The organism is Actinoplanes sp. KI2 (assembly GCF_025630775.1).
Classification (GTDB): domain Bacteria; phylum Actinomycetota; class Actinomycetes; order Mycobacteriales; family Micromonosporaceae; genus Actinoplanes.
This window is the reverse complement of sequence record NZ_JAOSZE010000015.1, coordinates 113,475-168,798: the sequence shown is the minus strand read 5'-3', so window position 1 is coordinate 168,798 and position 55,324 is coordinate 113,475. Positions and strand designations below refer to the sequence as shown.

Sequence of the window (55,324 nt, the reverse complement as noted above, 5' to 3'; positions counted from 1 at the left end):
ACCCGCCGCGCCTCCAGCTGCGCCGCGAACGCCAGCCCGAGGAAGATCGCGATCCCGGTCAGGTTGGCCCACAACAGCAGCGCGATGATCGCGGTCAGCGGCCCGTACGTGGCGCCGAACCCGCCGCTCACCCGCACGTAGCCGGCCAGCAGCAGGCTTGCCAGCCACCACAGCACGGTCGTCACCACCGCGCCGAACAGCAGCCAGGACAATGCCGGCTGGTGGCGCCGCGGCGACCAGCGGAACAGCAGCCCGACCGCGACCACGATCAGGGCGAGGCTGACCGGCCAGCGCAGGATGTCCCAGAGCACGTGCAGGTGGCGCGCCGCGGGCCAATGCTTCTCGGCGGACTCGCCGAACGGGTGCCCGGCCACCAGCAGCAGGAAGCCGAAGAGCGCGGGCAGGCCGGCGACCAGCGTGAGGATCGCCGCCCGGGAGTACTTCTCGTGCGCCGGGCGATCCCGCTCGACGCCGTAGATGCGGTTCGCCCCGCGTTCGATCTGGGCCATCGCCGTGGTCAGCGCGATCAGGCCGGTGAGCAGGCCGAGAGTCAATGCGAGTTCGCCGGCGTCGCGGCTGCGGGCGCTGTCGGCGAGCAGTTCGCGGACGAGCGGCTCGCTGGCGCCCGGGGTGATCGCGCCGATGGTGTCGGCGACCACCTGGCCCGGCGTCCGGACGCCCAGGTCGGCGGCGAGACCGGCGAAGGCGATCATGAAGGGGACCACGGCGAGGCAGAGCTGGAAGGCGAACGCGCGGGCGTGGCTGAAGCCGTCGCCGTAGCGGAACCGGATGAACGCGTCGCGCACCAGCGGCCAGCCACCGTAGCGGCGCAGGGCGAGCAGGGCGTCGTCGGCCGACAGCTGGTCGCCGCTCATGTCCCGGGTTTCCGGAACGGGTTCGGTCGAGCTCACTGCGAAGCCCGGCGGGCCGCGGCCTTCACGTCGTACGCCAGATCGGGATCGCTGTCCGGAAGTGGCACGCAGAGCAGGAGCGCACGGCGCCTGATGTTGATCTTCAGGCTGCGGCCCGGCTCGATCAGGTCGCCGTCGAGCTGGCGCGGCTCGATCCGCCGGGTGTAGATCTCCACGCGCTCGGCGGTGAACGTCTCCATCAGCGGCACCCGCTCGCGCCGGCGCAGCACCGCCCAGGCCAGGCGGGCCCAGTGCGCGAGGTTGTTCGGGCTCAGGATGGCCACGTCCAGCTTGCCGTCGGCCGGATCGGCCCGGCTGAGCAGGCGCACTCCGCCCTGCAGACGGCCGACGTTCCCGACGATCACGCTGCGCGGGCGGCGCGGCATCGGCGGGCCGCCGTCCAGCACGATCCGGGCGCGCATCGGACGGTCGCGCAGGTGCTTGACGGCTCCGACCACGTACGCGGGCCAGCCCAGCCATTTTTTCGCCCGCTCCGACGTGCCGGCCAGCATCTGCGCGTCGAAGCCCATCCCGGCCATCACCGCGAAGCACATGTCGCCGGCCACGCCCACGTCGATCCGCCGCCGGCCGCCGTCCAGCGCCACCTGCACGCCGGTCGCCGGGTCGCCGGCCAGGCCGAGGTTCGCGGCGAGCAGGTTGCCGGTGCCGGCCGGCAGCACGGCCATCGCGACGTCGGTGCCGGCCAGCGCGGTCAGCACGCTCATCACCGTGCCGTCGCCGCCGCACACGAAGATCAGCTCGGCGCCCTCCGCCTTGGCCTTCTTCGCCTGACCGCGGCCGGGATCCTCGGGGGTGGTCTCGTGCCAGGCGGGTTTCGGCCAGCCGGCCGCGGCGAGACGCTGCTCGAGGGTGGCGCGCAGGTCGGCCGGCGCCTTGGCGGGATTGACCACGATAGCGCTGCGAGGACCTGTCACGCCGTCAGTGTGCCCGAGTCCCGGCGTCCCGGCGAGTCGAGGAATCATGAACGGGTGAGTGAATTGACGTACACCCCGGTGGGTGCGACGCGGACCGGTTCGCTGCCGCCCGGTTTCCGGCATTTGCACTACCGGATGCCGCTGGGTTCCGGGACCGCGCTGTACGAGCGGGCCGGTGAGGCCGTGCTCGGCTTCCGCATGCATCGGGCGACCGGGGCGCGCATCACGGCGTCGGCGCCGGAAGCGTCGCCGGGCGTGCGCCTCACCCTCGGGCTGGGCCCGCTGCACGTCCCCTGCGAGGTGGTCTGGAGCGAAAAAACCGAGGAACGGACCGGCTTCGCGTACGGCACGATGCCCGGTCACCAGGCCGCGGGCGAGGAGGCCTTCCTCGTCGAGCACGACGCCCGGGACCGGGTCTGGTTCACCGTCGTCGCGTACAGCCGGCCGGCCCGCACCCTGATGCGGCTGGGCGGCCCGTTCGCGGTCGCCTTCCAGCACACCTACGCGCGCCTGTGCGGCCGCGCGCTGAGGCGGCTGGGTACCGTGAACGGGTGAGCGCGACGTCGGTGACCTGGTGGGGTCACAGCACCGTGTGGCTGGCCGACTCCGGGATCACCCTCCTCACCGACCCGGTGCTCACCGACCGGGTCGCCCACCTGCGGCGGCTGGCCGGTCCCACGCCCACCCTTCCCGGCGCGCCCGACGCCGTGCTGCTGTCCCACCTGCACGCCGACCACTTCCACCTGGCCTCGCTCCGCCTCCTGGCCGGCGCCCCCACGCTGATCGTCCCGCGCGGCGCCCGGGCCTTCGTGGCCAAGACCCTCGGCTCCGAGTGGGCGTCCCGCTGCGTCGAGCTGGCCCCGGGCGAGGACACGAAGGTCGGCCCGCTCCGGGTGCGCGCCGTGCCCGCCGCCCACGACGGCGCCCGGGGCCCGTGGTCCCGCGACCGCGCCCTGGCCGTCGGCTTCGTCGTCGAGGGCGCCGCACGCACCTGGTACGCCGGCGACACCGGCCTGTTCGACGGGATGACCGAGATCGGCCCGCTCGACCTGGCCCTGATCCCGGTCGGCGGCTGGGGCCCCACGCTCGGCTCGCACCACCACCTCGACGCCGCCGACGGCGCCGAGGCGCTGCGCCGGGTCAAGTCCGGGTGGGCCGTCCCGATCCACTACGGCACCCTCTGGCCGATCGGCATGACCCGCTTCCGTACGCACATGTTCGATCAACCCGGCGGCCGCTTCGCCGAGCTGGCCGCCCGGTCGTCCCCGGGCACCCGGGTGCGGGTGCTGGCGCAGGGCGAGACCCTGGCCGTGGAGCGCGGCTGATGATGTCGTACCTGGGCGCGCTCGCCTGGTTGTTCGCGGTGGTCTCGTTCGGCGCGGTCATCCCGATCGTCCCCACCGGCGCCGCGGTCAGCGGCGCCGCCGCGCTGGCCTTCCACGAGCACCACCCGGTCACCATCGTGCTGGTCGTGCTCTTCGGCGCGGCCGGCGCCTACTGCGGCGACCTGGTCATGTACGGGATGTGCCGGGTCGGCGGCGAGCAGCTGGCCCGGCGCCTGCGCTGGCTGCGCGACGAGGAACACCTGGCCTCGGTGAAGACGCGCCTCGAAAAGTCACAGGTCCCGGTCCTGCTGGTGTCCCGTCTGATCCCGGGCGGCCGGGTGCCGGTGCTGCTGGCCGCCGCGTTCGTGGGGCTCTCGTGGCGCACCTTCGTGGTGGCCAACCTGCCGGCCTGCGCCCTGTGGTCGGCGGTCTACGCCGCGATCGGGGTGGCCGGCGGCTCGATCTTCCCGCGCCCGTGGCAGGGCGTGGTGGCCGCCGTGCTGGTGATCCTGATCGTCAACCAGACCATCTCCTGGATCACGAAGCGCCGCGACTCCCGCCGCGGCAGCACATCACCCTCCCAGGCGTGACCCTCCCCGGCGTGACATCGACGCCCGGGTGCAGCCGACGGCCGCGGGCTGGATGATGGGTTGATGCTCGCGCCGATGGAGGCTGTACGGCTCCTGCTCGGGCTGCGCCACCGCGGCCGGGCCGAGGACCTGCCGGCGGTGCTGGCCCGGGCTGCGCCGCTGCTGGACGCCCAGACGGCGGGGGTGCTGCTCATCGACTACGGACAGATGGAGCTCTGCCCGTTGCAGGGCACCCCGTCGGACACCGTCGAGGCGCTCCCGGTCGAGGGCACCACGGCCGGCCTGGCGTTCACCACCGCCCGCGAGACCTGGCTGCCGGACGGCGACGGCGGACGGCTCTGGCAGCCCCTGCTGCACGGCGCCGAGCGGCTGGGCGTGCTGGAGATGCGCCGCAGCGACTATCCGTCCGAGGCGGACCGCCGGGACCTGGAGGTGATCGCGGCGCTGGTGGCCGAGCTGATCGCCAGCCGGCGCTTCTACGGCGACGCCGTCGAGCACACCCGTCGGCGCCTGCCCATGCAGGTGGCCGCCGAGATCATCTGGAACCAGCTGCCGCCGCTCACGCTCGCGGTCGACGGCACGGTGCTGACCGCCGTGCTCGAGCCCTGCTACGACGTGGGCGGCGACGCCTTCGACTACGCCGCGAACGGGGACCTTCTGCACGTGGGACTGTTCGACACGGTCGGCCATGGGATCGCCGCCAGCGCGCTGACCACCCTCACGCTGAACACGTACCGCAACGCTCGCCGCTCCGGGCTCTCCCTGACCGACACCTACCGCTCGATCGACAAATGGATCCGCGCGCAGTATCCGGGGAGCTTCGTCACCGCGATGCTGGCCGAACTGGACACCGTGACCGGCGCGTACCGGCGGATCAGCGCCGGGCATCCGGTCGAGCTGCTGCTGCGCGACGGCCGCTCGATGCCGGCGCTGCCCGCCCCGACCGCGCTTCCGCTGGGGCTGGGGAACATGCTGAGCCGGCAACCGGCGGTGATCGAGCTCGCCCTGCGGCCCGGCGACACGATCGTGTTCTACACCGACGGGATCATCGAGGCCCGGGACGTCACCGGCGTGCTGTTCGGCCCGGACCGGCTCGCCGCCTTCATGCTGGACCTGCTCCGGCGCCGCACGCCGGCGCCCGAGGCCATGCGCCGACTGATCCACAACGTCATCGCGTACGAGAGCGGCGAGTTACGCGACGACGCAACAGCGGCCATGCTCCAGTGGCGGCACTGACGTGGCGGTCGAGAGGTGGCGGCACTGACTTGCCGGCCGGACGGTGGCGGCATTGACTTGGCGGCCGTAAGGAGGACTGAATTCGGCGCATGGCGGGTACGTTCCGCGGCGTGAGCGTCACCGAGAAGGTCCCGAGGAGAGCAGCCGGCCTGCATTTCGCCGAACGTAGCGTGCTCGGCCTGATCGCGGTGGTCGCCGCCGGCCTGGCGTTCGGCCTGCTGCTGGTGCTGGTGCGTTTCCACTGGCGGCCCATGCTGCGCCTCGACCAGTCCCTGGCCAACCGGCTGAACGACCTGGTCGCGCCGCATCCGCCGGCCGTGGCCGCGCTGAAGGCCGTGTCGGCGGCCGGCGGCCCGGGCTGGCTGTGGCCGCTGACCGTCGTGGTCGTCGTGCTGCTGCTGATCCGGCGGCGGGTCCGGCTGGCGATCTACCTCGCGATCACCGGCGCCGGCGCGGCGCTGCTCGACCCGTCGCTGAAGGCGCTGGTCGGGCGGGTGCGGCCGGTGGTGGCCGACCCGATCGCGTACGGGCACGGCAACAGCTTCCCGAGCGGGCACACGCTCGGCTCCACGATCGTCTACGGCGCGCTCACCCTGGTCTTCCTCGCGCTGGTCCGGCACCGCTGGCGGCGCTGGTTCGTGGCCGCGATCGCCTTGCTGGTCTTCGCGATCGGGCTGAGCCGGATCGCGCTGGGCGTGCATTTCCTCTCCGACGTGATCGGCGGGTGGCTGCTCGGCCTGGCGTGGATCAGCGTCACCGCGTACGCCTTCCGGGTCTGGCGCCGCGAGACCGGCAAGCGGGCCGCGCCGCTCGAGGAGGGACTCGAGCCGGAGGCCGCCGCCGACCTCGAGCCCGCGCCGGACGAGCAGGCGATCTTGCCGCACCCGTGGGCGAAGGGCGCCGAGATCCTGGTCGGCTGGGTGTTCACGTTCGGCGTGCTCTTCTTCCTCGGGTACGTGGTCACGCACCACACGCCGGCCTTCGACGACGCCTTCCCCCGCTGGCTCCAGACGTTCCGCAGCCCGGGGCTGGACAGGCTGAGCTGGTACTGGAGCAAGGCCGGCGACACACACGCGATCCTGGCGATCTCGCTGGTCTTCTGCCCGATCGCGCTGGCCGTGTGGCGGCAGTGGCGGCCCGTGCTGTTCGTCGTGCTGGCCATGTTCGGCGAGCTCACCCTGTTCCTGGCGAGCGCCGCCGCGGTCGGGCGCCCCAGGCCGGCCGCCGAGCATCTCGACGGCACGCTGCCCACCTCGTCGTTCCCGTCGGGGCACATCGCGGCCACCATCTGCCTGTGGACGGCGATCGCGCTGATCGCGTTCGGCCGGATCGACCGCTGGTGGCGCCGGCTGTTCCTGGTCCCGGTGGTTCTGATGCCGGCCGGCGTGGCCATCTCCCGGATGTACCGTGGCATGCATCACCCGACGGACGTGCTCGGCGCGATCCTGCTGGCCGCGTGCTGGCTGTCGGTGCTGTGGTGGACGGTCCGCCCGAACGCGGAGGTCACTCACCATGCGGCTGCTGACCTGGAACATCCTCAACGGCGGGGGCGACCGGCTGGACCGGATCGTCACGGTGATCAGGCGGGAGTCGCCCGACCTGCTCGCCCTGCAGGAGCTGCGCGGCTTCGGTCGCCGGCGCATCGCGACGCTGGCTGACTCGCTCGGCCTGACGGCGCATCTGGCGCCGTCGGTCTTCGGGCAGGCGGTCGCGGTGCTGGTGCGCCCGCCGCTGCGGATCGACCGCGCCCGGTCGGTGACCTGGCGGCTGCACCACGCCGCCGCGGCGGTCACGGTCGGCCCGCTCACCGTGGTCAGCACCCACCTCAACCCGATGTCCGGGTACCGCCGGTATCGGGAGGCGACCTGGCTGGCGGCCCGCTACCGGCGGCGCGGGCCGGTGCTGATCGCCGGCGACCTGAACGCGTGCAGCCCGTCCGACGATCCCGACCCGTCCGAGGGACGGTCCGATCCGCGGGCGATCCGCGCCTTCGAGAGGGCCGGGCTGGTCGACCTGTGGCGCCTGGCCGGCAGCGGCGACGGGTGCACGGTGCCGACCGGCGGGGGCGTCGGCGACGCGTTCCGCCCGATGCGCCTCGACTACGTCTTCGGCACCCCGGCGGTGGTTCCGCGGGTGCGGGAGGTCCGGGTGCTGCGCGGCGGCGAGATCGAGTACGCCTCGGACCACTACCCGGTGGTCGTGGAGCTCATCGCCGGGAACTCGTAGTCCGCCCAGAGCCGCCGTGAATCCAGACGAGCACCGGGCGGCGGCCGGCCGGGTCGGGCTCGGGCGTCCAGACGTTGACGGTGAGCCACTCCGAGCCGGACGAGGCGACGCCCTCCTGCGGCGCCGGCGGTCCGAACTCGGCGGCGTCGCGCACCCCGTCCCACGGCTCGGGTGGCCGCGGCGCGGCGAACCGGGCGGCGCCGAGGGGCGGGGCGGCGAACGGGATGCCGCGGAAGGCGGTCAGCCCGTCCTCGGCACGGCCCCGGACCAGGCCGGACGTCGTCCGGACGATCAATTGCCGTACTTGTCGTAGGAGACCGTCCAGTCGCCCAGGCCGTCGGTGAGCGGCAGCGCCTTCGGGCTGTTCTTGACCTGGACCACGTCGCCGATCAGGAAGTTGTGGTAGACCCACTCGGCGTCGGCCTCGCCCAGGTTGACGCAGCCGTGCGAGATGTTGGCCCGGCCCAGCTGGTGGTTCCACGGCGCCGCGTGCAGGAACTCCCCGGAGTACGAGATCCGGGTGCAGAACTTGACGTCCTCCGGGTCGTAGTAGAACGGGTTGTTCTTGTCGGTCAGCCCGTAGCTGGCCGAGCTCATGCTGTGCACCAGCTCCTTGGAGAGCACCACGTGCGGGCCGCTCTGCGTCCAGAAATGGATCTTCTGACCGTTCGCGATCGTCGTGTAGCCGCCGCGGCCGTTGCTGCACGCCATGTCGCGCACCATCTTGCCGTCGATGTAGACCTTGCAGCGGTGCGTGTTGTTGTCGCTGATCGCGATCAGCGCCCGGCCGATGGTGAAGCTGGCCGACCGGTTCGCCGAGCCGTAGACGCCCTTGCCGAAGTGCGCGCCGAGCCCGTTGACCGACACCTTGATCTCGGTGCCCTTGGCCCAGTATTTCTCCGGCCGCCAGTGCACGATCGAGTTCGACACCCAGTGGAACTTGCCGGACACCGAGGGGGTCGTCTCGACCTCGATCGCCTTCTCCGCCGCGGCCTTGTCGCTGACCGATTTGCTGAACGCGACGATGACCGGCTGACCGACCCCGTACGTGCCGCCGGACTTGAGGGCGGCCAGGCCGTTCGCCTGGAAGGTGATGTTCGCGACCGCCTTCGGCTTCAGCGTGGTGAAGGTCGACGTCTTCTGCACGGTCTCGCCGGTGCTGTCCTTGATGGACGCGGTCACCGTGTAGGTCTTCGAGTACGCCATCGTGCCGGTGGACTTCCACGACCCGTCGGACTGCACCTCGCCGCCGACCTTCTTCGACCCCGAGGCGACGGTCACCGACTCGAGGGTGCCGCCCTGGACGCTGACCAGGACCGGCTCGATCGGGGACACGTCGGTCTTGCCCGTGGCCGGGCTGACGGTCAAGGTGACCGCCGCGGCGGCGGGCGACTCGGACGCGTCACCGGGGGAATGCCACTCGCCGGCCGGGGAGGCCCCCTTCGCGCCATCGGCCTTGCCCGCGTGGGAGCACCCGGCGGCGGCTAGGCCGGCGGCCGTTCCCACGGCACCGAGGATCACCGTGCGTCGCTGAAGCATGCTCACTCAACCGGGGGGTGACGGGCCTCGCGGCCAGGTTGGGTCGATGGAGACTACTACGGATCGAGACGGATCGAGACCCCAAAAACGTTGCGTAAAGTTTCTTTGATCTCAGTACTTGAGGTACTGCCTGGTCAGTTTTGCGGTCTTTTCCACCACATTGATCCCGCCGGTCATGGACGCGTGACCATGCGAGAGCACCGCGATCGAGACGTCGGTGTCCTCGTCTGTGATCCGGCCCACCGAGTTGATGATCCAGCGGTTGTTCTCGGTCGAGCGGGGCAGCCAGCCGTTCTTCACGGTGAAGACCTCGCCGCTCAGGGCGACCGCCGGCACCCCCCAGTCCTGCTCCTTGTCGACCGTGCTCATCAACGTGTGCGCCAGTTCGCGCGAGTCCTCGTCGATCGGGCTCTTCGGGTCGACCAGTTGGGCGAGCAGCCTCACCTGATCGTCGACGGTCGTCCTGGTGAGGCCCCACGAGCTGTTGACGGTCGTCTGGGTCAGACCGAGCCGTTTGTTGCAGCTGTTGATCGCGGGGGCCTTGCCGAGTCGCTTGAACAGCGAGGTGGTGGCGTCGTTGTCGCTGAGCCGGATCATCCGCTTGGCCAGCGCCAGCTCGGTCGAGCTCAGGTCGCGGTGGTTGTCCTGCGCGGTCAGCAGCAGGCAGGCGAGCACCTGCACCTTGACCACGCTCGCGGTCTCGTACCGCTCGCCGCCGCGGAACGAGTATTTCGCGCCGGTCTTCTTGTCGAGCACCGCCACCGAGAACTCGGGCACCGTCGCCGCATACTTCTGCAGGGCCGCGTCCAGCGCCTTGGCGCGCTTGGCGCGTTCCTGCGCGGCCAGTTCCTCGGGGCTCGGCCCGGTCGGCGTCGGGGACGCCTTGCTGTTCGCCGCCTGATCGCGGAAGGACCCGGCGAGCGGCAGCACGCCGCCACCGGAGTCACCGCGCATGCCCAGGCCGACCAATGCGGCACCTCCCAGGACCCCCACAGCCGCCACCGTCAAGATCCAACTTCGCGTACGCACGGAGCCATATTGCCGCGTCCGCGCCACCGATGCCCGCCCCGGGACCGGGTGCTTATGAGATTGACAGAGACTGTCGACGGATGGAACACCTTCGCTCACCGGCAGTGAGCAAGCGACGGGGGTGCCACCCGGGCGCATGATGGTGGCATGCGCTTGAAGCTGGTGTCGCCCGCCGCGTTCGCCGACCTCGCCCGCGCCACGGTCGGACAGGTGGTGGAGACCGCCGCGGCCGCGGTGACCATCCCGATGCGGGCGGTAGCGGTGCTCGGTCAGACCGAGCTGCTGGTCAGCCGGATCACCGTGCTCGCCGACGAGGCCGAGTCCCTGATCCGCCGGGTCACCACGGTCGTGACCGACGCGGAGGGCGTGGTGGTGGAGGCGCGCGCCATCACCGCCTCGGCGACCGGCCTCACCGAGGCGGCCTCGACCGTGGTCGCCCAGGCGGGTGGGATCACCCACGCCGCGTCGGCGATCGTCGGCGAGGCCGCCGGGATCACCGACGCCGCCGCCGGGGTGGTGACCCAGGCGTCGACGCTCAGCCGGGCCGCCGAGGGCGTGATCGGCCAGGCCGGCCGCATCACCGCCGACGCCACCGCGGTGGTCCGGCAGGCCGAGTCGACCGCGGCCGATGCCACCGAGCTGGTCGACGCGTACGCCGGGACGCTGCGCAAGGGCGCCCCGCTCGCGGCGCAGTTCGTCGACGAGCTGTCCCCGGAGGAGGTCACCGCCGCGATCCGGATGGTCGACGAGCTCCCGCGGCTGCGCGAGCACCTGGTCGACGACGTGATGCCGTTGCTGGCCAAGCTCGACCAGGTCGGCCCCGACCTGCACAAGCTGCTCGAGGTCACCGAGGACCTGCGGCTGGCCATCGCCGGCATCCCCGGCCTGCGCATGCTCAAGCGGCGCGGCGAGGAGAAGAGCTGACCGTCAGGTCACACCTCGACGACCAGGCCGACCACCTCGTACGCGGCGATCTCCGGCCGCAGCCGCACCGCCGGCTCCCGGACCATCCGCAGGCCCGGCAGCGCGAACAGCTTGGTCAGGAAGATGTCGGTCTCCTGGATCGCGATGTACGCGCCCGGGCACCGGTGCGCGCCGTCGCCGAACGAGAGCACCGCTCCCCCGACGCCGTCCGGCAGCTCGCGGCCCGGGCAGACCAGTTCGGCGTCCTCGCCGACCGCGGCCGGGTCGGCGTTCGCTGCGGCCACCCCCACGTCGACCAGCGCGCCGGACGGGATCGTCACGTCGCCGACGGTCACCTCCGCGGTCGTCCAGCGGTACAGGTTGGCCACCACCGGCTCCAGCCGCAGGATCTCGTGGAGCACCGCGAACCGCTCCTGCTCCTCGCCGGCCAGGTAGCGCTGCCGCAGCCGCTCATCGGTGAACAGATGCCAGGCCGCCACCGAGATGAACTCGCGCGTGGTGATCATCCCGGCGGCCGCAAACGTGACGCACTCCCCCACGATCTCCTTGGCGTTGCAGCCCTCGTCGATCAGATGCGAGATCAGGTCGTCCCGCCGGGCCTTGCGCCGCACCGCCACCGCGGGACGCACGTCCCGCAAGTAGAACGAGCCCGCCGTGAACAGCTGGTGGAGGCCCTGCCGCATCGCCTTGAAGCCACGGGCGTCGCCGTCCGGCGCGATGGCGAAGAAACGGTCCAGCCGCTTGGCCATGCTGCCGCGGCCCTCGGTCAGGCCGACCACCTCGCCGGCCACCGCCACCGCCAGCTGGAAGGAGAGGTCGGAGAGGTCGGCCCGGCCCTTCTTGCGCAGCACCGCGCACTGCTCGTCGGCCAGCCGGTTCATCAGCCCGCGGTAGGCGGCGTCCACCCGCTTCGGGGTGAAGTACTTGGCGGTCTGCCGCCGGTGCTCACGGTGCTCGGGCCCGTCCCGGTAGAGCACCGCCAGCCGCATGCCCTTGGCGAACCGCTTGACGCCCTCGATCCCGAAGCCGGCCTGCCGGGTGTCACCGCTGCGCAGGAACTCCCGCGCGGCCCCGAAATCCTGCAGGCGCCAGACCTGATCGTCCCCCGCGTGCGCGGGACAGCCGGGGGCGAGTTCGCCGCGCTCGACCTTCCGCTCCGATTCGACAGTCGTCATTGCGCCATTCTGCGGTGCGAGGTGGAGCGAGCGGAAACGGCCCCGCCTCATTGCGGCGGAGCCGTTCCGGGTCGAAGGATCAGAAGACCGAGACGCCGTAGACGCTCAGCGGCTCCGTCACCGGCTGGAAGTACGTGACACCGCCGGAGGAGCAGTTGCCGCTGCCGCCGGAGGTCAGGCCCAGGGCCGTCGTGCCGGCGTAGAGCGAGCCGCCGCTGTCGCCCGGCTCGGCGCACACCGTGGTGCGGATCAGGCCGGTGACGGTGCCCTGGGAGTAGTTCACCGTGCTGTTCAGCGCGGTGACCCGGCCCGAGTGGATGCCGGTGGTGGAGCCGCGGCGGTTGACCGTGGCGCCGACCGCCGGGGTGCCGGCCGAGGTGATGTCCTGCGAGCCGACCGAGCCGGAGATGGTGACCGACGAGGTGGTGTAGCGGACGATGCCGTAGTCGTTGCCCGGGAAGCTGGTGCCCGCGCGGGTGCCCAGCGTCGTGGAGCCGTTCGTCCAGGTCGCGCCGATGTTGGTGCAGTGCCCGGCGGTCAGGAAGTAGTACGTCGAGCCGCTGCGGACGTTGAAGCCGAGCGAGCAGCGCGCGCCGCTGACGTAGATGGCGTCGCCGCCGGAGATCTCGACGCTCAAGCTGCCGGGGATCGACTCGAGGCGGGCCTTGTCGCCGAGCTTCGCGACGGTCGCGCGGACCGCGGCGAGCTTGGCGCCGGTGACCGTGCTGTCGACGCTGACCACGATCTGGTTGGTGGTCGGGTCGACGGCGAACGCGGTGCCGGGCGTCTTCAGGTTGGCGGTGAGGCTGTCCTGCGCGGCCGCCATCTCGGTGCCGGTGTGTGCGACAAAGCGCGGGGTGGCGCCGGCCGCGGTCACGGCGCGGGCCGTGGCGGCGTCGGTCACGTTGACCACGACCTTGCCGGTCGCGTCGAGGTACGAGCCGGCCGTCCGGCTGCCGAATTGGCTGTCGAGCTTCGAGGCTAGAGCGGAGGGCGCGAACGAGGGGTCGCCGGCCGAGGGGGCGGCCGACGCGGGTGTCGCGACGAACGCGGAGCCGACGAGCACGCAGGCGGCCAGGCCGACGATCGGTCGGCGAAGCTTCCGGGTGAGCACTTTGTTCCTCCCATGGGGGATGAGGGGCGTACTGTGCTCACGCAGTATCGACGGTTCTCAATATGAACACAATCCGGCAAGATTGTTGCCGAGATCTTCATCAATGCAGCACTGACCTGCGGAAACGGCTTGTCATACCGCGGCCATATGACCGAACCGGGATGAATTATTTCGCTCTGTCGATCAATGCACGGGCTTGGGTGCGAATCTCCGGTACTGCGGTGGTCTCCCAGCGCGCGCCGCGGCGCAGTGGGCCGATCAGCCACAGGTTGTCCCTCGCCCGGCCGTCGGCGCCGACCAGCCGGCCACCGGCGTCGATGTCCAGGCCCAGACCGTGCGGGCCGAGCCGGGCGTGGCCGTCGTCGAGCAGGCTCCGCACGAACGAGCCGGCCGCGGCGGGGAGCCGGCCCGGGCCGGCGCAGTTGACCACCGCGCCGAACCATTGCACGCCCGCCTCCAGCTCGACCAGCAGACCGCCGGCGGGCGGTGCGGTCATCGAGCGGATGCCGCCGGCGCGGACCTCGAGGCGGCCCTCCTCGCGCAGGGTGGCGACCCGGGCGCCGACCGACGGGGCCATCCGGTGCCGGTGACACTCCCAGGGCCGGGCCAGGTGACGCAGGAAGGCGTCCTGCTCGGCCGGGGTGAGATTGCCCCACAGGCGGTCGATGCTCGGACGCAGGCCGTCCACCACCGCGCGCCAGTCGCCGGTGTCGGCGGCGGCCCGGCGCACCCGCCGGACCAGGTCGCGCAGCGTGCCGGGCTCGTCCAGCGACAGGTCGGACGGCGGCGCCGCCTGATCCGTGTGCGTGAGCGGCAGCTGGCCGCGGCGGCTCACCGCGGTGATGGGCGCGTCCCGGTTGCCGTCGGCGGTCAGCGTCAGCACCACGTCGACGGCGGTGAGCCCGGCCCCGACCAGCAGGACCGGCGCGTCGGAGGGGATCGCCTCGAGCGCGCCCGGCCGCCACGGGTCGGCGAGGTAGTCGGGGTGGCCGTCCAGCGCCGCGGGCTGGGCCGCGCCGGGGTTGCCGGTGGCCACGACGATCTCGTCCACCGCAATATGACCCGATTTTTCGGTATAAATTAGACCCGGGTCGACGCGCTGCGCCCGGTCGCGGACGACCGACAGCCGATCGCCGTACGCGGCGGCGGTCCGGGCGAAGACGTCGCGCAGGTAGGAGCCGTAGACGGTCCGCGGCGCGAACGACGACGGCGCGACCCCGGCCCACCGGGCGAAGTCCGCCGGATCGTCGGGATCCGCGCTCATCGCCCCGGCCCGCGAGTTGAGCAGGTGCCACGGACGGGCCGACCCATAGGCCAGCCCGCCGCCCGGCTCGTCCGGCTCGATCAGCACGACCCGGTCGTCGCTACATCGCAGCAGCTCCCGGGTGGCCAGCACGCCCGCGCAGCCGCCACCCACCACCGCCACCGTCCTCGACCGCATCAGGCCACCGTCACCGCTGCCTCGTCGGCCAGCCGGTAGCCCAGGCCGTAGACCGTGGTGACCACGTCCGGGTCGTCGAGCTTGGTGCGCAGCCGGCTCACGTGCACGTCGACCGTGCGGTTGGTGGTGTGCGTGTGCCCCCACACCTGCGACAGCAACTGGCTGCGGCTGAACACCTGCCGCGGGTGCCGGGCGAGGAACAGCAGCAGGTCGAACTCGAGCCGGCTCAGGTCGAGCCGCTGCCCGCCGCGGGCCGCGGTCCGGGCGTGCGGGTCGAGCCGGATGCCGCCCTCGACCTCGACCGCCACCTCCGCCTCGGCCATGTCGACCAGGTCGCGCAGGGCGGCCAGGACGCGGTCACGGCCGGAGGTCGCGCCGCCGGCAATGCTGATGGTGACGGTCACCGGGGGTTCCGGGGACAGATCGGGTACCGGCCGCAGGTGTACCTGTCGTGGATGTGCGACGGCGAGTGCGGACATGCGCGCCTCCTTGGGGTGCGGTGGGCGTCAGCTACATTTCCTATCTGATAAATAGGCTAATGCAACGACGGCAGGTTGACGACGATCGCCTCCTGTGTCGTGCGGGCGATCACAACGACGGCCTCGTTCTCCGGGTCGGGGTTCTCCTCCCGGTGCGGCGCCCACGGCGGGACGAAGACGTAGTCGCCCGGCTTCGTCTCCAGCCGCCGCTCAGCGCCCGAGTCCTCGTCGTAGAAGACGAAGACCGGATTTCCGCGTACGACGTAGATCGCCGTCTCGGATTCCCCGTGATGGTGGTTGTCGCTGGCGGTCGCGGCCGCCACGTGCGTCTCCCCCATCCACAGCGCCTCGCTGCCGACGGTCTTGCCGCTGATCGCCTCGACCCGGGTCATCCCGGAGGTCTGTGCGGTGTCGGCGGACAGGCCCTTCGGGATGACGTGGTGCAGTCTCTGGTGGAAGTGGTCGCTCATGCGTGCTCCAAGGGTTCGACGACCCCCAGCTCACCGAGGAGCGCGTGGCGCAGGGCGGCGAAGGGGGCCGATCCGCGGTCGCGAGCCTCGGACGTTACCCGGTGCTCGGCGGCGAGCCGGCCGTCTCGCATGGTCACCACCCGGTCGGCGAGCAGGATCGCCTCGTCGACGTCGTGGGTGACCAGCAGCACCGCCGGGCGGTGCCGGGTGGTCAGCGCACGGACCAGGCCGTGCATGCGCAAGCGGGTCAGCGCGTCCAGGGCCGCGAACGGCTCGTCGAGCAGCAGCAACTCGGGCTCGCGTACCAGAGCTCGCGCCAGCGCCACCCGCTGTGCCTCGCCGCCGGAGAGGGTGACCGGCCACGCGTTCGCGTGCTTGTCCAGCCCGACCTCCTCGAGCGCCGACTGGGCGCGGGCCCGGGCAGCGGACCGGGGAAGACCGATCGCGACGTTGCGCCAGACCCGCCACCAGGGCAGCAGCCGGTGCTCCTGGAAGACCACCGTGCGCCGCTCGGGCACCTCGAGGGTGCCGCCGTCCACCGGGTCGAGCCCGGCCAGCGTCCGCAGCAGCGTGGTCTTGCCGCAGCCGCTCTTGCCGAGCAGGGCGACGAACTCGCCCCGCTCGATCTCCAGGTCGAGGTCGGCGAGCACGGTGCGCTCGCCGTAACGCCGGGTGATCCTGGTGGCCTTGACGGCGCTCACAGCCGCACCGCGTGGTCGGCGATATTGATCTTGCCGCTGAGCACCTGGTGTGCGGTGAGCCAGTCGGCGCCGGCCTGGAGCTGGCCGATCCCGTCGTCGTTGATCAGGCTCCAGGTGACCTGGACGTTCTGGGCCACCAGCTTGTCGACCACGCCCTGCGGGTACTTCGAGACCGCGTTGCCGATCTTCTGCGCCTCGGCCGGGTTCGCGTTGGCCCAGTCCTGCTCGGCCTTGTACGCCGCGATGACCTTGCGGATCGTGTCGCCCTCCTTCTTCGCGTAGTCCTCGCGGACCAGGTAGCTACCGAAGTCGATCTGCTTGTCCAACTCCTTGCCGTCCTCGAAGATCCGCTTGGCGCCGTACTGCACCTCGGCGAGCTCCAGCGGGCCGGACCAGATCGACCACGCGTCGACCTTGCCGCTGCCGAACGCGGGCGCGGCGTCCGGCGGGTTGAGGTAGGTGAAGGTGACCGAGTCGCGCGGCACGTTGTCCTTCTCCAGGGCGGCCACCAGCAGGAACTCGCCGAGCCCGGCCTTGTTGACCGCGACCTTCTTGCCGGCCAAGTCCTTGACGCTGGTGATCCCGCTGTTCGGCAGCGCGATGATCGAGCTGGTCCGCGGCGACGACTTCGACCAGGCGACGTAGACGAGCTTGTTGCCGGAGAGCAGCGCCTGGTCGGCCGGGGTGGAACTGCCGCCGAAGCTGAAGTCGGCGGTGTTGGTGGCGACGGCCTGCAGGGTCGGCGCGTGGTTCGGGAACGGACCGACCCACTCGACGTCGATGCCTTGATCCTTGAGCGTCTTCTCGAAGACGCCGCGGGTCTTGGGCACCGAGATGGCGCCGTAGGTGAGGCGGACCTTCTTACGGCCGCTGGAGTCGGAGGCGGCGGCCTCGTTCCCGCAGGCAGCCAGACCGGGCAAGCCAAGAGCGGGCAGAGCCAGCGCGGCGCCGAGAATCTTGCGGCGGGACAGGGTCACTTCTTTCCTCCGTAATAGTTGGGGTGCCAGGCAAGGAAGCGGCGTTCGAGGCCGCGAGCGAAGAGGTCGGTGGACAGGCCGATCAGCGCGTACAGCACGATGACCAGCACGATCACGTCGGTCTGCAGGAACTCGCGGGCGTTGGTGGCCATGAAGCCGATGCCGGCCGGCGCGCCGACCGTCTCGGCGATGACCAGCGCGAGCCACGCGTTGGTGAGCGCGAGACGCAGGCCGAGCAGGATGGACGGCAGCGCCCCGGGCAGGATGGCCGCCCGGATCAGCTCGAACCGGTTCAGGCCGACGACCCGGCCCATCTCGAGCAGCTTCGGGTCGACCTGGCGGATGCCGAGCACGGTGTTGAGGTAGATCGGGAACATCGTGCCCAGCGCGACCAGGAAGTACCGCCCGCTCTCGCCGACGCCGAACCAGACCATCACCAGCGGCAGGATCGCCAGGAACGGGATCGCCCGGATGATCTGGATGTTCCGGTCGATGATCGACTCGGCGAGCCGGGAGAAGCCGGTGAGCACGCCCAGCACCAGCCCGACCGTCGCGCCGATGGCCAGGCCGACGGCGGCCCGCTTGATGCTCTCCCACAGGTGGTGCGGCAGTTCGCCGGTCTGGGTGAGATGCCACGCGGTGGTGCCGACCGAGCTCGGCGCCGGCAGCACGTTGGACGCGATGAGGCCGGCTCGGCTGGCGAGCTCCCACACGAGCAGCAGCAGGACGGGGACGGCCCAGGAGATCGTCCGGTACGGCAGAGCCCGCTTCTTCGGGGGCGTCGCCCCGGCCTCCGCCTGTAGGGCGGGACCGGCGATCGCGGTAGTGGACATGGCCGCAACTCTGACAACCCCATCTCCCCCATGTCAACCATATTCCCTAGGCTTACTAGGATATGGGACAACCGTTGACTGCGCCGCGTTTCCGGCGCGAGGCTGATCCAGCAGATCCTCTATCCCAAGAAATGGGAGCACCAATGACCGTCGAATTCGTCGGCATGATCGCCACGCGGGACCAGTCGGAGACCCGGCCGCCCGCCGGGCCCGTGGTCGACCCCGCCTACGTGCGGCGATTCGCCCGGGCCCACGAGGACGCCGGGTTCGACCGCATGCTCATCGCGTACGGCTCGTCCTCGCCGGACGCCACCCAGGTCGCGGCGTACGCGGCCGCGCACACCGAGCGGATCGGCCTGCTGATCGCACACCGCCCCGGCTTCGTCGCACCCACGCTCGCCTCGCGCACCTTCGCCACCCTCGACCAGTTCAGCGGCGGCCGGGTCGCGGTGCACACGATCACCGGCGGCTCGGACGCCGAGCAGCGCCGCGACGGCGACTACCTGACCAAGGACGACCGGTACGCGCGGACCGAGGAGTACCTGACCATCCTGCGCCGGGCCTGGTCGTCCGCCGAGCCGTTCTCGCACGAGGGCCGCTTCTACCGGTTCGAGAACTTCGCCGCCGAGGTGCAACCGGCGCACCGGATCCCGCTCTACTTCGGCGGGTCGTCCGCGGCCGCCTACCGAGTCGGCGGCCGGACCGCCGACACCTTCGCGCTGTGGGGCGAGCCGCTGGCCGAGACCGCCGAGCAGATCGCCTCGGTGCAGGCCGCCGCTGCCGCCGCCGGGCGCGGCCCGCTCGGGATCAGCGTCTCGTTCCGCCCGATCCTGGCCGCCACCGACGAGCTGGCCTGGGAACGCGCGTCGCGAATCCTGGCCGGCATCAAGGCCAACGGCCCGTTCGCCGGAGTGCTGGGCGGACGCAGTCCGGAGAACGTCGGCTCCCAGCGGCTCCTCGCCGCCGCGGCCAAGCAGGACCGGCACGACCGGGCATTGTGGACGGCCACCGCCGCCGCGAGCGGCGCGCAGGGCAACTCCACCGCCCTGGTGGGCGACCCCGAGACCGTCGCCCGGGCCCTGCTCGACTATGTCGACCTGGGCGTCACCACCATTCTGATCCGCGGCTACGACCCGGTCGACGACGCCGTCGACTACGGCCGGCACCTGATCCCGCTCGTCCGGCAGGAGCTGCGCCACCGCGAGCTCACCGGCGCAGCACGCTAGGAGAACCCGTGACCGTCACCTCGCTCGTCGATACCGATCTCTTCCGGCAGCTGCTCCGCCGGCACGCCGCCGCCGTGGTGGTGATCACGGCGCCCGGGCAGCCGCCGGCCGGCTTCACCGCCACCTCGTTCACCTCGGTCTCGCTCGACCCGCCGCTGGTCTCGTTCTGCCTCGCGCACACCGCCTCGGCGTGGCCGGCCGTGGCCGCCGCCGACCTGGTCGCGGTGCACGTACTCACCCAGGAACAGGAGCACGTGGCCCGCACCTTCGCGACCCGCGGCATCGACCGCTTCGCCGCGCACGGCGGGTGGCGGCCGGGGCCGGAGGGGGTGCCGCTGCTCGACGGCGTGCTGGCCCGGATCGTCTGCCGGGTGGTGCGCCGGGTCGAGGCCGGCGACCACTCGATCGTGCTCGCCTCGCCGGAGATCGGCGAGCACCACGACGACCTGAGCGCGGCCCCGCTGGTCTACCACGACGGTCACTACGCGCACCTGCGGCGGGCGGCCTGACATGCGCTTTCACTGGTTCCTGCCGACCTCCGGCGACAGCCACGACATCGTCAGCGGCGGGCAGTCCCGGCTCGCCGCCGACACCTCCCGGCCGCCGGATCTCGGCTACCTCGCGCTGGTCGCCAAGGCGGCCGAGCGGACCGGCTTCGAGGCGGTGCTCACCCCGACCGGCACGTTCTGCGAGGACTCCTGGATCACCACCGCCGCGCTGCTCGGCGAGACCGAGCGGCTGAAGTTCCTGGTCGCGTTCCGGCCCGGGCTGCTCTCGCCGACGCTGGCCGCCCAGATGGCCGCGACCTACCAGCGGATCTCCGGCGGCCGGCTGGCGCTCAACGTGGTCACCGGCGGCGAGGGCGAGGAGCAGCGGCGCTTCGGCGACCACCTCGGGCACGACCGGCGCTACGCCCGGACCGCGGAGTTCCTCGAGGTGGTACGCGGGGCGTGGGCGGGCATCCCGTACACGAACCGGGGTGAGTTCTTCGACGTGCAGGGCGCGACCGTCCGCGCGGCGCCCGACCCGATCCCGCCGATCTTCTTCGGCGGCTCGTCGCCGGCCGCCCTGCCGGTCGCGGCCCGGCACGCCGACACCTACCTGACGTGGGGTGAGCCGCCGGCCGCGGTGGCGGCCAAACTGGACGCCGTGCGAACGCTCGCGAAGGACGCCGGCCGGCAGCTCACGTACGGCATCCGGCTGCACGTGATCACCAGGGACACCGCGGACGAGGCGTGGCGGGTCGCCCGCGCCCTGATCGCCCGGGTCCCCGCCGCCGAGATCGAGGCGGCGCGCCGCCAATTCGCCCGCACCGAGTCCGAGGGGCAGCGCCGGATGGCCGCCCTCACCACCGGCGACTCCCTCGAGGTGTCGCCCAACCTGTGGGCCGGTTTCGGCCTGGTGCGGCCCGGCGCCGGCACCGCCCTGGTGGGCAGCCACGCCGAGGTCGCCGCGCGGATCGCCGAGTATCAAGCGCTCGGCATCGACCACTTCATCCTCTCCGGCCAGCCGCACCTCGAAGAGGCGTACCGGTTCGGGGAGAACGTCCTGCCCCTGCTCACATCGGGAGAGTCATGAGTCGCATCGTCGTCGTGTCCGGCAACCCGCGCCCCGGATCGCGCACGTCCACGCTGGCCGTCGCGGTCGGCACGGCGCTCGCCGCCGTCGCGCCGGCCTCGGGCACCGCGGAGAAGGCCGGCGCGCCGGCCTCGGGCGCCGCGGAGAAGTCGGTGCCGGTCGAGGTCGTCGAGGTCGTCGAGGTCGGCGAGCTGGGCGCCGGCCTGCTCACGCCCGGGGACGAGCCGACCGCGAAGGCCGTTCAGCTGCTGCGCGCGGCCGAGGTGCTGGTGGTGGCGACGCCCACCTACAAGGGCAGCTACACCGGGGTGCTCAAGGTGCTGCTGGACCAGCTGCCGGCGCAGGCTCTCGCCGGCAAGCGGGCCGTCCCGGTGGTGACCGCGGGCGTGGCGCCCCAGGCTGCCGCCGCGGAGGCGCTGCTGCGGCAGCTGCTCACCGAGCTGGGCGCGGACGTCGCGCCCGGTCTGCCGGTGGTCGAGGCGGACCTGCCGGAGTCGAAGGCGATCGCCGAGACGTACGCACACAGCCAGAGCACAGCCTCAATACAGGCCGCTGACAATTCCGCGCACTAGATTTTCCGGTGCACATGAAGCGCTCGCCCGGTGACTCCGTGCCCCCGGCCGCCGGGCGAGCGCGCTCACTCATCCGTCGATCTGCAGCGTGACCTGTGCGGTTGCCGTGTTGCCCCAGCCGTCGCGGAGGCCGACCGTGAAGGTCCGTCCCTCGGGCGCGGTGGGCCGGCCGGCGATCGTGCCGTCCGCCGCGAGGGTCAGGCCGTCCGGCAGCGTGCCCGAGGCCAGCCGCCAGGTGACGGTGCGGTCGGCGGTCAGCTTGGCCGAGTAGTCCACGCCCACCGCGCCGGCCGGCAGCGTCCCGGTGATCACGGGCTTCGACCTGAGCACCGTGACGGTCAAAGCCTTGGTGATCGTGTACGGGACATAGTCGAAGAAGCGCACCTTCACGGCCGCGGTGCCGGGCGCGACCGGCGTCCCGGAGATGACCCCGCTCGGGGACAGCCGGAGCCCGGTCGGCAGCATCCCCGTCACCACGCTCCAGGTGCCCCGGCGGCTCGCGGTCAGCGTCAGCTTGACCGGCCGGCCGGCCGTGACCGTGATCCCGGTCGACTTGATCACCGGGGCCGTCGGCGGGGCGGGCACGAACAGCAGCCGGTTCGGCGAGCCCATCACGTCCTTGATCTTGCCGGTGGTGGCGTGCGCGACCAGGAAGTCGCGCACCTGGGCCGGGGTCCAGCCGGGCGCCGCGTCGAGCACCAGCGCGGCCGCCCCGGTCACGTGCGGCGTCGCCATCGAGGTGCCGCTGTCGGTGGCCACCGCGGTGTCGCTGCTCGCGAACGCCGAGCGGACGTTCACACCCGGCGCGAACAGGTCGATGACCTTGCCGTAGTTGGAGAAGTAGGCGCGGCGGTCCGAGCTGTCCGACGCGGCCACGGTGATCGCCGCGGGCAGCGCGGCCGGGCTCTCCCGGCCGGCGTTCACGTCGTCGTTGCCGGCCGCCACCGCGTACGTGACGCCCGAGTCGATCGACCGCTGCACGGCCGCGTCGAGCGTCGTGCTGCGGCCGCCGCCCAGGCTCATGTTCGCGACGGCGGGCTTCTGCGCGTGTGCGGTCACCCAGTCGACCCCGGCGATCACGCCGGAGAGCGTGCCCGAGCCGGCGCAGTCGAGCACCCGGACGGCGACCAGCTTGACCTTCTTCGCGACGCCGTAGTGTGCTCCGCCGATCGTGCCGGCCACGTGCGTGCCGTGTCCGTTGCAGTCCGCGGCGGTCGCGTCGTCGTCGACGAAGTCGTAGCCGTACGAGGCCCGCCCGCCGAACTCGGTGTGGGTGATCCGGATACCGGTGTCGATCACGTACGCGTGCACCGCGCTGCCGTCGTCCATCGGCGTGTACGACCTCGACGGCTTGGTCGCCCGCTGGTCGATGCGGTCCAGCCCCCAGGTCGGGTTCAGCTGGGTGGCGGCGGCGTGCAGCACCCGGTCCTGCTCGACGTACTCGACGTTCGGCTTCGCGGCCAGCCGGCGCGCCTCGACGGCGGTCATCCGCTGGACGTACGTGGTCTCGCCGATGCCGGTGCTTTGCGCGCTGATGCCGGTGCTTCGGGCGCCGATCCCGTCATTGAGCGTGACGATGTACTGCCCGGGAATGGCGCCGTCGGCGTTCGCCCCGAACACCTGGCCCTCGGCGGCCTGGGCGGGGGCGGCAAGGCCGGCCGTACCGACGGCCGCCGCGGTGAGCAGGGTGCCGAGGACTCGCATGCGCATGGCCACTCGATCGGTCGCCGCGGTGTCTTACTTTAGGCGCGCGAAGAACTCGGTCACATCGTTGACCAGCAGGTCAGGGGTTTGATGCGCGGCGAAATGCCCACCGGCGTCATATCTGGTCCACACGGTGCCCGGCGGCACGAACCGGCGAATCGGCTGGTAGTCGTCGCGGAACTGGGCGTATCCCAGCGGCGCCGCCGGCCGACCGGTCGACGGCGCTTGCCGGGCGAACTCGCGGTAGATCCGGATCGCGCTCCCGGCCGTCCCGGTCAGCCAGTGGATCGAGACGTTGTCCAGGACGTAGTCGGCGTCCACCCCCTCGCGGTAGATCAGGCAGTGCCAGCCGAGCAGGCCGATCGGCGAGTCGGTCAGCGCGTACGCCAGGGATTGGGGTTGCTGGGCCTGCACCACGGCGTAGGCGTTCATGTGCTCGGCGAACCAGGCGTGGTTGTCCAGCGCGGCCCGCTCCTCCGGCGTCGGGTCCTCGACCGGCCCGTCGGTCCAGATCTGGGTGACGTGCACCCCGACGACCGCGTCCGGCGCGACCCGGGCCAACTCGGGCGAGATCGTCGAACCCCAGTCGTTGCCGGCCGCGCCGAACCGTTCGTACCCGAGCTCGCGCATCAGCGCCGCCCAGGCGTGTGCGATCCGGGTCGGGTTCCAGCCGCGCTCGCGGGTCGGCCCGGAGAACCCGAAGCCCGGCAGCGAGGGCACGACCAGGTGGAAGTCGCGGGAGAGCGGCCCGAGCACGTCCAGGAACTCGGCGACCGAACCCGGCCAGCCGTGCGTGAGGATCAGCGGCAGCGCATCCGGCCGCGGGGACCGGACGTGCGCGAAATGGATCGGCTGGCCGTCGATGACCGTGCGGAACTGCGGGTACGCGTTGAGCCGCGCCTCGGTGCGCCGCCAGTCGTAGCCGTGCCGCCAGTACTCGGCCAGGGTGCGCACGTACTGGGCGGGCACGCCGTAGTCCCAGTCCTCGTCCGGGAACGAGATCGGCCAGCGGGCCCGATCCAGGCGGTCGTGGAGGTCGTCGAGATCGCGCTGCGGAACGTCGATGCGAAAGGTTTCCATGCCCGGATGACGAACGGTCGTGCCGGGTCCGGACCGGCCGGCCGGATCGACGCCACGCCGGTCGAGAATCAGCACCCGAAAGGCGCGGACTCGCGATAGCTTGGTAGCAGCGAAGGCCGGAGAACCGCCGCCACGGATCTCCGGCCTTTCTGCGTGCTCTGCGCACTCGTCCTACCCGGGTAGGTGGACCGCCACGTGCAGGCCCTTGCCGACGGCGAAGGTGGCGGCGGTCAGGGCGGGGTCGGCGGCGATCAGGGCCAGGAAGGGGCGCACCTCGTCGGGGTGGGAGAGCACGTTGTCGATGGCGAGCACGCCGCCGGGCCGCAGCACCCGCTTCGGGTGTGGCCACCAGCTCGGGTACTCGGGGCGGTCGGCGTCCAGGAAGAGCAGGTCGACGCTGTGGTCGGGGCGGCCGGTCAGATAGGCGCCGCCGTCGCCGGTCTCGAAGGTGATCTGGGCGCGCAGCCCGGCTCGCTCGGCATTGGCCAGGGCCTCGGCGGGCGGAGCCACGTCCACGGTGGTCACCGTGCCGCCGGTGTCGCGGGCCGCGGCGGCCAGCCAGAGTGTGGAGTAGCCGTTCGAGGTGCCGATCTCCACGATGTCGCGGGCGCCGCCCACCCTGAGCAGCATGGTGAGCAGTTCGGCGGCGTCCGGTTCCAGGTTGCGGCGGCGGTCGCGGCGGTCCGGCCTGGTGGCGTCGAAGGCCTGGCCCTCGGCGTACAGGTCGTCGAGGAGTGCGCGCAGATCGGTCACGGCTGCACGTCCAGATCGAAATCGTCGGCGACGTCGTCCACCGGGACGACCCGCACCTGGTCGGCGTGCGCTCGCAGGTAGTCGCGGGCGCCCCGGTCGCCGGTGGCCGTCGCGATCACGCCGGGCCAGTGCCGGCGGCCGAGCAGCACCGGGTGACCACGCCGGGTGCCGTAACCGCCCATCACCAGAGCGTCATCGGCGGCGAAGGCGGTCACTCTGCGCACCGCTTCCGCGGTCACGTTGGGCATGTCGACCAGCAGCACGACTACGGCCTGTGCCGTCGTTTGCGTCAGCGCCTCCAGCCCCACCCGCAGCGACGAGCCCATCCCGCCGGCCCAGTCCGGGTTGATCACGGTGGGTGGGAGGTCGGCCGCTCGCTCGCGGACGCTCGGGGCTTGCGCCCCGAGCACCACCACGCTGTGTTCCACGCCGGCTTGGCGCAAGGTTTCGGCTGCGCGTTCCACCAGCAGTTTTCCCTCGTACGCGACGAGCGCCTTGGGCATGCCATAGCGGCGCCCGCCACCCGCCGCCAGCACCAGCCCCGCCGTCTCCACGGCCCGATCCTAGGACCCGCGGTCGCCGAGCCCAGGACTCTCGGTCGTAGAGCCCAGGACGCTCGGTCGTAGAGCTCAGGACTCTCGGTTGTAGAGCTCAGGACTCTCGGTTGTAGAGCTTCCTCGACCACAGGTAGCCGCCGAGCGCCATGACCGCGCACCAGGCCAGCGCGATCCACCCGTCGTTGCCGACCGGCTTGTCCATCAGCAGGGCGCGCATGGTCTCGATGATCGGCGTGAACGGCTGGTGCTCGGCGAACCAGCGCAGGCCGGCCGGCATCGAGTCGGTCGGGACGAAGCCGCTGCTGAGGAACGGCAGCAGGATCAGCGGCATCGGAATGTTGCTGGCCGTCTCCACGGTCTTGCTCACCTGGCCGAGCGCGACGCACAACCAGACCAGCGCGAAGGTCACCGCCACCAGGAAGCCGGCCGTGAGCAGCCAGCCGACGAGCGAGGCGGCGGGCCGGAAGCCGACCAGCAGCGCCACCCCGATCACCACCGCCAGGGCGATCATCGCCTGGATCACGCTGCCCAGGACGTGCCCGGTCAGCACCGAGACGCGGGCGATGTGCATGGTGCGGAACCGGGCGACGATGCCCTCCGTCATGTCCATCGCGATCGAGATGGCGGTGCCCTGCACGACGGCGGTGATGGTCATCAGGATGATCGCGGGCGCCACGTAGTTGGCGTACGCGGCCCGTCCGCCGCCGCCCTGCAGGCCGGCACCGAGCGTGCCGCCGAACACGTAGACGAACAACAGCAGGAAGATGACCGGCATCCCGATGAGCGTGATGGTCATCGACGGGTACCGCAGCATCCGTTTGAGGTTGCGGCGCAGCATCGTGGCGGAGTCGCGCAGCGGGTGGAAGCGAAGGTCGGCCGGGGCCAGGGTCGAGGTGCTCATCAGTTCGTCACCCTCTCGGTGGTGCGGTTGCCGGTCAACGCCAGGAAGACGTCGTCGAGGTCGGGGGTGTGCACGGACATCTCGTCGACCTTGACGGCCCGCTCGTCGAGCCGGTCGATCAGGGTCTTCAAGGCGGTCAGGCTGCCGTCGCTGGGCACCCGCAGGGCGAGCGCGTCGCCCTCCCGGGTGGCCTGACCGAGCACCCGCCGGGCGGCGTCGAGCTGGTCCTCGCCGGCGAAGTGCAGGCGGACGTGCCCGCCGGGGATGCGGCGCTTCAACTCCTCCGCGGTGCCCTCGGCGACCACCCGGCCGCCGTCCAGCACCGCGATCCGGTCGGCCAGCTCATCGGCCTCGTCCAGGTACTGCGTGGTGAGGAAGACGGTGACGCCGTCGGCCACCAGGTCCCGCACGATCTGCCACATCTCGCGGCGGCTGCGCGGGTCCAGCCCGGTGGTCGGCTCGTCCAGGAAGATCACCTGCGGGTTCCCGACCAGGGTCATCGCCAGGTCGAGCCGGCGCAGCATGCCGCCGGAGTAGGTGGCGGCCGGTTTCCGGGCCGCGTCGGTCAGGTCGAACCGCTCGAGCAGCCGGCCGGCGCGCTCCCGGCCCTCGGCGCGGGAGAGGTGGTGCAGGTCGGCCATCAGCCGCAGGTTTTCCGCCCCGTTGAGCAACTTGTCCACGGCGGAGAACTGGCCGGTGACACCGATCGCGGCGCGTACCGCGTCCGGCTCGCGGGCCACGTCGTGGCCGGCGACCCGGGCCTCGCCGGCGTCGGCCCGGTTGAGCGTGGTGAGAATCTTGACGGTGGTGGTCTTGCCGGCGCCGTTCGCGCCGAGCAGCGAGAAGACGGTCCCCGGCGGGACGGTCAGGTCGATGCCGTCGAGCACGAGGTGGTCACCGAACGACTTCCGGAGTCCGGTCACGGCGATCGCCGGCCGGTTGTGCTGGCTGGTCATGACGTCCCTTTCCGGGGAGATGGCGGGTTCGGGTCAGGAACGGTGGACGGTGATGTCGCCGAACGACGTGCGGGCGCGGACCTGGACGGTCTCGGCGGCCTCCTCCGGCCCGGTGGCGTTGTCCATCTGGTTGCGCACGTGGCCGAAGCCGGTCTTGGCCTCCAGCCAGGCGGCGGTGCCCTGGGCGATGCCGATGTCCAGCCCGCCCATGCCGGTCTCGACCACGACCGAGCCGCGGGCCACCTGACCGAGGCGTACGTCGCCGTTGGAGGACTTCGCGTCGACGCCGGCGTCGGCCTGCTCGATCTCGATGTCGCCGTTGGCGGCGCGGACCCGCACGTCCCCGGTGACCGAGCCGATCACGGTGGCGCCGTTGGAGTTCTTCACCGCCGCCGAGCCCCGGACCTCGCCGACCTGCACCCTGCCGGCGCCGGTGGAGATCTCGGCGTCGCCGGTGACCGCGCCGACCGTGACGGTGCCGGCCGACGTGTCCAGGCGCAGGGCGCCGGTCCGCTCGACCGACAGGTTCCCGGCCGAGGTCTTCAGCCGAGTCTCGCCGAGCCGGCCGGCCGTGCGCAGGTCGCCCATCTGCACCTGGGCGTTGACCCGGGAGTCGGTGGGCAGCTCGATGGTCACGTCGACCGAGCGCAGCTTGCGGGAGAAGTCGAAGGTCCGCTTCGGGCCGATCACCCGCAGCTCGCCGCCGGCGAGGTCGACGCGGATCTGCCGCGCGGCCTCCACGTCGGACTCCTCGGCCTCGTCGCTGGGTCGCACGTCGACGACGGTGTCGGCGCGGTCGCCGGCGACGAACCGCACGTAGCCGACGCTGAGGTCGAGAGTGACGCTGATCGATTCAGGCGTCTCGAAAGTAGGCATGGTTGTCCCCTCGTGATGACTCGGTTGGCTGTTTTAGTGGTCAGTGGCGTGTCGTCAGCGGACCCATCCGCTGAACTGCCGCGCGCCGCGGGCCGCGCCGCCGCGCGGTTCGGGGCGCTGATCGGTGCGCTGGAGGGCGGCCGCGGCGGCCCGGCTCAGCCAGGCGTTGACCGACCGGCCCTCCCGGGCGGCGGCTTCCTCGATCGCGGCCTTCAGATGCTCCGGCATGCGTACGTTGATCCGCGCCGCCGGCCCGTCCTCGGCGACCTGCAGCTCGCCCTCGGCGGCGGGCTCCGGCGCCTCCGCGGCCGGCAGGCTGACCACGAAATCCGGGTCCCGCCCGCGCAGCCGCACCGCCACCGACCCCGGCGCCAGATCCTGCGTGATCTCGTCGGCCGCCGCCGACAACGCATCCAGCAACGTCATCCGGATCGCCGATTCGAGGGACCCGGTCAGGCGCTCGACCAGCGCACGCGCCTCCGGGCCGCCCGCCTCGGCGAGGGTGGCGAACTCGCGGCCGAGGTTGTTCACGTACGACGTCAGGTCCATGGCACCACTATGGCACGCGTATGGCACACATTCAAGCCGTCTTGGCACACAGCGGCACCGAAGGGTGCCGCGAACGGCGTTATGCCTGGTAGAGGTCGATGTGGTTACCGGCCGGGTCGATCAGGCAGGAGGATCGCGGCTTCCACGGCCGCTCGACCGGCGGGTAGACCTGGGCCGCCCCGGCGTCGAGCGCTCGCCGATGCGACCCGTCCAGGTCGTCGACCACCAGGCCGAACCGCGCGGGCCCGGCGGCGCCCGGATGGGTGTCCGGGTCGGCGAGCGTGAGCAGGAAGAAGTCGTCGCTGGGCCAGTGGCCGAAGACGAACGAGCCGGTCTCCACCTGGAACGAGGCGTCGAACGCGGTCTCGTAGAACCGGATCAACTCAGCGCGGTCGACGACGTTGATGGTGGCCTGGACGATGCGCATGGTGGGCCTTCCGGGCGCGGCGAGCGCGGTCAGGGCGGCAGCCCGGCGCAGCAGCTCCTGCCGCTGCCGGGCGATCGCCGCGGAGGGATCGGGAGCGGCGAGCGCCCGCCGCATCTCGTCGACCGGCATCTCCAGCTCGCGCATCGCCCGCACGAGCCGCGCCCGGGGCACCTGCTCCTGCCGGTAGCGGCGATACCCGGTAGCCGGGTCGACCAACGCCGGCGGCAGCACCCCGACCTCGTCGTAGTGCCGCAGCGTGGTGACGGTCAGGCCGGTGAGCAGCGCGAAGCTGCCGATGCTGAGGAGGCGGTCGTCGTTCACCCGACCAGCATCGACTCTCCGGTCACCCGAGAGTCAAGAGCCGTCCTAGTGGGACGGCCAAGGCAGGTCCGGGTCGACCGGCTGGGCGTAGTCGACGCCGGGCAGGTCGAAGCCGTACAGGGCGCGGAACTGACTGCGGAACCAGGCCAGGTCGGCCTGTTCCTGGAGGTTGTCGGGGGTGATGAGACCCCAGCGCTCGGCGACCGCGGACTGCACGCCGGGGTCGAGCTCCCAGCCGTCCAGCCGGATGCGGCCCTCGTCGTCCAGGTCGGCCGGCCTCTTGCCGGTGAGGAATTCCCACAGCTGCACCGACTGCTGGACCGGGGACTGCATGCGCGGGCCGAGCACCGAGCGCAGCAGGCTGGTGTAGAGCGCGATGGTCGGGATCGCGGTGGACGCCTGGGTCACCGCGGCGCCGTTCACCACCGTGGTGGCACTGCCACCGACCGCGGCGAGCCGGTCGGTGAGGCCCTTCGCCGACGCCTCGAGGTGGGCCTTCGCGGCGCCGATCGTGCCGCTGCGGTAGATCGGCGCGGTCACGCTCGATCCGATGTAGGTCAGGGCGACCGTGCGGAAACCGTCGCGCACCAGGCCGCGCTCGAGCAGCGCGTCGACCCAGCGGGACCAGTCCTCGCCGCCCATCACCTGCACGGTCGCCGCGGCCTCGGCCTCGTCGGCCGGCTCCACCGTGATGTCCTGCAGGGTCGCACCGCCGTCGGAGTCGAACGCGAGGCTCTTGGTCGAGAACGGCGCGCCGAGCGTCTTGATCACCGACTGGTACGTGACGCCGCTGCGCGGGTCGGTGCGGCGCGGCGCGGCGACGCTGTAGATGAGACAGTCGACGCCGCCGTAGCGCTTCGCGATCAGATCCAGCACGCTGCTCTTGGTCGTGTCGGCGAAGGCGTCGTCGTTCACGAACGAGAAGTCGTGCCCGAGCTCGCGCGCGATCGCGTCGGTCGCGATCGTGTTGTACCAGCCCGCGGTGCCGGTGCGGCGGCCCGGCGGGCGCTCGAAGCTGACCCCGACACCGCGGATGCCGTGCTGGACCAGGCCCGCGATGGTGGCCGCCAGGCCGTACCCGGCGCTGGACCCGATGACGATCGCGACCGGGCCGTCCGCGGGGACGCCGGCGGGCTCGTCCGCCTCGGCCCGCAGCCGGGCCACGTTGGCCGCGCAGCCGGTCGGGTGCGAGTCCAGCAGGAGCAGACCGCGACCGGTGGGACTGACGATACGTTCGGGCATGGGGCGGCCTCTCTGAGTCGTAGCCCCCGCACCGTACCGCAACCCGGCAGCTCCGCCCGGTGGTCGCGGCAATGGCGCGACCAACGACGGCGCTCGCGTCGCGAACCACGGGACCAAGCATTTCCCGTACGGGCAAAGCAGGGTGACCGGATCGTTCCGGCCGTGGTCGCGAAGGTGTCTTCCGGACGGCGCAGCCGGACGCGAAGAATCGACGCATGACCAATGCTCTGATCGTGATCGACGTGCAGGAGTCGTTCCGGGTGCGGCCGCTGTGGCGGACGCTCGACAATCCGGAGCTGATCGCGAATGTCGGGCGGCTCGTGGAGGCGGCACGCGCGGCCGGCGAATTGGTGGTGTGGGTGCTGCATGCCGAGGCGGGCAGCGGCGGCGAGTTCGACCCGGCCAACGGGCACGTGCGGGTGGTCGCCGAGCTCGAGCCGGCCAAGGACGAGCCGCTGGTGACCAAGACCTCGCACAACGCCTTCACCACCACCAATCTGGGGCAGCTGCTGACAATGGCGGGCGTGAATGCCGTGACGGTCTGCGGGCTGCGCACCGAGCAGTGCGTGGAGACCACGGCGCGGGTGGCCTCCGATTTCGGGTACGAGGTCACCTTCGTCACCGACGCCACCGGCACGTTCCCGATTCCGCACCGGGACGCCCCCGCCGACCAGACGGTCGAGGAGTTGCTGGCCGACCCGCGTACGCTTGCCGCGGCGGAGGTCGTGCGCCGCACCGAATACGCGCTGGCCGGCCGATTCGCCGCGGTGCGCGATACGGACGACTATTTGAAGGGGTGACCGGATCGTGAGCCGGGTGGTGTTCGTGCTGACGCCGCAGGTGCACCTGCTCGACCTCGCCGGGCCGGCCCAGGTGTTCAGCACCGCCGACGGCTACGACCTGTCCTACGTTTCCGAAAAATCACCCGTGCCGACGTGGCAGGGCGTGGCGCTGCACGCGTCGGTGGAGTGGCCGGCACTGACCCCGGATGATCTCGTGCTGGTCCCGGGTTGGCGGGAGGGCTTCGGCGCGTTCGCGACCGCCACCCTCGACCGGATCAGATCGCATCACGAGCGGGGCGGCACCGTGGCCAGTGTCTGCGCCGGCGCCGACGCGCTCGGCCGGGCCGGCCTGCTCGACGGCCGGCGCTGCACCACCCATCACGACCTGCAGGACGACCTGGCTCGCGACTACCCGCGGGCCACCGTCGTGCGCGACGTGCTCTACGTCGGCGACGACCGGGTGGTCACCTCGGCCGGCATCGCGAGCGGCATCGACCTCGCGCTGCACCTGGTCGCGCAGCGGCACGGCCCGGCGACCGCGGCGCGGGTGGCCCGCGAGATGGTCGTCTACGCCCGGCGCAACGGCGACGAGCCGCAGGCGAGCGCGATGCTGCGGCACCGCGCGCACCTGTCCGACGTGGTGCATCGGGTGCAGGACACGATCGATGCCGGCTTCGCCTCGCCGCTGCCGCTGGGCGGTCTCGCCTCCGGCGCCGGGGTCAGCGAGCGCACGCTGACCCGGCTGTTCACCGCCGCGACCGGCCAGACGCCGCTGCGCTACCAGCAGGTGCTGCGGGTCGAGCGGGCGGAGTACCTGATCGGCCACGGCGCGACGGTCGAGTCGGCGGCCCGCGCGGTCGGCTTCACCGACGCCCGCATGCTCCGCCGGCTCCGGGCCCGCGCTACCGCCTGACGTCGCCGCGCCGCCCGCCCTACCGCCTGATGTCGCCGCCGGTCAGCGCCGCCAACTCGGCGCGGTCGGGCAGGCCCTCGCAGTCGCCGGGGACCGTCACCGCGAACGCGCCGGCCGCGATCGCCGTGGCCAGGCACGCCTCGGGCGCCGCGCCGGCCAGCCGGTCGGCGAGGTAGCCGGCCACGAACGCGTCGCCCGCGCCGACCGGGTCGACCACGGTCACCGGCAGCGCGGCGGCCCGGTAGCGCTCGCCGTTGATCTGCGCGACGCAGCCGCGGGCGCCGTCCTTGATGATCACCTCGGTCGGGCCGAGCTTGGCCAGGCCACCCGGGTAGTCGTCGTCGACGAACAGGCTCGCCTCGTCCGGGCCGGCGAACACGATGTCGACCATCGACACCAGGTCGCGCAGCACGGTTGCCGCCTCCGGCCGCGACCACAACTTGCTGCGATAGTTCACGTCCAGCGACACCGGGACGCCGGCCGCGAGAGCGGTCTCGACCGCTTGGAAGACCGCCGCCCGGCAGGTCCCGCTGAGCGCCGGGGTGATCCCGGTGACGTGCACGATCCCGGCCGCGCGCACCTCGGCGGCCGGAATGTCGGCGGGGGTGAGCCGCGAACCGGCGCTGCCCGCGCGGTGGTAGTCGACGTGCAGGAACTCGCCCGACCGCTGGTATCGCACCATCAGCCCGGTGAACGTGTCGTCCGGGATCGCCACCGCGCGGACGCCGGCGTCGGTCAGCCGGCGACCGATCAGCGAGCCGGTCGTGTCCGGTCCGACCCGGCCGAGCCAGGTCGCCTCGCCGCCGAGACGAGCGACGCCGATCGCGACGTTGCTCTCCGCGCCGCCGATCCCGAACGAGAACGTCCGGGCGTGGGCGAGCGGGCCGATGCCGTCGGCGTTGACCACGCCCATCGACTCGCCGAAGGTGAACAGCCCGCTCATGAGCGAGCGAAGGAGACCGCGCTGACCGCGTGCCTGGCGCGGGCGGCGAGAGCCTTCATGCTGCCGCCGGTCGCGGCGTCGCCGATCAGCGGGCTGCCGATGCCGACCGCTTTCGCCCCGGCGAGCAGCCAGTCGGCGATGTCTTCGATCTTGATGCCGCCGGTGGGCATCACGTCGATCTGTGGCAGCGGACCGCGCACGTCGCGCAGGAAACGCGGGCCGAGGCCGCCGGCCGGGAACAGCTTCACCAGGGGCGCGCCGGCCTGGTGGGCCGCGTACATCTCGGTGGGGGTGGCGGTGCCGGGGTAGAACGGGACCGGCGAGCTCGCCACCAGCGAGGCGTCGAGCACCGGGGACACCAGGAAGGCGGCGCCGGCGTCGACCGCGGCCTTCGCCTCGGCGGCGGTCAGGATCGTGCCCGCGCCGATCGCCACCGCGTCGGGCAGCTGGCGGCGCAGTCCGGCGATCGCTTCGATCGCGCCGCGCGAGGTCAGCGTCACCTCGAGCGCCGTGATGCCGGCGCCGACCAGCACGTCGGCGACGGCGGCGAACCCGTCGGAGGTCGGCGCGCGCAGGATCGCCACGATCCCGCTGCGGATGACGGCCGCGGTTACCTGGTCATCGCTCACGGCTTAGATCCTGCCCGATATCTTCAAGATCATCCAGTGCGGGCTTGCGGGTCAGGAAGCGCACCCGGCCGTTGCTCTGCGGCGGCTCGGTCTCGATCCCGAGCTCCTCCCGGATCGCCGCCTCGAACTGCTGCATGACCAGCGGGACCTGGGTGAGCAACTCGCGGAAATGGATCTGCGGCTGCACGCCGGACACCGCCGCCGGATTCATCTCGCCGTGCAACCGCTGCAACAGAATGTGTACGGCGAGGGCCGCGCTGCGCACCGGCCCGGAGGCGAGCAGCCGCACCCGCATCAGCGCCGGGCCCACCTCGTCCACGTAGGCCAGCGCCGGGGCCGGCTTGCTGCCGGCGTCATAAGCAGCGCGCAAGCGGTAGGTGTCGCGCTCGAAGACGGCGAGCAGGCCGACGTACGCGTCCTTGCGCTCCTCGTACCATCGCCGGGTCCGCTTCCGGCGGCTGCGCACGATCTCGTCACGGGCGGTCACGAAGTGCGCCGTGGCCGCCCCACCCAGGGCAAACACCACGGCGATGAGGGGCAGCCCCCACCACGGGATCTGAGACACGCGATAACCGTAGCGAGGTCACGCGCGCCAGGTCACCACAGGAGGCGGTCCGCTACCGGAGGTACCCGAAGTTGTCGCAGGTGCGGCGCTGCTGGACGCAGTCCTTGGTGCGCCTGTTCATGGTGGCGACATCCCAGCTGACGAAGGCGTCGCCGTGCATCGAGGAGGCGCTCTTGCCCTCCCGGTCGGACGACAGGTAGTAGCCCTGCGGGGTGCCCTTCACGCCGTACTGGATGTCGAAGGTGAGCGCGGGGACCCGCACCGGGTGGTCGGCCGGGCAACCCCGATCGGTCCCGAACGCCATGTGGTCCTTGTGGTTCGGGCTGTCCAGATGCTTGCCGTCCCAGCAGTCCGGGAACTGCAGCATGAAGTGCAGGGTTGCCGGCTTGCCGCAGATCGGCCAGTTGCCGTTGGCGCTGCGCGCGATCCCGTCGAGGTCGCCGGGCCCGTAGAAGGCGCAGTAGAACTGTCCCTGGGCGCCGCGCGGCGTCGGCACCTTCTTCTTGGCGTCCCCGGCAATGATCCGGAGGCCGTTCGGTATCGGCATCACCCCGGTCGAGTTGCTCCGAATCGATCGGTAATAGACCCGGAAGCCGGTGGTCTCGACCGGTTTGCCGGTCGCGTTGTCGTACAGCGTCGGCACCCAGTACGCGGAATGGTCCAGGGCGGGCTTGCAGCTCGTGGCGGTGAACTTGGTCAGATCCTGAGCGGTGGTGTCCGCGTCGACCGCCTTGTTGCCGACGAACGAGTGCATGTGCGAGGCGCCCGGCATGTCGGGAAACACGATCGGGTCGTCGGCGAGCCGATGGCTGTAGGTGCAGTCGGCCCGGAACTCCGGCTTGTCCCCCGTGCCGGCCGGGACCGGATCGACGGCGAGCGCCCGGTACGCGGCGACCTGCGCCCGGTAGGCGGCCTGGTCGACGGGGATCCAGCCCGCTCGGGGCGGCTCCGGCGCGACGGTGGCCGCCGGCCTGGCCTTGGCCGTTGCGGGCCGCCCGGCCGCGCTCGACGGCGCGACGCTCGGGGCAACCGCCTCCCCCGGGGTCGGCCCGGCGGCGATCTCGGCCGCTTTCCCCGCCTGCGGATCGGCGGGCCTGGTCATCGCATAGCCGGCGCCCGCGGCGGCGACCACGATGACGGCCGCGCCGGCGCAGGCGGCCAGCAGTCCGCGCTTCCGGTGAGCATTCCCCGTCGAATTCGCCACGAGTGCCTCCCGGATATGCCGCGGCCGCCAGAATCGTAGGGATTCCGCCGTTCATATCGAAGGCGCAGAACCGTCAACAATGTCACGCCGAGAAACCGTTATCGCCGCGCCCGATCGGCGGTCTGGCGGAGATGCCGGAAACTCCGCCGGGCGGCCGTTGACTTCAACCTGACTTCAACTTGCAGTATGTGGGCCATGAGAGCTGTGGTGTTCGACCGCTTCGGGCCGCCCGACGTCCTGCGGATCGCCGACCTGCCCGATCCCGAGCCGGGGCCGGGTGAGGTGCGCGTGCGGGTGCGGGCGGCCGGGGTGCAGCCGTTCGACGTGGGGGTTCGGCGGGGCACCATGCCCTGGGTCCAGGTGCGCTTTCCGCAGACCAGCGGGCAGGAGTACGCGGGGGTGGTCGACCGTCTCGGGGAGGGCGCGGCCGAGTCGGGATTCGCGGTGGGAGACGCGGTCCTGGGCTCGACCATGCTCAACGGGAACGCGGAGCTGGTCTGCGTTCCGGTGGCCACCGCGGTGCGCAAACCCGATCGCCTGGACTTCCCCACCGCGGCCGCCCTGGTCGCGGCGTCACAGACGGCGAGCGGCGCGCTGCACGAGCTCGCGGTCGCCGGCGAGGACGTGCTGCTGGTGCACGCGGCAGCCGGCAGCGTCGGCACCGTCGCGACGCAGCTCGCCCGGCTCCGGGGCGCACGGGTGATCGGCACCGCGAGCCCGGCCAACCACGACTACTTGCGACAGCTCGGAGCGATTCCGGTCGCCTACGGAGACGCCCTGGTCGACGCGGTCCGGGCCACCGGGCTGACCCCGACGGTGGCGCTGGACGCGGCCGGCGGCGAGGCCATCGCCCAGTCGACAGCGCTCGGCATCGCACCCGATCGGGTCGGCACGATCGTGGACGACAAGGCCGCCGCCGAGCACGGCGCCCGGGTGGTCCGCGCCGGCCGCAGTCCCGAACGGCTCGCCGAGGTGGTCGCGCTGGCCGCCCGGGGCCGGTTGACGATGCCGGTACGCGCCTACCCGTTCGCGGACGCGGTCGCCGCCCACACGGCCGTCGAGTCGCGCCACGGCCGCGGCAAGGTGGTGCTCATCCTGGAGCCGTGAGCCACGCGGAGCGGGTTACGGTATGCGGGTTGAGACATTGAGCCGACGGGCAGTCGGTCGAGCGACCCTGGCCAGGCAGCACCTGCTCGCCAGGGCGACGGTGCCGGCCATCGACGCCGTCGAACACCTGGCCGGCATGCAGTGCCAGGCCCCGCTCGCTCCGTACGTGGGCCTGTGGACGCGGCTGCAGGGCTTCAGATCGGATGACCTCTCGCGGCTGATCGAGCGGCGACAGGTGGTGCGGCTGCACATGATGCGCAACACGCTGCATCTCGTGAGCGCGGCCGACTGCCTGGCCTGGCGGGCGCTGTTCGACCCGTTGCTCCGCGCCGAGTTCGCCGCCCACTTCCGTCTGGACGTCGATCAGCTCGGCGGGCCGGAGCTGTTCGGGCATGCCCGCGAGTTGCTGCGGCTCCGGCCGCAAACCCGCCGCGAGTTGGGTCGCCTGCTCAACGAGCGCTGGCCCGGGTCGGACCCGACCGCGCTGGCCTATGCGGTCACCCATCACCTACCCGTGTGCCAGGTGCCGCCGCGGGGTGTGTGGGGCAAGTCCGGCCAGGCGAAGTGGGCGCTGGTGGAGGACTGGCTGGGCGCGCCGCTGCGCGTCGCCCCGGTCGACGACCTGGTGCGCCGGTATTTCGGCGCCTTCGGACCGGCCACCGTCGCCGATGTCCAGGTGTGGTCGGGACTGACCCGCCTGGCCGAGGTGATCGAACGAATGGGGCTGCACGTGTTTCGCGGACCCGACGGTCAGACTCTGTTCGACCTGCCCGATGCGCCACGGCCGGCTGAGGACACGCCCGCGCCGCCGCGTTTCCTGCCCGAGTACGACAACCTGCTGCTCTCCCACCAGGACCGTGGCCGAGTCAATCCGGACGGGCGGCCGGTCCCGCTGCCGCCGGGCAACGGCGCGACCAGCGGCACCTTCCTTATCGACGGCGTATGGCGGGGCACCTGGTCGGTGCGGGACAGCGCGGTCCACGTCGAGCCTTTTGGCAGGCTGCCCGCCGGCGACCGCGACCCGCTCCTGGACGAGGCGGCGCGCCTGGCGACACTGGTCGTCGGGCCGGACGGCGGCGAGGTCGTCCTGGACCGAGTACCCCTCACGCGGTGATCGTGTTCCAGGAGTAGGCGAGGAGCGCGCACGCCGCCCCCAGCAGGGCGAGGTTGATTCCCCTGGTGCCGAAGGGAATCGGCAGCGCGCCGAGCACCAGGAGGATGACCGCGATCACGTAGAGAACGGCCTGGGCAGACATGGACGCTCCTCACTTCGGGGGATGGCGGCGACCGACTTACCCCCTGCGCCGGAAGCGCTAAACCACGGGCAGCACCAGGGACGACGTATGCCGGATCGTGGTGTCGGTGTGCACCATCCGGGTGGCCGGGCCGGGCGGCTCGCCGGTGCCGTAGTTGCGCAGGAAGCGGGGGTGCGCGCCGCCGCTGACCTGCAGCCGGATCCGGTGCCCGGGACGGAACCGATGACCGGCCGGGCCCATCTCGACCACCACCCGGCCGGCCTCGGTGAAGCGGGTCAGTCCGTCGCAGACGTTGACCGACCGGCCGGCCGGGTCGACGTCGCAGAGGCGAGCGAACAGGTCGCCGCTCGCCGCCGTGGTCGAGGCGTCGAACTCGGCGCGCACGGCGCCCATCACCTCGACCGCCGAGGTCAGCGGCTCGCCGGTGAAGGTGAGCACGTCGGGGCGGCCCTCGAGCGTCGCGTTGTCGCGCCGGCCCTGCGTCTTGGACTGCAACGGGCCGCCGACGGCCGGCGTCGGGTCGGCCGGGTCGTACCGGAAGCGGGTGGAGCCGGCGCCCGCGGCGGGCCCGAGAGTGCCGTCGCCGAGGAACCACCGCTGTTGCTGCCCGGCGGGCGGCCACGACGGCAGATCGCGCCACTCCTCGACGCCGGTCACGAACACGCGCACCCGATCGACGGCCGCCACCCCGCGCAGTCGGCGAAGCGCCTGGCCGAACACCTCCGCCCAGCCCTCTTCGAGCGCCGAGGTGTGCGTCCACGGGCCGATCAGCAGGTCGGGGTCGTGACCGGCGGCCCGCAACCGGGTGTACTGCTCGATCACCTGGTCGGCCGCCAGATCCCACCAGCCGGTGCAGAGGCTGACCGGCACGGCCAGCTTGTCGGCGACCGGCATGAGATCGCCGTCGGCCCAGAACTCCGGCTCGGGATGGGCGAGCCACTCCTCGAACGCCGGCCGGCGACCCCCGAAGATCGCCGGATAGACGTCGAGCAACGGCACCTTTCCGATCGCCCGCCGGAAGTGCCGCTGCATGCGCAGGATCGCCCAGGCGTAGTCGCGGGTGCGCATGGCCTGACCGAACAGCGCGATTCCGCCCACCGAGGAGCGTTCGAGAGCGAACGCACCGCCCGGCCAGAAGAACCGGTGCAGATCGGCCATGCCGACCTGCATGATCGCGCCACGCCATTCCGGCGGCGGGTCGAGGGCGAGGGCCATCTGCGTGTACGCCATGTAGCTCGGACCCATCGTGTACAGGTCGCCGGTGAACCAGTCCTGCTCGCGCAGCCAGGCGACGGCAGCCTGGCCGTCCTCCGGCTCGTTACGCCAGGCGTGGAAGGTGCCCGCCGAGCCACCGGTGCCGCGGCTGCTCTGCAGCAGCACGTGGAAGCCCTGCTCGGCGACGAGCGCGCCGTACAGGTAGTTCCACGGAAAGCCGGAGCGGAGGTAGGGCGCCCGCAGCAGCACGGTCGGGCACGGCTCGTCGGTGACCGGAGCGTAGTGGTCGGTGAGCAGCGGGCTGCCGTCGGCGGCGGGCACCGGGACGGCCAGGCTGCGGCGGACGTCGTACCGTGCGGGCGGGCCCTTGCGGGGCCGACGCAGCAGCAGACGGAGGGAAAGCGGGAGTCTTCGCATGGCCAGGCTCCTTTTTCGTACGACGTACTAGAAATACTAGCAGGAGGATTCGATGGCTCGCGGACGCCCGCCGGCGTACACCCGGGACCAGGTCGTGGCGGCGGCGATCCGGGTCGCCGACGCGGAGGGGCTGCCCGCCGTGACCATGCGCCGGGTGGCCACCGAGATCGGCGCGGGGGCGATGTCGCTCTACACCTACGTGCCCACCCGGGACCGCCTGCTGGATCTGATGGTCGATCGGGTCGGCGCCGAGACGCGGCCGGTCGAGATCACCGGCGACTGGCGCGCGGATCTGCTCGCGCTGGCCGGGGCGCAACGCACGCTGATGCTCGCTCACCCGTGGCTGCCGGCGGCCCTGCCCGATCGGCAGCTGACCGGCAGGAACATGCTGGCCTATCTGGAACGAGGGTTGGCCGCGCTGGCGTCGACCGGGCTCGACGGACCCACCAAGCTGGAGATCATCGCCCTGATCACCGGCTTCGTGGCGGCCTACGTGATGGGCGAGGCAGCCGGGCGCACGCCGACCGCGGATCAGGTGGCGCTGCTGACCGAGGCCGTGGCCGGCGGCGACTTCCCACACCTGGCCGCGGCGCTGTCGGCCGGCGGCGAGGCGCGCGAGCCGTCGTTCGAGCGCATCGCCGGTTGGACGATCAACGGCCTGGTCGAGCAGGCCACCAGGGCGAACTGACCGTCGGGCCGCCGCGCCCGGCGGAAGGGGCCACGGCCGCGAAGAAGCGGCCGCGGCCGGCGGTTCAGGCCGCGACCGTGCGCTCGATCCAGTGCTTCAGGTTCGCCGGGCGGTCGGCCTTGCCGTAGAACCAGCCCTGCACCAGGTCGCATCCCTGGGCACGCAGCCAGTCCCGCTGCGTCTCGGTCTCCACGCCCTCGGCCACCACCCGGTGCCCCATCGCGTGGGTCATCGCCAGCACCGCGCGGACGATCGGCTCGTTCGCCCCGGTCTGGCCGATGTCGTTGATGAACGAGCGATCGATCTTGACGATGCCGACCGGCAGGCGGTGCAGATACGACAGCGACGAATAGCCGGTGCCGAAGTCGTCGATGCAGAGCGTGACGCCGAGCGCGTGCAGGGCGTTCAGCGTGAGCAGCGCCGACTCGATGTCCTCCATCACGCCGGACTCGGTGATCTCCAGCCAGAGCGCCTCGGGCGGCAGGCCGGTCTCCCGCAGGATCTCGTCGACGACGGTCACGAGGGAGCCGTTGCGCAGCTGGCGGACGGCCACGTTGACCGAGACGTGCAGCGGGCGCGCGTCCGGGCCGCGGCTCTCGATCCAGGACTGGAGCTGGCGGACCGACTCGCGGAGCAGCCAGGTGCCCATCTCCTCGATCATGCCGGTCTCCTCGGCGACCGGGATGAACTCCATCGGCGAGACGAAGCCGAGCTCGGGCGAGGTCCAGCGCATCAGCGCCTCGAAACCGTCCAGCTCCTCGGTCGGCAGGTCGATGATCGGCTGGAAGTGCACCTCCAGCTCGTTCCGCTCGACCGCGCCGCGCAGCGCCTGCTCGAGCTTCACCCGGTCGCGGACCTTCTCGCGCAGCGAGGTGTCGAACATCGCGTACGTGTTGCGTCCGGAGCCCTTGGCCTTGTTCATCGCGGTGTCCGCGTCCCGGATCAGCTCGAGCGCGTGCGCCCCGCCGGTCGACTTGGCCAAGCCGATCGACGCGGAGATCGCGACGTCGCCGACGGACAGCTCGAACGGGTGGGCCAGCTCGATCAGCAGCCGGTCGGCCAGCGACTCGGCCAGGCGCAGGTGCGAGGGGCTGGCCAGGGCGATCACGAACTCGTCGCCGCCGATCCGGGCCACCACGTCCTCGGCGCGGACCTGCTCGCCGAGCCGGCCCGCGACCTTGCAGAGCAGCTCGTCGCCGACCTGGTGACCCCAGTGGTCGTTGATCATCTTGAACCGGTCGAGGTCGATGAAGAGCAGGCTGATCTCGAGGTGCTCGGCGATGGCCCGGTCGGCCCAGCGGGTCACCGTCTCGGAGAGCAGTTCCCGGTTGGGCAGGTCGGTGAGCGCGTCGTGGGTGGCGCGGCGGCGGGTGGCGCGCTCGGCGCGTACCCGGGAGTTGTTGGCACGCACCACCCGGGCGAGCGTCCCGAGCACGATGAGCACGCACAGCCCGGACCGGACCAGGTCGTTGGTCAGGTTGCCGGTCGGGATCAGCGAGCTGATGACGGTCGGCACCACGACGACGAGACCGATCACCGTGAGGCGCAGCGGGCCCAGGTCGCGGACCGTGACCCGCTGCGGCTCGACCAGCGCGCGGGTGGACGGGTGCAGGGCGGACGCGGCCAACAGCACGAACATCACCAGGAACAGCGCGTCCACGACCTGCTGCGGTACGTTGAGCAGTTGCACGTCGCGCAGGCAGAACAGCAGGTCGGCGGCGAACATCGCGATCGAGGCGACGATCAGCAGCCACAGCGACGGCGTCCGCGCCCCGCCGGCCAGAATCAGCTGCGCCACCATGACCAGCAGCACCGCGTCGATGATCGGGAAGATCGCGTCGACGACCTGCACCGGCGAGAGCAGGGACGAGGTGACCGCCGGACCGATCAGGAGCGTCCACAGGAGAAAGGCCGCGGCCAGTCCGACCAGGATCGCGTCGACCCGGGCCGGGTCGTCGTCGGCGGCCCGGCGGCGCCGCAGCATCACGGCGAGCGCGTAACCGAGGCAGAGGTACGCCGGCACGACGATGCCGTCCGGAATGAGCGTGAGCGCCGAGGGCGGGTCGGCCACCGTGGCCGGCCAGATGACCCGGATCAGGCTCGCGAGGACGAACGCGTAGGAGCCGACCAGGATCAGCCGCCACGGGGTGCGGTCGGCCGGGTCGAGGTTGCGCCGCGGCCCGACATGGAACGCCACCAAGCCGGCGATCATGATGAGCGCGCTCGCCGGGGCCTGGATCCATTCCGGCCCGAAGCTATAGACAGCGACCACGTACAGGCCGAAGAAGGCATACAGCCAAGCCGGACGTGCGGACGGGGCGTCAACTCTGGTCACGTCCTTCCATCGGCAGCTCCGCGGAAGGGTTGACAACTCCGGGCGACATAGTTTACGAGGTGTTATTACCCGTTTTGAACCCGAAATATCGCCGCTGAGGCACCAGATACTGACAACAGGTGTCAGCCTTTGGCGACAGGATCCAGGCATGACTGGTTTCGCGACTCTTGCCCTGATCAACCTCGACGCCGAGGACCCGGCCGCGCTGGCCACCTTCTACTCCGCCGTGCTCGGCTGGGAGGTGCTGCACAGCGAGGGCGACTACGCCATGATCGGCGACGGCACGACGAGCATCGGTTTCGGCCGGGTGCCCGGCTATGCGGCGCCCGGCTGGCCGGTCGAGGCCGCGCCCAAGCGCTACCACCTGGACTTCTACGTGGACGACCTGGACAAGGCCGAGGAGCAGGCGCTGGCGCTCGGCGCGACCAAGCCGGCCGAGCAGCCCACGCCGGACCGCTGGCGCGTGCTGCTCGACCCGGCCGGTCACCCGTTCGACATCTGCGTACGCAGCTGACCGTAGTCCTTGAGGGTGATCGCCTCGGCCTTGGTGAACTGCTTCTCGACCATGCCCTTCATCGGCCAGACGCCCATCATCCGCATCGACAACGCCCGCAACCGGATCATGAACCGGCCGTTGGGGGCGAACATCTCGACGCCGCCCGGCGGCAGTTGGGTGCCCTCGGCGACGTAGTCGGCCATCTCCCGCTGGTACGCGGCGAACCCCTCCTCCGGGGTCTTCGCCGCGGCCAGCTCGCCGGCCAGCACGTACGCGCCGACCAGGCTCATGCTGGTGCCCATGCCGGCCAGCGGGGTGCCGCAGTAGCCGGCGTCGCCGAGCAGGACGACCCGGCCGCGCGCCCACCTCTCGACCGTCACCTTGCTGACCTCGTCGAAGTAGAAGTCCGGGGCGTCCGGCATGGCCCGCAGCAGGTCCGGCACCCGCCAGCCGACCTTGTCGAACTTCGCCGACAGCAGCGCGATCTGCTGGGCCCGGTCCAGCCGGCCATATTGCTCCTTCGTCCGGAACGAGAGGCTGGCCTTGGCCGTTCCGCCGCGCTCCGGCCGGATCCCGGCCACCCGGCCGCCCGGCGCGTTGTACATCTCGAACCAGTTGTCCAGGTCGCCCGGGTCCGGGACGGTGAAGTAGGACCCGTAGGCCCCGAGCGGCTGGACGAACTCACGGTGCGGCCCGAAGGCGAGCTTGCGCACCCCCGAGCGCACTCCGTCGGCGCCGACCACCACGTCGTACCGCTCGCGCCGCCCACCGGCGAAGAAGACGTCACCCTCCGGCGTCAGGTCGGTGACCTGGTCGCCGAAGCGCCAGTCCACGTCGGCCGCGGTGGCCTCGTACAGGATCCGGGCGAGGTCGCCGCGCGCGATCTCGATCTCGGCGACGATGCCCTCGCCGCCGAACAGGTCGGCCGGCATCGCGCCCAGCCGCTTGCCGCGCGCGTCGACCATCGCCCAGCCGCGCTCGTCGACCTGGTGCGTCCTGATCGCGTCGCGGATGCCCATTCGCTCGACGACGCCGCGGGCGGCGCCCCGGACGTCGACCGCGTGCCCGCCCGGGCGCGGCTCCGGCGCCCGCTCGACGATCGTGACCTCGGCGCCGGCGCGGTGGAGCCAGAACGCCAACGCCGGCCCGGCGATGCCCCCGCCGGAAATCAGAACCCGCATACCCCGCTCCTCTGCGTACTCTGTTATTTGCGTACTAGTGAGAGTAGGAGAGCGTGTTGCGGCAGGCAAACCGCACTAGTACGCTCCACTCCAGAACGGGAGGTGTACTAGTGCACCCGTATCGACGGATCGTCGAGGATGTCCGCCGGCGCATCGAGACCGGCGAGCTCCAGCCGGGCGACCGGGTGCCCTCGGCCCGGCAGATCACCAGCGAGTGGGGCGTCGCGATCGCCACCGCCACCAAGGCGCACGCGACCATGCGCGAGGAGGGGCTGACCGTGGCCCGCCCCGGCGTCGGCACCGTGGTGGCCGGCCCGGCGCCGCGCGGCGACCACGAGCTGACCCGGGAGCGGATCGTCGCGGCCGCGATCGCGATCGCCGACGCCGAGGGGATGGCCGAGCTGACCATGCGGCGCATCGCGAGCCGGCTCGGCGTCTCGACGATGGCGCTCTACCGGCACGTGCCGGGCAAGGAGGAGCTCACCCTCGCGATGATCGACACGGCGATCGGCGAGTTCGCGCTGCCCGCCCATCCGCCGCACTGGCGGGCCTCGCTCGAGATCTGCGCTCGGCTCGAGTGGGCGGGATTCAAGCGGCACCCCTGGCTCGCCGCCTCGATGTCGCTGACCCGCCCGCAGATGGCGCCGAACGCGATGCGGCTCAGCGAGTGGGTGATGGCCGCCTTCGAGAGCACCGGCCTGAACCAGCCCGATCGCATGTACATCCAGGTGCTGCTGTTCAGCTTCGTCCGGGGCGTGGCCAGCGCGCTGGAGCCGGAGGCCGAGGCGGTCCGGGACAGCGGGCTGACCAACGACCAGTGGATGCAGGCGCAGACCTCCACGATCGCCGCCCTGCTGGCGGCCGAGCGGATGCCGCAGTTCCAGCGGCTGCTGACCAGCCCGTTCGACCTCGACCTGGACATGCTGTTCGACTTCGGGCTGGCCCGTCTGCTCGACGGCCTGGTCCCGTTCGTCGCCCAGCGGACCCGGCGGTAGACCACGACGCTCAGCGGACGCGGCGGAAGACCACGACGTTCAGCTGACTCGGCGGTAGACCACGACCTGCCACGGCGCGAGCGTCAGGCCCGTCGGCGCCGCCACGTTGGTGAGGACCAGCTCGGCCTCCTCCCAGGCGATCGCGTCCTCGATCTCGGCACGCACGGTGTCGCCGGTGAAGTTTCCGACGACCAGCAGCTCGGTGCCGTTCAGCCGCCGGGTGAACGCGTACAGGCGCTCGTCGTTGGGCAGCAGCATGGTGAAGTCGCCGTCGACCACGGCCGGCTCCTCGTGCCGCAGCTTGATCAGCTTGCGGTAGTGGTGGAACACCGAGTCCGGGTCGGCCCGCTCCGCCTTCGCGTTGATCTGCGGGTAGTTCGGGTTCACCGCGAGCCATGGCGTCCCGCTGGTGAAGCCGGCATGCGGGGAGTCGTCCCACTGCATCGGCGTACGCGCGTTGTCCCGTCCCCGTGCCCGCAGCACGGTGAGCACCTCCTCCGGCGCCCGCCCCTCCTGCACGGTCGCCTGGTGGTACTGGCCGAGCGCCTCGATGTCCCGGAAGTCGTCGATCGAGCGGAACGGGTAGTTGGTCATGCCCAGCTCCTCGCCCTGGTAGACGTAGGGCGTTCCGCGGTGCAGGTGCAGCACCGTGCCGAGCATCTTGGCCGCGGCGACCCGGTGCGCGGGCGAGTCGTCGCCGTACCGGGAGACCACCCGCGGCTGGTCGTGGTTGTTCCAGTAGAGACTGTTCCACCCGACCTTGGCGAGGCCGGCCTGCCAGCGCCCGAAGATCCCCTTGAGGACGGTCAGCCGGAGCGGGACCAGGCGCCAAGGGTCGCCGCCGCGGTCCGCCCAGACGTGGTCGAAGTGGAAGACCATGTCGACCTCGTGCCGGTCCTGGTCGGTGAACTTGATCGCCTCGTCGACCGTCACCCCGGGCATCTCCCCCACGGTGAGCATGCCCTCGCGGCCGGCGAAGACCTGGTCGTGCATCTCCCGCAGGAACTCGTGGTTGCGCGGACCATTCATGTACGAGGCGGAGCCGTCCCCGTAAGCGGCGCCGGCCGTCAGCCGGCCGTCGGTGAGCGGCTGCACCTTGGAGATCATGTTGATGACGTCCATCCGGAAGCCGTCCACGCCCCGGTCGAGCCACCACCGCATCATCGCGTACACGGCCGACCGGACCTCGGGGTTCTCCCAGTTGAGGTCGGGCTGCTTCGCCGAGAACAGATGCAGGTAGTACTCGCCGGTCCGTTTGTCGTATTCCCAGGCCGGGCCGCCGAACACCGAGCCCCAGTTGGTCGGCTCAGCGCCCGGCGTGCCGGGCTCCATGCCCTCGCGGGCCGGCCGCCACCAGTACCAGTCCCGCTTCGGGTTGTCGGTGCTCGACCGGCTCTCGACGAACCAGGGGTGCTCGTCCGAGCTGTGGTTCACGACCAGATCCATGATCAGCTTCATGTTCCGGGCATGAGCCGCCGCCAGCAGTTCGTCGAAGGTCGCGAGATCGCCGAAGAGGGGGTCGACGTCCTGGTAGTCGCTGATGTCGTAGCCGTTGTCGTCCTGCGGTGACCGGTAGATCGGGGAGAGCCAGAGCACGTCGACGCCGAGCTCGGCCAGGTGATCGAGATGGTCGATGATGCCGCGCAGATCGCCCATGCCGTCGCCGTCGGCATCGGCGAAGCTGCGTGGGTATATCTGGTAAACGACCGCGCTCTTCCACCAGAGATCCGTCATCCGTCTTCTTTAACACGAGAACGCCGGCCGGAGGGCATGGGCATACTATGTGGGTGCTAACTACCAGAAAGCGGCATTTGTCATGAAGGTGGCGCTGCTGGGGCCGATCGCCTGGCGCACGCCGCCGCTGCACTACGGCCCCTGGGAACTGATCACCAGCCTGCTGGCCGAGGGGCTGACCGCGCGCGGCGTCGACGTCACGCTCTTCGCGACGCTCGACTCGGTCACCAAGGCCGCCCTGGACGGGGTGAGCCCGGCCGGGTACGAGGAGAGTCCCGAGCTCGACGGCCGGGTGTGGGAGGCGCTGCACGTCAGCCACGCGCTGTCCCGGTCCGGCGAGTTCGACCTCGTGCACAACCATCTGGACTGGTTGCCGCTCGCGTTCTCCCAGCACTGCGCCGCGCCGATGCTCACCACGATCCACGGCTTTTCCGGGCGGCACATTCTGCCGGCCTACGAACGGGGAAACTCGGCCTACGTCTCGATCTCCGACAGCGACCGATCTCCATTGCTGTCCTACGTCGGAACCGTCCATCACGGCATCGATCTGTCGACGCTCCCGGTTTCCGTCGCACCTGATTCGTCCGATTTAATCATCTTTGGCCGTATCCATCCGGACAAAGGCACCGACCTGGCCATCGAGATCGCCCGGCGGACCGGTCGTCGCCTCGTCATCTGCGGGATCATCCAGGATCACGCCTTCTACGAGTCCCGGGTGGCCCCCGAGATCGACGGCGACCGGGTCGTCTACCTGGGCTCGGTCGGGCCGGCCGACCGCGGGCGGATCCTCGGCTCGGGCGCGGCGCTGCTGCACCCGATCCGGTTCGCCGAGCCGTTCGGGCTCTCCGTGGTGGAGGCGATGGCCTGCGGGACACCGGTGATCGCGTACCGGAAAGGCTCGATGCCGGAGATCGTCGACGAGGGCGTCACCGGCCGGCTGGTGACCGGCCTCGACGAGGCGGCGGCGGCGGTCGAGGGCATCGACGCGATCGACCGGGCCGGGTGCGCGCGGCGCGCCCGGGAACGGTTCTCGGCCGACCGCATGGTCGACGACTACCTGGCAATTTACCGCAATATCGTCAGTTGAATGGCCGTACTTGTTAACGTCGCAATGTGAATTGCGCGTTAATCGGGGTAATTTCCCGGGCAGCTGCAATGACGTTTGCACGAGGCCCGCACCGTGCCGATCGTGCGCGCTTAGTCGTGCTGCGAGTAGGCAGCCGCGAACCGAGAAAGGCCCTGTCATGACGGCCACGTACGGCTTTCTGAGCACATACCCGCCCACTCAATGCGGTTTGGCCACTTTCAATGCGGCACTCGCCACTCAGCTGAATACCGGCGGGGGCGCTGGGGTCGTCCGGCTGCTCGCCAGCGACAACGTGAGCGGCGGCATCGACCTCGACCGCGGCGCGCCCCGGGTCGTGCACACCTGGCACACCGACAACAGGGGTGGCTGGCCCGCGGCGGCCGACGCGCTGAACCGGTTCGACGTGGCGATCCTCCAGCACGAGTACGGGATCTACCCGGGCGACGCCGGCGCCGAGGTTCTGCCGCTGCTGCGCGCCCTCGACATCCCCTCGATCGTCGTGCTGCACACCGTGCTGAGCCATCCCGACCCGCTGCAGCGGCAGGTCCTCGAGCGGATCGCCGCCACCGCCGACGCGGTGGTCACCATGACCGACACCGCCCGCAAGCGGCTGCTGGCCGGGTACGCCGTGGACCCGCGCAAGATCTCGGTGATCCCGCACGGCGCCGGCAGCCACGAGCGCGCGCCGCGCGAGGACCACGACCGGCCGCACCTGCTCAGCTGGGGGCTGCTCGGCCCCGGCAAGGGCATCGAGTGGGCGCTGCGCGCGCTCGCGCTGCTGGCCGACCGGTCGCCGAGGCCGATCTACACCGTCGCCGGCCGCACCCACCCCAAGGTGCTGGAGCAGCACGGGGACGCGTACCGGAACTCCTTGAAAGCCCTCGCCGGCTCGCTCGGGGTGACCGACGACGTGCTCTGGCGCGACGAGTACCTGGACGAGGCGGCGCTGTCCCGCTTGATCCGCTCGGCCGACGTGGTGGTGCTGCCCTACGACTCCACCGAGCAGGTCACCTCGGGCGTGCTGATCGAGGCGGTCGGCGCCGGCGTGCCGGTGGTGGCCACCGAGTTCCCGCACGCGGTCGAGCTGCTCGCCGACGGCCCCGGGCTGGTGGTGCCGCACCAGGATCCGGAGGCGATGGCGGCCGCGATCGGGCACCTGATCGCCGAACCGGGGCTGGCCGGCCGCCTGACCGGGCTGGCCGGTGGGCCGACGCTGCGCTGGCCCGCCGTGGCCGCGCGGTATCAGGCGCTGGCCGGTCGTCTGCTGTCCGCACGCGCCCTGGCGCCGATCGCCGCGTCCGTCCCGGCATGAGCGTGGGCCTGCGGCTCGTGCCGCCGCCGATCCAGCTGTCGGACGCCCCACCACCGTCGTTCAGCCACGTCGCCCGCCTCTCCGACGACACGGGGCTGCTCGAGCACGCGCGCAACGCGATCGTCCGGCGCGAGCACGGCTACTGCGTCGACGACGTCGGCCGGGGCCTGCTCGTCGCCAGCCGGGAGCCGCGCCCGTCGCCGCAGGTCGTCGGCCTGGCCGAGCGCTACCTGGCGTTCCTCACCCACGCGCAGGGGCCGGACGGCGCCTTCCGCAACCGGATGAGCTACGACCGGCGCTGGACCGACGAGCCCGGCCTCGGCGACTGGTGGGGGCGCGCGCTCTGGGGGCTGGGCACGGCCGCGGCGCGCTCGACCGCGCCGTGGATCCGGCGCGAGGCCCGCCTGGCGTTCCGCTTGGGGACGCAGCAACGCTCGACCTGGCCGAGGGCGATGGCGTACGCGGGGCTGGGCGCGGCCGAGGTCTTGCGGATGGACTCGCGCGACCCGGACGCCGCGGCGCTCCTTCGCGACGCCGCGGCCGCGGTCGGGGTCCCCGGGCCCAACCCGTCCTGGGTCTGGCCCGATGAGCACCTCACCTACGCCAACCCGACGATGGCCGAGGTGGTGATCGCGGCCGGCGACCTGCTCGGCGACGAGCCGCTGCTGCGGGCCGGCCTGCGCATGCTCGCCTGGCTGTGCCGCGAGCAGGACAACAACGGCCACCTGTCCACCGTCCCGGTCGGCGGCTGGCGGCCCGGGCAGCCCAAACACCGCTTCGACCAGCAGCCGATCGAGGCCGCCGCGACCGCCGACGCCTGCGCCACCGCCGCCGCGATCACCGGCGACGATCGGTGGGACGCCCCGCTATTTCAGTCAATTGCCTGGTTTCTGGGCGATAACGACACCCAGACAGTCATGTACGACGCCCTTACCGGCGGATGTTATGACGGATTAACGGCAGATGGTCCTAATCTGAATCAAGGAGCCGAATCCACCCTCGCGCTCGTCTCCACGCTGCAGCACGCTCGCACGCTGGCGACCCGGAGCGCGACCCGACCGTCAGGCGGCCTAGCGTGACCGCAACCATGAATTCCCAGACCTATGTCACTCGGCACGAGATCGTCATGCAGCCGGACGACCGGCGCGTGGTGATCAAGCTGTTCGTCCCCGGCGAAGACCACCAGATGGTGCAGAACCGGGCCTCCAACATGATCGAGCGCATCCTGCGGCTCGACGACGCGGAGACCGCCCGCCTGCTGGAGGATGTGGTGAACCGGTTCGCGGGCCGGCACCAGGACCTGCTGGCGACCTTCCAGCATCACTACGAGCTGGTCCAGCACCGCGTGCCGGCCGAGGTCGAGCTGTCGTCGACCGCGCGCCACCTGATCGGCGCCTACTTCAGCCACGAGTTCTCGGTCGAGTCCGCAGCCCTGTGCAACCCGTCGATGGTGCCGCACCCCGACCAGACCGAGATGGCGCCGGACGAGCTGCGGGTGGCGATGAGCCTGCGCCAGATCGGCGAGGGGCACATCTCCTCGATCGGGTTCTGCTCGGCGGTCCTCGGCCCCGGCGACGCGATCAGGCTCGAGGATCGCAGCGGCCCGCTGGTGATCGGCCAACGCGTCGGGGCGATGCACTGGCGCAACCAGCTCACCGCGGCGCTGATCGACGAGGAGATCGACAACGAGGCCTCCGCGTACGTCGTGTCGGCCCTCCCCGACCGGTTCAGCGACGAGGAGTTCGAGGATGTGATGACGCACATCCCCGCCGAGCTGCTGACCCGCCAGACCACCCAGGAGACGCTGGACCACATCCGGCACATCGTGAGCGAGGACTATGCGGTGGGCTTCCCGGCCACGACACCGCTGCACCAACGCGTCATGTGGCCGGCGACCCGGGCGGAGCGCAACGGCATGGAGGACGCGCGCTTCGTTCAGCACCTGGACCCGGACGGTCGGCTCACCTACCAGGGGACCTACACGGCGTACGACGGCTATCACATCGCCGGCCGGGTCATCTTCTCCCGCGACCTGCGGCATTTCGAGGTGACCCAGTTGCACGGGCCCGCGGCGAAGAACAAGGGCATGGCGCTGTTCCCGCGCTACGTGGGCGGCCGGAAGCTGGCCCTGTGCCGCTCCGACGGCGAGACGCTGGGCCTGAGCGTGCGCGACGCGCAGCACCGCTGGCAGCCGTCGGTGCCGCTGCTGGTACCGCACCGCGGCTGGGACCTGATCCAGGTGGGCAACTGCGGCTCCCCGATCGAGACGGAGGCCGGCTGGCTGGTCCTGACCCACGGCGTCGGCCCGATGCGCCGCTACGGGCTGGGTGCCATGCTCCTCGACCTGGAGAACCCGGAACGGGTGATCGCCGACCTGCCCGACGGCCTGCTGCACCCGGACGAGGTCGAGCGCGAAGGCTACGTCCCCAACGTCCTCTACTCCTGCGGCGGCCTCCTGCACGACGGCCGGCTGTGGATCCCGTACGGCGCGAGCGACGTCCGGATCGGTTTCGCCAGCGTCGACCTGGACGAGCTCCTGAGCCGGATGGCCCCCGCCGGCTCCTGACGGATCCGCGCCACCGGGCGCCGTCAACCGACCGTGCCGGTGACCACCCAGATCGTCAGGATCGCGAGGAAGTCGCCTCGCGCGCCGGCCGCGTCGACATAGGAGAACCACTCGTCCCGTACGCCCGGAGGGGTCGTCCAGGCTGCCTCGGGAACCATCGGGTTGACCATCGGCAGCACCACCGCGGCCGAGGCCGGGTCGCCGAAGACGCACGTGACCGGGGTGGCGGTCACGTCGGAGAGCCTTGCCCGGATGAGCCGGCGGCGCAGCGTGCGGCCCATGTCGCGCTGCCGGGGGGTGAGTCGGCCGTGCATGTCGGCCACGATGGTCGCGGCCAGGCGGGCCGGGACGCCGTCGAAGGCCAGCGACTCCCAGTCGGTGTCGACCAGGCAGAGGCGGCCGCCGGGCCGGGTCACGCGGATCAGTTCGGCGAGCGCCGCGTCGGCGTCGTCGACGTGCTGGAGCACCCGCTCGCACCAGACGCCGTCGAAGCTGCCGGCCGGCAGGTTCATCGCCGAGACGTCGCCGGTCATGTACCGGACGTTGCTGCCGTCGTGCCGCTGCACGGCGGCGGCGATGGTGGCGGCCGAGTAGTCGAGGGCGACGACCTCGCCGGCCGGGCCGACCTTGGTGGCCAGCCACCGCGCCACGTCGCCCGCGCCGGAGCCCGCGTCCAGCAGCCGCTCACCGGGGCGCGGGCGCAGCGCCTGCCACGCGGTCTCCCGTACCCGGCGGATCTCGGGGTGACGGCCCATCGCCTCGAGCGCGGCGAGCAGCATGGCGGTCATCTCGCTGGGCTGACTGTCGAGGTCAGCGAAGGGGGTGCGGTCCATCTGCGCGGGCTTCATGGGGCAAATGTTGACGCACCCGCGGCGCTTTTCGCTGGCCGAGGTCACTCATCCGACAGGTAAAGATCACTGCCCGCGCACTCGCGGCCGCCCCCTTGATCGGCGAACCGGCACCGGTGTGGCAATCTTTCGGAATGAGTGACGCGGTGAAGTTCGGCCTGGTCGGTTACGGATCCGGCGGGCGCATCTTCCATGCCCCGCTGCTCGCCTCGGCGGCGAACGTCGACTTCGTCGGCGTGGTGACCCGCTCCGAGGAGCGCCGTGCCGAGCTCGCCAAGCAGCATCCGACCGCCACCGCCTTCGACTCGCTGGCCGCGCTGGCCGCCGCGGGCGCCGAGGCGGTCTCGATCTCCACCCCGGCCGCCACGCACGCCGAGGTGGCCCAGGAGGCGATCGCGCTCGGGCTGAACGTGGTCGTCGACAAGCCGTTCACGCTCGACGCCCCGAGCGCGCAGACCGTCGTGCAGGCCGCCGCGGAGAAGGGCGTGCTGCTCAGCGTCTACCAGAACCGGCGCTGGGACTCGGACCTGCGCACCGTCCGCAAGCTGATCGCCGAGGGCGCCCTCGGCACGATCCGGCGCTTCGAATCGCGGTTCGAGCGCTGGGCCCCCGAGCGCAAGGTCCCCGCGGCCGGCGGCGGCACGCTGCTCGACTTCGGCTCGCACCTGGTCGACCAGGTGCTCCTGCTGCACGGCCCGGCGGTCCGGGTGTACGCCGAGATCCGCGGCAACGGCGAGCTCGACGACGACTTCTTCGTGGCCCTGCACCACGTCAACGGCGTCGAGTCGCACCTGTGGGGCAGCTGGCGCCAGGCCGCGCCCGGCCCGCGTTTCCGGGTCAGCGGCTCGACCGGCACCTACATCGTCGACGGCATCGACAGCATGGACGGCCAGGAGGCGCTGCTCAAGGCCGGCAAGTCCCCGGCCACCCTCGGCGACCGGTGGGGTGTCGAGCCGGAACACGCCTGGGGCCGCCTGTACCACGGGCCGACCAGCGCCCCGGTCCCGAGCGAGCGCGGCCGCTGGGACACCTACTACCCCGCGTTCGCCAAGGCCGTCCGCGGCGAGGGCAAGGTCCCGGTCGACCCGGCCGACGCCCTGCGCACGATGACCGTCCTGGACGCGGCCCGGGAGAGCGCCCGCACCGGAACCGCGGTGCGGCTCTAGGAACCCGGCCGCCGGCTATCCCGCGAGGCGGCGCAGGTCGTCGACGATCGTGCCGAGGTTGGACAGCAGCGAAAGGTGACCCTCGCCGGGGACCAGGTGGGACTCGGCGGTCGGCAGGTGCTCGGCCAGCCAGCCGCCGTGCGCGAACGGCACCATCCGGTCCTGGTCGCCCTGCCACAGCGACACCGGCACCGCGACGTCCTCCGGCCGGAAGCCCCAGTCGGCCACGAAGGCCTGGTCGTCGTCGCGCCACCCGGCGACCCCGGTGGAGAGCGCGGCGTGGAAGCTCGCCGCCAGATAGTCGGCCAGGCCGCCGGCCAGCGTTCGCTTGTCCACCTCGGAGATCAGGTCGCCGAACGCCTCGACCAGGTCGGCCGGCTTGACGTCGGCCATCCCGGCCGCCGCCGAGACCAGGAACGCGTCCAGCGCCTCGGGCCCGGCGAGGGCCGCCCCGAACTCCTGGACGTTCTCCTCGCCCATGCCGGCGAGCCAATTCAAACCCTTCGCGTCGTACGGCGCGACGCCCGCGATCGTCGCCGCCGCGCGGCAGCGCCCCGGGAGCAGGGCGGCGCAGGCCAGAGCGTGCGGGCCACCACCCGACCAGCCGAGCGTGACGAACGCCGGCGCGTCCAGGGCGTCCATCAGCGCGGCGGTGTCGGCGGCCGCGTCGGCCACCCGGCGGCCGGGGTGCGGGGTGGAGGTCGCGTACCCGGGGCGGCTGGCCTGCACGAAGCGGAAGCCGCCGGCCACGGCCGCGTCGACCAGCGGGGCGTACCGGACCGTGCCCGACGGGGTGCCGTGGTGCAGGACCAGAGGAATCGCCGAGGCCGGACCCTCGACCAGGTATTCGAGGGTGCGACCGTCGGAAAGGGTCAGATGTTCCATCCGGCGACGGTACAAGGCGGAAGGGCCCGCTGGGGACGTGCGCGGGCCCTTCCTTTTACCTAGGGAGCGGGCTCAGTTGCGGATGATCGTGAACGTGGTGGTCTGGTTCTCGATGTCCCGGTAGTTGTTGCTGAACTGGAGGTTGGTGAAGGTGGCCGAGCCGACCGCCGGGCCCTGGCCGGCCTCGGGCAGCGGGTTGGCCCAGATGCCGAAGCCGGACTTCGCGTCGTACGCGTCGCCGCTCTTCTGCGCGCCGCTGATCGTGATGTTGGTGAACGTGGTGTCCGTGATCGGGTTTTGCGGCCCGTTCTTGTAGTTGGTCTGGAACATGATTCCCGAGTAGGTCGGGTCGG

At 71.7% G+C, this 55,324-nt stretch carries 58 protein-coding genes (2 of these 58 only partly in view); 23 read left to right on the top strand and 35 right to left on the bottom strand.

Annotation, left to right across the window (positions count from 1 at the left end; translation table 11 throughout):
• Positions 1-875, bottom strand: the 5' portion of a protein-coding gene (locus tag ODJ79_RS17880; protein WP_263024610.1) for a YihY/virulence factor BrkB family protein. Its footprint begins 103 nt before the window's first position; only the first 875 of its 978 coding nucleotides appear in the window; it begins with the start codon at positions 873-875; the stop codon falls past the left edge of the window.
• Between the two features lie 32 nt (positions 876-907).
• Entirely contained in the window at positions 908-1,894 is a 987-nt protein-coding gene (locus ODJ79_RS17875) for a diacylglycerol/lipid kinase family protein (protein ID WP_411267333.1), read from the bottom strand.
• Positions 1,895-1,900: 6 nt separating this feature from the next.
• Here ODJ79_RS17875 and ODJ79_RS17870 point away from each other — a divergent pair, with 6 nt between their 5' ends.
• The 6 genes from ODJ79_RS17870 (at position 1,901) to ODJ79_RS17845 (ending at position 7,223) form a co-directional block, all read left to right on the top strand.
• Positions 1,901-2,401 (top strand): DUF1990 family protein, encoded by a 501-nt coding sequence (locus ODJ79_RS17870; protein WP_263024608.1) that lies wholly within the window; start codon positions 1,901-1,903, stop codon positions 2,399-2,401.
• Complete coding sequence (locus tag ODJ79_RS17865; protein WP_263024607.1) at positions 2,398-3,171, top strand: MBL fold metallo-hydrolase; 774 nt, start codon at positions 2,398-2,400, stop codon at positions 3,169-3,171. Before ODJ79_RS17870 ends, ODJ79_RS17865 begins: the two co-directional genes overlap by 4 nt.
• Positions 3,171-3,761: a DedA family protein gene (locus ODJ79_RS17860; RefSeq protein ID WP_263024606.1), complete on the top strand. Its 591-nt coding sequence runs from the start codon at positions 3,171-3,173 to the stop codon at positions 3,759-3,761. The genes ODJ79_RS17865 and ODJ79_RS17860 overlap by 1 nt, the downstream gene beginning before the upstream one ends.
• A gap of 75 nt (positions 3,762-3,836) precedes the next feature.
• Positions 3,837-4,997: a PP2C family protein-serine/threonine phosphatase gene (locus ODJ79_RS17855; RefSeq protein ID WP_263024605.1), complete on the top strand. Its 1,161-nt coding sequence runs from the start codon at positions 3,837-3,839 to the stop codon at positions 4,995-4,997.
• Between the two features lie 89 nt (positions 4,998-5,086).
• Positions 5,087-6,655 carry a phosphatase PAP2 family protein gene (locus ODJ79_RS17850; RefSeq protein WP_411267332.1) on the top strand — a complete coding sequence of 523 codons (1,569 nt, stop codon included), beginning with the start codon at positions 5,087-5,089 and terminating at the stop codon, positions 6,653-6,655.
• Entirely contained in the window at positions 6,573-7,223 is a 651-nt protein-coding gene (locus ODJ79_RS17845; RefSeq protein ID WP_263024636.1) for an endonuclease/exonuclease/phosphatase family protein, read from the top strand. The genes ODJ79_RS17850 and ODJ79_RS17845 overlap by 83 nt, the downstream gene beginning before the upstream one ends.
• Here the strand turns inward: ODJ79_RS17845 and ODJ79_RS17840 are convergent.
• From ODJ79_RS17840 to ODJ79_RS17830, 3 genes are all read right to left on the bottom strand, one after another.
• Positions 7,204-7,518: a carboxylesterase family protein gene (locus ODJ79_RS17840; RefSeq protein WP_263024603.1), complete on the bottom strand. Its 315-nt coding sequence runs from the start codon at positions 7,516-7,518 to the stop codon at positions 7,204-7,206. The two genes, ODJ79_RS17845 and ODJ79_RS17840, sit on opposite strands and share 20 nt — an antisense overlap.
• Positions 7,515-8,762 carry an Ig-like domain-containing protein gene (locus tag ODJ79_RS17835; protein WP_263024602.1) on the bottom strand — a complete coding sequence of 416 codons (1,248 nt, stop codon included), beginning with the start codon at positions 8,760-8,762 and terminating at the stop codon, positions 7,515-7,517. Before ODJ79_RS17835 ends, ODJ79_RS17840 begins: the two co-directional genes overlap by 4 nt.
• Positions 8,763-8,873: 111 nt before the next feature.
• A complete protein-coding gene (locus ODJ79_RS17830; protein WP_317620672.1) occupies positions 8,874-9,755 on the bottom strand; it encodes a serine hydrolase in 882 nt (293 codons plus the stop codon).
• 183 nt (positions 9,756-9,938) lie between these two features.
• On the opposite strand from ODJ79_RS17830, the gene ODJ79_RS17825 reads away from it, so the two are divergent.
• Complete coding sequence (locus ODJ79_RS17825) at positions 9,939-10,715, top strand: hypothetical protein (RefSeq protein WP_263024601.1); 777 nt, start codon at positions 9,939-9,941, stop codon at positions 10,713-10,715.
• 8 nt (positions 10,716-10,723) lie between these two features.
• On the opposite strand, the gene ODJ79_RS17820 is transcribed toward ODJ79_RS17825, so the two are convergent.
• From ODJ79_RS17820 to ODJ79_RS17785, 8 genes are all read right to left on the bottom strand, one after another.
• Positions 10,724-11,890 carry a cytochrome P450 gene (locus ODJ79_RS17820; RefSeq protein WP_263024600.1) on the bottom strand — a complete coding sequence of 389 codons (1,167 nt, stop codon included), beginning with the start codon at positions 11,888-11,890 and terminating at the stop codon, positions 10,724-10,726.
• Positions 11,891-11,969: 79 nt separating this feature from the next.
• A complete protein-coding gene (locus ODJ79_RS17815; RefSeq protein ID WP_263024599.1) occupies positions 11,970-13,004 on the bottom strand; it encodes a S1 family peptidase in 1,035 nt (344 codons plus the stop codon).
• A 166-nt stretch (positions 13,005-13,170) separates the two neighbouring features.
• The gene (locus tag ODJ79_RS17810) at positions 13,171-14,445 is read right to left on the bottom strand and encodes an FAD/NAD(P)-binding protein (protein ID WP_263024598.1); all 1,275 of its coding nucleotides are present in this window, start codon (positions 14,443-14,445) and stop codon (positions 13,171-13,173) included.
• Positions 14,445-14,924 (bottom strand): winged helix-turn-helix domain-containing protein, encoded by a 480-nt coding sequence (locus ODJ79_RS17805; RefSeq protein WP_263024597.1) that lies wholly within the window; start codon positions 14,922-14,924, stop codon positions 14,445-14,447. Before ODJ79_RS17805 ends, ODJ79_RS17810 begins: the two co-directional genes overlap by 1 nt.
• A 56-nt stretch (positions 14,925-14,980) precedes the next feature.
• On the bottom strand, positions 14,981-15,394 hold the full coding sequence (locus ODJ79_RS17800) for a cupin domain-containing protein (protein ID WP_263024596.1): 414 nt from the start codon (positions 15,392-15,394) through the stop codon (positions 14,981-14,983).
• Positions 15,391-16,095 (bottom strand): ABC transporter ATP-binding protein, encoded by a 705-nt coding sequence (locus ODJ79_RS17795; protein WP_263024595.1) that lies wholly within the window; start codon positions 16,093-16,095, stop codon positions 15,391-15,393. The genes ODJ79_RS17800 and ODJ79_RS17795 overlap by 4 nt, the downstream gene beginning before the upstream one ends.
• A complete protein-coding gene (locus ODJ79_RS17790) occupies positions 16,092-17,072 on the bottom strand; it encodes an NrtA/SsuA/CpmA family ABC transporter substrate-binding protein (RefSeq protein ID WP_263024594.1) in 981 nt (326 codons plus the stop codon). The genes ODJ79_RS17795 and ODJ79_RS17790 overlap by 4 nt, the downstream gene beginning before the upstream one ends.
• Positions 17,069-17,905 carry an ABC transporter permease subunit gene (locus tag ODJ79_RS17785; RefSeq protein WP_263024593.1) on the bottom strand — a complete coding sequence of 279 codons (837 nt, stop codon included), beginning with the start codon at positions 17,903-17,905 and terminating at the stop codon, positions 17,069-17,071. The genes ODJ79_RS17790 and ODJ79_RS17785 overlap by 4 nt, the downstream gene beginning before the upstream one ends.
• A gap of 143 nt (positions 17,906-18,048) precedes the next feature.
• Here ODJ79_RS17785 and ODJ79_RS17780 point away from each other — a divergent pair, with 143 nt between their 5' ends.
• Genes ODJ79_RS17780 through ODJ79_RS17765 form a run of 4 tightly spaced genes read left to right on the top strand, consistent with a single transcriptional unit; the run spans position 18,049 to position 21,281 of the window.
• Positions 18,049-19,131 carry an LLM class flavin-dependent oxidoreductase gene (locus tag ODJ79_RS17780; protein ID WP_263024592.1) on the top strand — a complete coding sequence of 361 codons (1,083 nt, stop codon included), beginning with the start codon at positions 18,049-18,051 and terminating at the stop codon, positions 19,129-19,131.
• A gap of 8 nt (positions 19,132-19,139) precedes the next feature.
• Complete coding sequence (locus ODJ79_RS17775; RefSeq protein ID WP_263024591.1) at positions 19,140-19,640, top strand: flavin reductase family protein; 501 nt, start codon at positions 19,140-19,142, stop codon at positions 19,638-19,640.
• A 1-nt stretch (position 19,641) separates the two neighbouring features.
• Positions 19,642-20,709: an LLM class flavin-dependent oxidoreductase gene (locus tag ODJ79_RS17770; protein ID WP_263024590.1), complete on the top strand. Its 1,068-nt coding sequence runs from the start codon at positions 19,642-19,644 to the stop codon at positions 20,707-20,709.
• Positions 20,706-21,281, top strand: coding sequence for an NADPH-dependent FMN reductase (locus tag ODJ79_RS17765; protein ID WP_263024589.1), 576 nt, complete (start codon positions 20,706-20,708; stop codon positions 21,279-21,281). The genes ODJ79_RS17770 and ODJ79_RS17765 overlap by 4 nt, the downstream gene beginning before the upstream one ends.
• Positions 21,282-21,350: 69 nt before the next feature.
• Here the strand turns inward: ODJ79_RS17765 and ODJ79_RS17760 are convergent, their stop codons facing one another.
• The 10 genes from ODJ79_RS17760 to fabV form a co-directional block, all read right to left on the bottom strand.
• Positions 21,351-22,991, bottom strand: coding sequence for a S8 family serine peptidase (locus ODJ79_RS17760; protein ID WP_263024588.1), 1,641 nt, complete (start codon positions 22,989-22,991; stop codon positions 21,351-21,353).
• Positions 22,992-23,018: 27 nt separating this feature from the next.
• Positions 23,019-24,065, bottom strand: a complete 1,047-nt coding sequence (locus ODJ79_RS17755; protein ID WP_263024587.1) for an epoxide hydrolase family protein — start codon at positions 24,063-24,065, stop codon at positions 23,019-23,021.
• 171 nt (positions 24,066-24,236) lie between these two features.
• Positions 24,237-24,818 (bottom strand): O-methyltransferase, encoded by a 582-nt coding sequence (locus ODJ79_RS17750; protein ID WP_263024586.1) that lies wholly within the window; start codon positions 24,816-24,818, stop codon positions 24,237-24,239.
• Entirely contained in the window at positions 24,815-25,372 is a 558-nt protein-coding gene (locus tag ODJ79_RS17745; RefSeq protein ID WP_263024585.1) for an NTP transferase domain-containing protein, read from the bottom strand. The genes ODJ79_RS17750 and ODJ79_RS17745 overlap by 4 nt, the downstream gene beginning before the upstream one ends.
• Positions 25,373-25,469: 97 nt before the next feature.
• Positions 25,470-26,276 carry an ABC transporter permease gene (locus tag ODJ79_RS17740; RefSeq protein WP_263024584.1) on the bottom strand — a complete coding sequence of 269 codons (807 nt, stop codon included), beginning with the start codon at positions 26,274-26,276 and terminating at the stop codon, positions 25,470-25,472.
• Positions 26,276-27,232 carry an ATP-binding cassette domain-containing protein gene (locus ODJ79_RS17735; RefSeq protein WP_263024583.1) on the bottom strand — a complete coding sequence of 319 codons (957 nt, stop codon included), beginning with the start codon at positions 27,230-27,232 and terminating at the stop codon, positions 26,276-26,278. Before ODJ79_RS17735 ends, ODJ79_RS17740 begins: the two co-directional genes overlap by 1 nt.
• A 33-nt stretch (positions 27,233-27,265) precedes the next feature.
• Positions 27,266-28,108: a DUF4097 family beta strand repeat-containing protein gene (locus tag ODJ79_RS17730; RefSeq protein ID WP_263024582.1), complete on the bottom strand. Its 843-nt coding sequence runs from the start codon at positions 28,106-28,108 to the stop codon at positions 27,266-27,268.
• A gap of 54 nt (positions 28,109-28,162) precedes the next feature.
• On the bottom strand, positions 28,163-28,657 hold the full coding sequence (locus tag ODJ79_RS17725) for a hypothetical protein (protein ID WP_263024581.1): 495 nt from the start codon (positions 28,655-28,657) through the stop codon (positions 28,163-28,165).
• Between the two features lie 79 nt (positions 28,658-28,736).
• Positions 28,737-29,405, bottom strand: coding sequence for a MerR family transcriptional regulator (locus ODJ79_RS17720; RefSeq protein WP_263024580.1), 669 nt, complete (start codon positions 29,403-29,405; stop codon positions 28,737-28,739).
• A 45-nt stretch (positions 29,406-29,450) separates the two neighbouring features.
• Entirely contained in the window at positions 29,451-30,647 is a 1,197-nt protein-coding gene (gene fabV, locus ODJ79_RS17715) for an enoyl-[acyl-carrier-protein] reductase FabV (RefSeq protein ID WP_263024579.1), read from the bottom strand.
• 215 nt (positions 30,648-30,862) lie between these two features.
• Between fabV and ODJ79_RS17710 the strand changes: the two genes are divergently transcribed.
• Both ODJ79_RS17710 and ODJ79_RS17705 read left to right on the top strand, forming a co-directional pair.
• Complete coding sequence (locus ODJ79_RS17710; RefSeq protein WP_263024578.1) at positions 30,863-31,447, top strand: cysteine hydrolase family protein; 585 nt, start codon at positions 30,863-30,865, stop codon at positions 31,445-31,447.
• A gap of 7 nt (positions 31,448-31,454) precedes the next feature.
• Positions 31,455-32,342 carry a GlxA family transcriptional regulator gene (locus ODJ79_RS17705; RefSeq protein WP_263024577.1) on the top strand — a complete coding sequence of 296 codons (888 nt, stop codon included), beginning with the start codon at positions 31,455-31,457 and terminating at the stop codon, positions 32,340-32,342.
• Between the two features lie 19 nt (positions 32,343-32,361).
• On the opposite strand, the gene ODJ79_RS17700 is transcribed toward ODJ79_RS17705, so the two are convergent.
• The 4 genes from ODJ79_RS17700 to ODJ79_RS17685 are packed head-to-tail and all read right to left on the bottom strand — an operon-like array spanning position 32,362 to position 35,683.
• Complete coding sequence (locus ODJ79_RS17700; protein WP_263024576.1) at positions 32,362-33,285, bottom strand: sugar kinase; 924 nt, start codon at positions 33,283-33,285, stop codon at positions 32,362-32,364.
• Positions 33,282-33,914: a bifunctional 4-hydroxy-2-oxoglutarate aldolase/2-dehydro-3-deoxy-phosphogluconate aldolase gene (locus ODJ79_RS17695; protein ID WP_263024575.1), complete on the bottom strand. Its 633-nt coding sequence runs from the start codon at positions 33,912-33,914 to the stop codon at positions 33,282-33,284. Before ODJ79_RS17695 ends, ODJ79_RS17700 begins: the two co-directional genes overlap by 4 nt.
• Complete coding sequence (locus ODJ79_RS17690) at positions 33,904-34,479, bottom strand: hypothetical protein (protein ID WP_263024574.1); 576 nt, start codon at positions 34,477-34,479, stop codon at positions 33,904-33,906. The genes ODJ79_RS17695 and ODJ79_RS17690 overlap by 11 nt, the downstream gene beginning before the upstream one ends.
• A 52-nt stretch (positions 34,480-34,531) precedes the next feature.
• Positions 34,532-35,683, bottom strand: a complete 1,152-nt coding sequence (locus tag ODJ79_RS17685) for a DUF1996 domain-containing protein (RefSeq protein ID WP_263024573.1) — start codon at positions 35,681-35,683, stop codon at positions 34,532-34,534.
• Positions 35,684-35,878: 195 nt separating this feature from the next.
• Between ODJ79_RS17685 and ODJ79_RS17680 the strand changes: the two genes are divergently transcribed.
• Complete coding sequence (locus tag ODJ79_RS17680) at positions 35,879-36,790, top strand: NADP-dependent oxidoreductase (RefSeq protein WP_263024572.1); 912 nt, start codon at positions 35,879-35,881, stop codon at positions 36,788-36,790.
• A gap of 37 nt (positions 36,791-36,827) precedes the next feature.
• Positions 36,828-37,904: a winged helix DNA-binding domain-containing protein gene (locus tag ODJ79_RS17675; protein WP_263024571.1), complete on the top strand. Its 1,077-nt coding sequence runs from the start codon at positions 36,828-36,830 to the stop codon at positions 37,902-37,904.
• Here the strand turns inward: ODJ79_RS17675 and ODJ79_RS17670 are convergent.
• Together ODJ79_RS17670 and ODJ79_RS17665 are read right to left on the bottom strand one after the other, a co-directional pair.
• Complete coding sequence (locus tag ODJ79_RS17670) at positions 37,894-38,046, bottom strand: hypothetical protein (RefSeq protein ID WP_263024570.1); 153 nt, start codon at positions 38,044-38,046, stop codon at positions 37,894-37,896. The genes ODJ79_RS17675 and ODJ79_RS17670 overlap by 11 nt on opposite strands.
• Before the next feature lie 57 nt (positions 38,047-38,103).
• Positions 38,104-39,678 (bottom strand): CocE/NonD family hydrolase, encoded by a 1,575-nt coding sequence (locus ODJ79_RS17665; RefSeq protein ID WP_263024569.1) that lies wholly within the window; start codon positions 39,676-39,678, stop codon positions 38,104-38,106.
• 52 nt (positions 39,679-39,730) lie between these two features.
• Between ODJ79_RS17665 and ODJ79_RS17660 the strand changes: the two genes are divergently transcribed.
• Entirely contained in the window at positions 39,731-40,366 is a 636-nt protein-coding gene (locus ODJ79_RS17660) for a TetR/AcrR family transcriptional regulator (protein ID WP_263024568.1), read from the top strand.
• A gap of 64 nt (positions 40,367-40,430) precedes the next feature.
• Here ODJ79_RS17660 and ODJ79_RS17655 read toward each other — a convergent pair whose 3' ends face one another.
• Positions 40,431-42,701, bottom strand: coding sequence for a putative bifunctional diguanylate cyclase/phosphodiesterase (locus ODJ79_RS17655; protein WP_263024567.1), 2,271 nt, complete (start codon positions 42,699-42,701; stop codon positions 40,431-40,433).
• A gap of 148 nt (positions 42,702-42,849) precedes the next feature.
• Between ODJ79_RS17655 and ODJ79_RS17650 the strand changes: the two genes are divergently transcribed.
• Positions 42,850-43,215: a VOC family protein gene (locus ODJ79_RS17650; RefSeq protein WP_263024566.1), complete on the top strand. Its 366-nt coding sequence runs from the start codon at positions 42,850-42,852 to the stop codon at positions 43,213-43,215.
• Here the strand turns inward: ODJ79_RS17650 and ODJ79_RS17645 are convergent.
• Complete coding sequence (locus ODJ79_RS17645) at positions 43,185-44,447, bottom strand: FAD-dependent monooxygenase (protein ID WP_411267331.1); 1,263 nt, start codon at positions 44,445-44,447, stop codon at positions 43,185-43,187. The genes ODJ79_RS17650 and ODJ79_RS17645 overlap by 31 nt on opposite strands.
• A 41-nt stretch (positions 44,448-44,488) precedes the next feature.
• On the opposite strand from ODJ79_RS17645, the gene ODJ79_RS17640 reads away from it, so the two are divergent.
• Positions 44,489-45,373, top strand: a complete 885-nt coding sequence (locus tag ODJ79_RS17640; protein ID WP_263024564.1) for a TetR/AcrR family transcriptional regulator C-terminal domain-containing protein — start codon at positions 44,489-44,491, stop codon at positions 45,371-45,373.
• A 39-nt stretch (positions 45,374-45,412) separates the two neighbouring features.
• On the opposite strand, the gene ODJ79_RS17635 is transcribed toward ODJ79_RS17640, so the two are convergent.
• A complete protein-coding gene (locus ODJ79_RS17635) occupies positions 45,413-47,107 on the bottom strand; it encodes a glycoside hydrolase family 13 protein (protein ID WP_263024563.1) in 1,695 nt (564 codons plus the stop codon).
• A gap of 82 nt (positions 47,108-47,189) precedes the next feature.
• Between ODJ79_RS17635 and ODJ79_RS17630 the strand changes: the two genes are divergently transcribed.
• The 4 genes from ODJ79_RS17630 (at position 47,190) to ODJ79_RS17615 (ending at position 52,072) form a co-directional block, all read left to right on the top strand.
• Positions 47,190-48,194, top strand: coding sequence for a glycosyltransferase family 4 protein (locus ODJ79_RS17630; RefSeq protein ID WP_263024562.1), 1,005 nt, complete (start codon positions 47,190-47,192; stop codon positions 48,192-48,194).
• Positions 48,195-48,351: 157 nt separating this feature from the next.
• A complete protein-coding gene (locus ODJ79_RS17625) occupies positions 48,352-49,506 on the top strand; it encodes a glycosyltransferase (protein ID WP_263024561.1) in 1,155 nt (384 codons plus the stop codon).
• A complete protein-coding gene (locus tag ODJ79_RS17620) occupies positions 49,503-50,585 on the top strand; it encodes a glycosyltransferase (RefSeq protein ID WP_263024560.1) in 1,083 nt (360 codons plus the stop codon). Before ODJ79_RS17625 ends, ODJ79_RS17620 begins: the two co-directional genes overlap by 4 nt.
• Before the next feature lie 8 nt (positions 50,586-50,593).
• The gene (locus ODJ79_RS17615; protein WP_263024559.1) at positions 50,594-52,072 is read left to right on the top strand and encodes a glycoside hydrolase family 130 protein; all 1,479 of its coding nucleotides are present in this window, start codon (positions 50,594-50,596) and stop codon (positions 52,070-52,072) included.
• 23 nt (positions 52,073-52,095) lie between these two features.
• Here the strand turns inward: ODJ79_RS17615 and ODJ79_RS17610 are convergent, their stop codons facing one another.
• The gene (locus ODJ79_RS17610) at positions 52,096-52,920 is read right to left on the bottom strand and encodes a methyltransferase domain-containing protein (protein WP_263024558.1); all 825 of its coding nucleotides are present in this window, start codon (positions 52,918-52,920) and stop codon (positions 52,096-52,098) included.
• A gap of 134 nt (positions 52,921-53,054) precedes the next feature.
• Between ODJ79_RS17610 and ODJ79_RS17605 the strand changes: the two genes are divergently transcribed.
• On the top strand, positions 53,055-54,086 hold the full coding sequence (locus tag ODJ79_RS17605; protein ID WP_263024557.1) for a Gfo/Idh/MocA family oxidoreductase: 1,032 nt from the start codon (positions 53,055-53,057) through the stop codon (positions 54,084-54,086).
• A 15-nt stretch (positions 54,087-54,101) separates the two neighbouring features.
• On the opposite strand, the gene ODJ79_RS17600 is transcribed toward ODJ79_RS17605, so the two are convergent.
• Entirely contained in the window at positions 54,102-54,971 is an 870-nt protein-coding gene (locus ODJ79_RS17600) for an alpha/beta fold hydrolase (protein ID WP_263024556.1), read from the bottom strand.
• Positions 54,972-55,043: 72 nt separating this feature from the next.
• A protein-coding gene (locus ODJ79_RS17595; RefSeq protein ID WP_263024555.1) for a discoidin domain-containing protein crosses the window boundary here: on the bottom strand, positions 55,044-55,324 show its 3' portion. 3,271 nt of this gene lie beyond the right edge of the window; the window shows 281 of its 3,552 coding nt (coding positions 3,272-3,552); the start codon falls outside the window, past its right edge; it ends in the stop codon at positions 55,044-55,046.

Coding starts and splice junctions, on each gene's coding strand:
- ODJ79_RS17665 (WP_263024569.1), bottom strand. CDS start 39,678: ATGCGAAGACTCCCGCTTTCCCTCCGTCTGCTGCTGCGTCGGCCCCGC.
- ODJ79_RS17670 (WP_263024570.1), bottom strand. CDS start 38,046: ATGTCTGCCCAGGCCGTTCTCTACGTGATCGCGGTCATCCTCCTGGTG.
- ODJ79_RS17630 (WP_263024562.1), top strand. CDS start 47,190: ATGAAGGTGGCGCTGCTGGGGCCGATCGCCTGGCGCACGCCGCCGCTG.
- ODJ79_RS17710 (WP_263024578.1), top strand. CDS start 30,863: ATGACCAATGCTCTGATCGTGATCGACGTGCAGGAGTCGTTCCGGGTG.
- ODJ79_RS17765 (WP_263024589.1), top strand. CDS start 20,706: ATGAGTCGCATCGTCGTCGTGTCCGGCAACCCGCGCCCCGGATCGCGC.
- ODJ79_RS17875 (WP_411267333.1), bottom strand. CDS start 1,894: ATGATTCCTCGACTCGCCGGGACGCCGGGACTCGGGCACACTGACGGC.
- ODJ79_RS17635 (WP_263024563.1), bottom strand. CDS start 47,107: ATGACGGATCTCTGGTGGAAGAGCGCGGTCGTTTACCAGATATACCCA.
- ODJ79_RS17725 (WP_263024581.1), bottom strand. CDS start 28,657: ATGGACCTGACGTCGTACGTGAACAACCTCGGCCGCGAGTTCGCCACC.
- ODJ79_RS17825 (WP_263024601.1), top strand. CDS start 9,939: ATGCGCTTGAAGCTGGTGTCGCCCGCCGCGTTCGCCGACCTCGCCCGC.
- ODJ79_RS17850 (WP_411267332.1), top strand. CDS start 5,087: ATGGCGGGTACGTTCCGCGGCGTGAGCGTCACCGAGAAGGTCCCGAGG.
- ODJ79_RS17740 (WP_263024584.1), bottom strand. CDS start 26,276: ATGAGCACCTCGACCCTGGCCCCGGCCGACCTTCGCTTCCACCCGCTG.
- ODJ79_RS17625 (WP_263024561.1), top strand. CDS start 48,352: ATGACGGCCACGTACGGCTTTCTGAGCACATACCCGCCCACTCAATGC.
- ODJ79_RS17600 (WP_263024556.1), bottom strand. CDS start 54,971: ATGGAACATCTGACCCTTTCCGACGGTCGCACCCTCGAATACCTGGTC.
- ODJ79_RS17820 (WP_263024600.1), bottom strand. CDS start 11,890: ATGACGACTGTCGAATCGGAGCGGAAGGTCGAGCGCGGCGAACTCGCC.
- ODJ79_RS17770 (WP_263024590.1), top strand. CDS start 19,642: ATGCGCTTTCACTGGTTCCTGCCGACCTCCGGCGACAGCCACGACATC.
- ODJ79_RS17620 (WP_263024560.1), top strand. CDS start 49,503: ATGAGCGTGGGCCTGCGGCTCGTGCCGCCGCCGATCCAGCTGTCGGAC.
- ODJ79_RS17680 (WP_263024572.1), top strand. CDS start 35,879: ATGAGAGCTGTGGTGTTCGACCGCTTCGGGCCGCCCGACGTCCTGCGG.
- ODJ79_RS17760 (WP_263024588.1), bottom strand. CDS start 22,991: ATGCGCATGCGAGTCCTCGGCACCCTGCTCACCGCGGCGGCCGTCGGT.
- ODJ79_RS17800 (WP_263024596.1), bottom strand. CDS start 15,394: ATGAGCGACCACTTCCACCAGAGACTGCACCACGTCATCCCGAAGGGC.
- ODJ79_RS17810 (WP_263024598.1), bottom strand. CDS start 14,445: ATGCGGTCGAGGACGGTGGCGGTGGTGGGTGGCGGCTGCGCGGGCGTG.
- ODJ79_RS17780 (WP_263024592.1), top strand. CDS start 18,049: ATGACCGTCGAATTCGTCGGCATGATCGCCACGCGGGACCAGTCGGAG.
- ODJ79_RS17860 (WP_263024606.1), top strand. CDS start 3,171: ATGATGTCGTACCTGGGCGCGCTCGCCTGGTTGTTCGCGGTGGTCTCG.
- ODJ79_RS17660 (WP_263024568.1), top strand. CDS start 39,731: ATGGCTCGCGGACGCCCGCCGGCGTACACCCGGGACCAGGTCGTGGCG.
- ODJ79_RS17650 (WP_263024566.1), top strand. CDS start 42,850: ATGACTGGTTTCGCGACTCTTGCCCTGATCAACCTCGACGCCGAGGAC.
- ODJ79_RS17755 (WP_263024587.1), bottom strand. CDS start 24,065: ATGGAAACCTTTCGCATCGACGTTCCGCAGCGCGATCTCGACGACCTC.
- ODJ79_RS17730 (WP_263024582.1), bottom strand. CDS start 28,108: ATGCCTACTTTCGAGACGCCTGAATCGATCAGCGTCACTCTCGACCTC.
- ODJ79_RS17835 (WP_263024602.1), bottom strand. CDS start 8,762: ATGCTTCAGCGACGCACGGTGATCCTCGGTGCCGTGGGAACGGCCGCC.
- ODJ79_RS17855 (WP_263024605.1), top strand. CDS start 3,837: ATGGAGGCTGTACGGCTCCTGCTCGGGCTGCGCCACCGCGGCCGGGCC.
- ODJ79_RS17700 (WP_263024576.1), bottom strand. CDS start 33,285: ATGAGCGGGCTGTTCACCTTCGGCGAGTCGATGGGCGTGGTCAACGCC.
- ODJ79_RS17785 (WP_263024593.1), bottom strand. CDS start 17,905: ATGTCCACTACCGCGATCGCCGGTCCCGCCCTACAGGCGGAGGCCGGG.
- ODJ79_RS17615 (WP_263024559.1), top strand. CDS start 50,594: ATGAATTCCCAGACCTATGTCACTCGGCACGAGATCGTCATGCAGCCG.
- ODJ79_RS17610 (WP_263024558.1), bottom strand. CDS start 52,920: ATGAAGCCCGCGCAGATGGACCGCACCCCCTTCGCTGACCTCGACAGT.
- ODJ79_RS17805 (WP_263024597.1), bottom strand. CDS start 14,924: ATGTCCGCACTCGCCGTCGCACATCCACGACAGGTACACCTGCGGCCG.
- ODJ79_RS17735 (WP_263024583.1), bottom strand. CDS start 27,232: ATGACCAGCCAGCACAACCGGCCGGCGATCGCCGTGACCGGACTCCGG.
- ODJ79_RS17605 (WP_263024557.1), top strand. CDS start 53,055: ATGAGTGACGCGGTGAAGTTCGGCCTGGTCGGTTACGGATCCGGCGGG.
- fabV (WP_263024579.1), bottom strand. CDS start 30,647: ATGCCCGAACGTATCGTCAGTCCCACCGGTCGCGGTCTGCTCCTGCTG.